This is a genomic window from Paucilactobacillus nenjiangensis, assembly GCF_005405445.1.
GTDB classification, from domain to species: domain Bacteria; phylum Bacillota; class Bacilli; order Lactobacillales; family Lactobacillaceae; genus Paucilactobacillus; species Paucilactobacillus nenjiangensis.
The window spans coordinates 1-41,936 of sequence record NZ_BJEB01000011.1 but is presented as its reverse complement, the minus strand read 5'-3'; the positions used below and the strand labels follow the sequence as shown (position 1 = coordinate 41,936).

Annotated in this window: 39 protein-coding genes, 8 tRNA genes and 1 riboswitch; of the genes, 42 read left to right on the top strand and 5 right to left on the bottom strand. The window is 39.3% G+C overall.

Annotated features, from left to right (window positions below; all coding sequences use genetic code 11):
- Position 1: 1 nt before the first annotated feature.
- From FFM59_RS02905 to FFM59_RS02870, 8 genes are all read left to right on the top strand, one after another.
- Positions 2-73 (top strand) — tRNA-Glu (locus FFM59_RS02905).
- 7 nt (positions 74-80) lie between these two features.
- Positions 81-153 (top strand) — tRNA-Val (locus FFM59_RS02900).
- Positions 154-203: 50 nt separating this feature from the next.
- A tRNA-Phe gene (locus FFM59_RS02895) sits at positions 204-276 on the top strand.
- Positions 277-281: 5 nt separating this feature from the next.
- A tRNA-Tyr gene (locus FFM59_RS02890) sits at positions 282-363 on the top strand.
- An 8-nt stretch (positions 364-371) separates the two neighbouring features.
- Positions 372-442 (top strand) — tRNA-Trp (locus FFM59_RS02885).
- A gap of 15 nt (positions 443-457) precedes the next feature.
- Positions 458-530 (top strand) — tRNA-His (locus FFM59_RS02880).
- 95 nt (positions 531-625) lie between these two features.
- Positions 626-696, top strand: a tRNA-Cys gene (locus FFM59_RS02875).
- 19 nt (positions 697-715) lie between these two features.
- A tRNA-Leu gene (locus FFM59_RS02870) sits at positions 716-799 on the top strand.
- 131 nt (positions 800-930) lie between these two features.
- Here FFM59_RS02870 and FFM59_RS02865 read toward each other — a convergent pair.
- Positions 931-1,302 (bottom strand): DUF805 domain-containing protein, encoded by a 372-nt coding sequence (locus FFM59_RS02865; protein WP_137601561.1) that lies wholly within the window; start codon positions 1,300-1,302, stop codon positions 931-933.
- Positions 1,303-1,721: 419 nt separating this feature from the next.
- Here FFM59_RS02865 and nrdD point away from each other — a divergent pair, with 419 nt between their 5' ends.
- The 6 genes from nrdD (at position 1,722) to FFM59_RS10000 (ending at position 8,725) form a co-directional block, all read left to right on the top strand.
- Positions 1,722-3,944 (top strand): anaerobic ribonucleoside-triphosphate reductase, encoded by a 2,223-nt coding sequence (gene nrdD, locus FFM59_RS02860; protein ID WP_137601560.1) that lies wholly within the window; start codon positions 1,722-1,724, stop codon positions 3,942-3,944.
- Positions 3,880-4,461: an anaerobic ribonucleoside-triphosphate reductase activating protein gene (nrdG, locus tag FFM59_RS02855; RefSeq protein WP_137601559.1), complete on the top strand. Its 582-nt coding sequence runs from the start codon at positions 3,880-3,882 to the stop codon at positions 4,459-4,461. Before nrdD ends, nrdG begins: the two co-directional genes overlap by 65 nt.
- 577 nt (positions 4,462-5,038) lie before the next feature.
- Positions 5,039-5,695, top strand: a complete 657-nt coding sequence (gene apf, locus FFM59_RS02850; RefSeq protein WP_137601558.1) for an aggregation-promoting factor — start codon at positions 5,039-5,041, stop codon at positions 5,693-5,695.
- Positions 5,696-6,155: 460 nt separating this feature from the next.
- Positions 6,156-7,277 carry a vitamin B12 independent methionine synthase gene (locus FFM59_RS02845; protein WP_137601557.1) on the top strand — a complete coding sequence of 374 codons (1,122 nt, stop codon included), beginning with the start codon at positions 6,156-6,158 and terminating at the stop codon, positions 7,275-7,277.
- A gap of 21 nt (positions 7,278-7,298) precedes the next feature.
- Positions 7,299-8,453 (top strand): 5-methyltetrahydropteroyltriglutamate--homocysteine S-methyltransferase, encoded by a 1,155-nt coding sequence (locus tag FFM59_RS02840; protein ID WP_137601556.1) that lies wholly within the window; start codon positions 7,299-7,301, stop codon positions 8,451-8,453.
- 110 nt (positions 8,454-8,563) lie between these two features.
- Positions 8,564-8,725: a hypothetical protein gene (locus tag FFM59_RS10000; protein WP_170175909.1), complete on the top strand. Its 162-nt coding sequence runs from the start codon at positions 8,564-8,566 to the stop codon at positions 8,723-8,725.
- Here FFM59_RS10000 and FFM59_RS02835 read toward each other — a convergent pair.
- Positions 8,706-9,440, bottom strand: a complete 735-nt coding sequence (locus FFM59_RS02835; protein ID WP_137601555.1) for a winged helix-turn-helix transcriptional regulator — start codon at positions 9,438-9,440, stop codon at positions 8,706-8,708. The two genes, FFM59_RS10000 and FFM59_RS02835, sit on opposite strands and share 20 nt — an antisense overlap.
- Positions 9,441-9,635: 195 nt before the next feature.
- On the opposite strand from FFM59_RS02835, the gene FFM59_RS02830 reads away from it, so the two are divergent.
- The 16 genes from FFM59_RS02830 (at position 9,636) to FFM59_RS02755 (ending at position 25,499) form a co-directional block, all read left to right on the top strand.
- Positions 9,636-10,493 (top strand): phosphate ABC transporter substrate-binding protein PstS family protein, encoded by an 858-nt coding sequence (locus tag FFM59_RS02830; protein ID WP_137601554.1) that lies wholly within the window; start codon positions 9,636-9,638, stop codon positions 10,491-10,493.
- Positions 10,494-10,638: 145 nt separating this feature from the next.
- Positions 10,639-11,499 (top strand): phosphate ABC transporter substrate-binding protein PstS family protein, encoded by an 861-nt coding sequence (locus tag FFM59_RS02825; protein WP_137601553.1) that lies wholly within the window; start codon positions 10,639-10,641, stop codon positions 11,497-11,499.
- 11 nt (positions 11,500-11,510) lie between these two features.
- Positions 11,511-12,413: a phosphate ABC transporter permease subunit PstC gene (pstC, locus tag FFM59_RS02820; RefSeq protein ID WP_137601552.1), complete on the top strand. Its 903-nt coding sequence runs from the start codon at positions 11,511-11,513 to the stop codon at positions 12,411-12,413.
- Complete coding sequence (gene pstA / locus FFM59_RS02815) at positions 12,413-13,300, top strand: phosphate ABC transporter permease PstA (RefSeq protein WP_137601551.1); 888 nt, start codon at positions 12,413-12,415, stop codon at positions 13,298-13,300. Before pstC ends, pstA begins: the two co-directional genes overlap by 1 nt.
- A gap of 12 nt (positions 13,301-13,312) precedes the next feature.
- Positions 13,313-14,089 carry a phosphate ABC transporter ATP-binding protein PstB gene (pstB, locus tag FFM59_RS02810; protein WP_137601550.1) on the top strand — a complete coding sequence of 259 codons (777 nt, stop codon included), beginning with the start codon at positions 13,313-13,315 and terminating at the stop codon, positions 14,087-14,089.
- Positions 14,090-14,100: 11 nt separating this feature from the next.
- Positions 14,101-14,856: a phosphate ABC transporter ATP-binding protein PstB gene (gene pstB / locus FFM59_RS02805; protein WP_137601549.1), complete on the top strand. Its 756-nt coding sequence runs from the start codon at positions 14,101-14,103 to the stop codon at positions 14,854-14,856.
- A gap of 12 nt (positions 14,857-14,868) precedes the next feature.
- Positions 14,869-15,570 carry a phosphate signaling complex protein PhoU gene (gene phoU / locus FFM59_RS02800; protein ID WP_137601548.1) on the top strand — a complete coding sequence of 234 codons (702 nt, stop codon included), beginning with the start codon at positions 14,869-14,871 and terminating at the stop codon, positions 15,568-15,570.
- 434 nt (positions 15,571-16,004) lie between these two features.
- A complete protein-coding gene (pxpB, locus tag FFM59_RS02795; RefSeq protein ID WP_225420275.1) occupies positions 16,005-16,727 on the top strand; it encodes a 5-oxoprolinase subunit PxpB in 723 nt (240 codons plus the stop codon).
- A complete protein-coding gene (locus FFM59_RS02790; protein WP_137601547.1) occupies positions 16,727-17,728 on the top strand; it encodes a 5-oxoprolinase subunit C family protein in 1,002 nt (333 codons plus the stop codon). Before pxpB ends, FFM59_RS02790 begins: the two co-directional genes overlap by 1 nt.
- Positions 17,729-17,741: 13 nt before the next feature.
- The gene (locus tag FFM59_RS02785; protein WP_170175908.1) at positions 17,742-18,152 is read left to right on the top strand and encodes an acetyl-CoA carboxylase biotin carboxyl carrier protein; all 411 of its coding nucleotides are present in this window, start codon (positions 17,742-17,744) and stop codon (positions 18,150-18,152) included.
- 17 nt (positions 18,153-18,169) lie between these two features.
- Positions 18,170-19,498 carry an acetyl-CoA carboxylase biotin carboxylase subunit gene (locus FFM59_RS02780; RefSeq protein ID WP_137601545.1) on the top strand — a complete coding sequence of 443 codons (1,329 nt, stop codon included), beginning with the start codon at positions 18,170-18,172 and terminating at the stop codon, positions 19,496-19,498.
- Positions 19,491-20,279: a putative hydro-lyase gene (locus FFM59_RS02775; protein ID WP_137601544.1), complete on the top strand. Its 789-nt coding sequence runs from the start codon at positions 19,491-19,493 to the stop codon at positions 20,277-20,279. The genes FFM59_RS02780 and FFM59_RS02775 overlap by 8 nt, the downstream gene beginning before the upstream one ends.
- An 18-nt stretch (positions 20,280-20,297) precedes the next feature.
- Complete coding sequence (locus FFM59_RS02770) at positions 20,298-21,047, top strand: LamB/YcsF family protein (RefSeq protein WP_137601543.1); 750 nt, start codon at positions 20,298-20,300, stop codon at positions 21,045-21,047.
- A 23-nt stretch (positions 21,048-21,070) separates the two neighbouring features.
- Positions 21,071-22,273: an NRAMP family divalent metal transporter gene (locus FFM59_RS02765; protein ID WP_137601542.1), complete on the top strand. Its 1,203-nt coding sequence runs from the start codon at positions 21,071-21,073 to the stop codon at positions 22,271-22,273.
- A gap of 438 nt (positions 22,274-22,711) precedes the next feature.
- A complete protein-coding gene (tkt, locus tag FFM59_RS02760; protein ID WP_137601541.1) occupies positions 22,712-24,706 on the top strand; it encodes a transketolase in 1,995 nt (664 codons plus the stop codon).
- Positions 24,707-24,986: 280 nt separating this feature from the next.
- Positions 24,987-25,499 (top strand): hypothetical protein, encoded by a 513-nt coding sequence (locus FFM59_RS02755; protein WP_137601540.1) that lies wholly within the window; start codon positions 24,987-24,989, stop codon positions 25,497-25,499.
- A 26-nt stretch (positions 25,500-25,525) separates the two neighbouring features.
- Here the strand turns inward: FFM59_RS02755 and FFM59_RS02750 are convergent, their stop codons facing one another.
- Complete coding sequence (locus FFM59_RS02750) at positions 25,526-26,482, bottom strand: NAD(P)-dependent oxidoreductase (protein WP_137601539.1); 957 nt, start codon at positions 26,480-26,482, stop codon at positions 25,526-25,528.
- 233 nt (positions 26,483-26,715) lie between these two features.
- Here FFM59_RS02750 and manA point away from each other — a divergent pair, with 233 nt between their 5' ends.
- From manA to FFM59_RS02710, 8 genes are all read left to right on the top strand, one after another.
- Positions 26,716-27,672 (top strand): mannose-6-phosphate isomerase, class I, encoded by a 957-nt coding sequence (gene manA / locus FFM59_RS02745; protein WP_137601538.1) that lies wholly within the window; start codon positions 26,716-26,718, stop codon positions 27,670-27,672.
- A gap of 400 nt (positions 27,673-28,072) precedes the next feature.
- Positions 28,073-29,443: an aldehyde dehydrogenase family protein gene (locus FFM59_RS02740; protein WP_137601537.1), complete on the top strand. Its 1,371-nt coding sequence runs from the start codon at positions 28,073-28,075 to the stop codon at positions 29,441-29,443.
- A gap of 436 nt (positions 29,444-29,879) precedes the next feature.
- Complete coding sequence (locus FFM59_RS02735; RefSeq protein WP_137601536.1) at positions 29,880-31,307, top strand: glycoside-pentoside-hexuronide (GPH):cation symporter; 1,428 nt, start codon at positions 29,880-29,882, stop codon at positions 31,305-31,307.
- Between the two features lie 26 nt (positions 31,308-31,333).
- A complete protein-coding gene (locus FFM59_RS02730; protein ID WP_137601535.1) occupies positions 31,334-32,008 on the top strand; it encodes a transaldolase family protein in 675 nt (224 codons plus the stop codon).
- Complete coding sequence (locus tag FFM59_RS02725) at positions 32,008-32,682, top strand: DUF4867 family protein (protein ID WP_137601534.1); 675 nt, start codon at positions 32,008-32,010, stop codon at positions 32,680-32,682. Before FFM59_RS02730 ends, FFM59_RS02725 begins: the two co-directional genes overlap by 1 nt.
- Before the next feature lie 14 nt (positions 32,683-32,696).
- Positions 32,697-34,025: a hypothetical protein gene (locus FFM59_RS02720; protein WP_170175907.1), complete on the top strand. Its 1,329-nt coding sequence runs from the start codon at positions 32,697-32,699 to the stop codon at positions 34,023-34,025.
- 83 nt (positions 34,026-34,108) lie between these two features.
- Positions 34,109-35,632: an AMP-binding protein gene (locus tag FFM59_RS02715; RefSeq protein ID WP_137601532.1), complete on the top strand. Its 1,524-nt coding sequence runs from the start codon at positions 34,109-34,111 to the stop codon at positions 35,630-35,632.
- Positions 35,633-35,747: 115 nt separating this feature from the next.
- Positions 35,748-36,185: a MarR family winged helix-turn-helix transcriptional regulator gene (locus FFM59_RS02710; RefSeq protein WP_137601563.1), complete on the top strand. Its 438-nt coding sequence runs from the start codon at positions 35,748-35,750 to the stop codon at positions 36,183-36,185.
- An 88-nt stretch (positions 36,186-36,273) separates the two neighbouring features.
- On the opposite strand, the gene FFM59_RS02705 is transcribed toward FFM59_RS02710, so the two are convergent.
- Positions 36,274-36,807: a VanZ family protein gene (locus FFM59_RS02705; RefSeq protein WP_137601531.1), complete on the bottom strand. Its 534-nt coding sequence runs from the start codon at positions 36,805-36,807 to the stop codon at positions 36,274-36,276.
- A 129-nt stretch (positions 36,808-36,936) separates the two neighbouring features.
- Here FFM59_RS02705 and FFM59_RS02700 point away from each other — a divergent pair, with 129 nt between their 5' ends.
- From FFM59_RS02700 to FFM59_RS02690, 3 genes are all read left to right on the top strand, one after another.
- On the top strand, positions 36,937-38,316 hold the full coding sequence (locus FFM59_RS02700; protein WP_225420276.1) for an amino acid permease: 1,380 nt from the start codon (positions 36,937-36,939) through the stop codon (positions 38,314-38,316).
- A 115-nt stretch (positions 38,317-38,431) separates the two neighbouring features.
- Positions 38,432-38,968 carry a DNA-3-methyladenine glycosylase I gene (locus FFM59_RS02695; RefSeq protein ID WP_137601530.1) on the top strand — a complete coding sequence of 179 codons (537 nt, stop codon included), beginning with the start codon at positions 38,432-38,434 and terminating at the stop codon, positions 38,966-38,968.
- Positions 38,969-39,101: 133 nt separating this feature from the next.
- Positions 39,102-39,635 (top strand): DNA-3-methyladenine glycosylase I, encoded by a 534-nt coding sequence (locus FFM59_RS02690; protein WP_137601529.1) that lies wholly within the window; start codon positions 39,102-39,104, stop codon positions 39,633-39,635.
- Between the two features lie 48 nt (positions 39,636-39,683).
- Here the strand turns inward: FFM59_RS02690 and FFM59_RS02685 are convergent, their stop codons facing one another.
- Positions 39,684-40,409: a hypothetical protein gene (locus FFM59_RS02685; RefSeq protein WP_137601528.1), complete on the bottom strand. Its 726-nt coding sequence runs from the start codon at positions 40,407-40,409 to the stop codon at positions 39,684-39,686.
- Positions 40,410-40,532: 123 nt separating this feature from the next.
- Positions 40,533-40,647: riboswitch (SMK box riboswitch) on the top strand.
- Between FFM59_RS02685 and metK the strand changes: the two genes are divergently transcribed.
- Positions 40,645-41,832: a methionine adenosyltransferase gene (metK, locus tag FFM59_RS02680; protein ID WP_137601527.1), complete on the top strand. Its 1,188-nt coding sequence runs from the start codon at positions 40,645-40,647 to the stop codon at positions 41,830-41,832. It overlaps the preceding riboswitch by 3 nt.
- Positions 41,833-41,936: the final 104 nt, after the last annotated feature.

The window sequence follows — 41,936 nt, the reverse complement described above, 5'->3', positions numbered from 1 at the left end:
TGACCCGTTGGTCAAGTGGTTAAGACACCGCCCTTTCACGGCGGTATCATGGGTCCGAATCCCATACGGGTCACTTTCATGGAGGATTAGCTCAGCTGGGAGAGCGTCTGCCTTACAAGCAGGATGTCACAGGTTCGAACCCTGTATCCTCCATAATAATGGGTTCCACATCTCATTATTTAATAGTATCAACCGAATAATTTGGCTCGGTAGCTCAGTCGGTAGAGCAATGGATTGAAGCTCCATGTGTCGGCAGTTCGATTCTGTCCCGCGCCATTGATGGAGGGGTAGCGAAGTTGGCTAAACGCGGCGGACTGTAAATCCGCTCCTTCGGGTTCGGAGGTTCGAATCCTCTCCCCTCCATTTTTTATAGGGATATAGTTTAATGGTAGAACTATGGTCTCCAAAACCATCAGTGGGGGTTCGACTCCCTCTATCCCTGCTTTTTAATATTTTGGCGGTATTGGTGAAGTGGTTAACACACCGGTTTGTGGATCCGGCACGCGTGGGTTCGATTCCCACATACCGCCCTTGATTGGGTTTGAGCCAAGTAGTGATGAAGATTGTAGACTTTGACTCCATCGTCATTTTCAACGGTTTGTAATTCCAATCGTAGGTATTTGATGGTGGTATAGCCAAGTGGTAAGGCAGAGGTCTGCAAAACCTTTATCACCGGTTCAAATCCGGTTACCACCTTTAGTACTTACGCTATCTTGCCGCTGTGGCGGAATTGGCAGACGCGCTGGACTCAAAATCCAGTTCCTTCACGGGAGTGTGGGTTCGACCCCCACCGGCGGCATAGATGGTTAGTTAAATCGATAGTGTAATGCTTAAATAAAAAAGACTTCGTAGCTATCTGCGAGGTCTTTTTTATTATTATTAGACAAAATAAAAAATCTCATCACTAAGTATGAGATTATCGTGCATGAACTAATTACTCCACCGTGTTTGGCTATGGCTAGGGAGAAGCATAAGAATAAGGAACCATATTGTACCAAGTAATGGAATGATTTGAATTACAATCCACCAGCCTGAACGGTCTGTATCATGTAAACGGCGGACGGTGACAGTCCAGTTAGCTAGCCAAACTAAGAACGCGATAAAGCGAGTCCCTAAAGAATAGTTAAGATCAGCGAAGTTGTAGATTTCTGTAATCGGATGACCGACAATGTTCTGAACAACAGCTGCCGCAATAAAGGCAATAATGGCATTAATAATAGCAGGCCACCAATATTCAGAACGAGTTGCGGTACCTGAGAAGTTTAAAATGTTACTCCAATACTTTTTGTATGCATTCATCAATGTTACACCTCCAATCGATAATTTATAATAGGTCATTAAATAGTTTAGCAAAGTTTTGGCTTGATTACTATTCTCGACTACGACATCCACTAAAAAACACGCATTGTGGAAATTTGGTTTCAATTTTCATTTAAATATTCGTTCAAAATGCTCAAAATTATTTTAAAATTTTTATTTGTGAGATTTGTTTGCAGAACTGATTTTTTGTTTATTGAATGACAAGAGAGGGCAAATCGGGGCCTAGCATAGGGTTAGAAATTTGAGTAACTGACCACAGGAAACTTGAAATCGAAATTTTTGACATTTGCTTTTATCACTATATATGGTAATTCAAAATAAATGTAGACACAACATATTGTGTTATTTTGCAAAATGATTTACTATAGGCTTACTGAGATAAATGAAAGTGAGTGGTTCCAATGGACATTACAAGAGATCGGATAGATCAATTAAACGATTTAAAAGAGATTAAAGTTGAAAAACGAGATGGCTCAATGTCATCATTTTATTCATACAAAATTGATTTCGTGCTACATAAACTAACGACAGATATTCAAACCATAAACGAAGTTGAAGAAACACTCTACGGTGAATTAAGTGGTACCGCCGAAGTTAAAACCTCTGAAATTGCAGATATGATCGTCAACATCTTGGACGGCTTAGATCAAGATGTTTTAGCACAGGACTATGTAACTTTCTATCAAAAGGAAGTTCAAAGTTTCAAAAATGCAACAAATGCTGAAGCTCGTCTACAAAAGTTGTTTGATAAAAACTCAAGTGTTGTGCATGAGAATGCGAATAAGGACAGTCGGGTCTTCAATACTCAACGTGACCTAGAAGCCGGTGCAGTTAGCCGCGCGATTGGGTTAAAGATGTTACCTAAGGTCGTTGCGCAAGCACACTTACGTGGAGATATTCACTGGCACGATTTAGACTATTCACCAGTCACACCGGAAACTAACTGTTGCTTAATTGATTTTGATGAAATGCTTACCAATGGATTTAAAATTGGGAATGCTTGGGTGAGTTCACCTAAGTCAATTCAGACAGCCACTGCCCAAATGTCACAAATTATTGCTAATGTTGCTTCATTACAATATGGTGGTTGTTCCGCTAATCGAGTTGATCAATTATTAGCTCCTTACGCGCAACTTAACTATGATAAGCATATGGCGGATGCTGAAAAATGGATTACTGCAGATAAGCGCGAAGCCTTTGCTAAAGAAAAGACTATTAAAGATATCTATGATGCGATGCAAGCCCTCGAATATGAGATTAACACCTTGTATTCGTCACAAGGCCAAACACCTTTTACGACCGTTAATTTTGGCTTAGGAACTAGTTGGATTGAACGTGAAATTCAAAAAGCTATTCTTAAAGTACGGATTAAAGGATTAGGCAAGGAACATCGGACTGCAATTTTCCCTAAGTTAGTTTATACAGTTAAACGTGGTCTTAATTTGGATGTGACTGATCCTAACTATGACGTTAAACAACTAGCACTTGAATGCTCAACAAAACGGATGTATCCAGATTTGTTAATGTATGACAAAATCGTTGAATTGACTGGTAGTTTCAAAACTCCAATGGGCTGTCGTTCATTTTTACAAGGATGGAAAGATGATAATGGCGTTGAAGTGAACTCAGGTCGTATGAATTTAGGCGTTGTCACTGTTAATTTGCCTCGAGTTGCCATTGAAGCAAAGGGGAACAAGGATCTTTTCTGGGATATCTTTGAAGAAAAAATGGATATCTGTCACCAAGCTTTGGAATATCGGATTGAACGGACGAAGGAAGCCGAACCAGAAAACGCACCATTACTATATATGTATGGCGCATTTGGCAAACGATTGAAGTCTACCGACAATGTTGATGATGTCTTTAAAAATGGTCGTGCCACAGTTTCTTTAGGTTATATCGGTATCTATGAAACTTGTACCTTATTTTATGGGGACGGTTGGGAACAAAATGCTGAAGCGCGTGCTTTTGCTGAATCAGTCGTTAAACACATGTATGAACACTGTAAAGACTGGGCAGCTGAAAGTGGGTATCATTATAGCCTCTACTCAACACCAGCAGAATCATTGACGGATACTTTTGCGCAAGCTGACCTTAAGAAGTTCGGTAAAATTGAAAACGTGACTGACAAGGAATACTACACGAATAGTTTCCATTACGATGTCCGTAAACATCCATCACCATTTGAAAAGTTATCCTTTGAAGAAGTCTTTCCAAAATATGCTTCAGGTGGATTTATCCATTATTGTGAATATCCAAGTTTGCAAAACAATCCAAAAGCTTTGGAAGCAGTTTGGGACTGGGCTTATGATCACGTTGGTTATTTAGGCACCAATACTTCAATTGATCAATGTTTTGAATGTGGCTTTACTGGCGACTTTAAGCCAACTGCCAAGGGATTTGTCTGTCCACAATGTGGTAATCACGATCCAAAGACTTGTGATGTTGTCAAAAGAACTTGTGGTTATTTAGGTAACCCACAACAACGGCCAATGGTCCACGGTCGTCACGTCGAGATTTCGTCACGTGAAAAACACATGAATGGAGAGATGATTAAGAATGCCGCAGCACATGAAAGAGCCAAACAATCCGATGCCCAAAGAATGGCTGGCGAGCGAGCATAGTCTCCAAAAGATTGCCAGTTATAAACCATTTAACTTTGTTGACGGTGAGGGAGTGCGCTGTAGCCTGTATGTCAGCGGATGTTTGTTTAATTGTCCGGGCTGCTATAACGTAGTGGCTCAGAACTTTAATTATGGTCATGAATACACGCAGGAACTGGAAAATCAGATTATTGAAGATTTGAGTCAATCTTACGTACAAGGTTTGACGCTGTTAGGTGGCGAACCATTCTTGAATACCCAAGTTTGTCTGAAACTCCTCAAGCGGATTCGTAAGGAATTTGGCGATACTAAGGATGTTTGGTCTTGGACTGGTTATAAGTGGGATGAATTGATGCAAGAATCCGATGATAAACTCGAAATGTTGTCCTATGTCGATATTTTAATCGATGGCCGTTTCTTAGAAGCCAAAAAAGATCTCACTTTACAGTTCCGTGGTAGTAGTAATCAAAATATTATTGACGTCAAGAAGTCATTAGCCCAAGATAAAGTAGTTATTTGGGATAAATTAGTTAAATAGTTCGATTTAAGCACTCGCAAATGATGATTTGCGGGTGCTTTTTTGCCGTTTTGACTCGCTTTTGAACGATTTATTGGGATTTCTCTGTAATATTTTTGAAATTTTTCAATTAAAAAATGAAAAATACATTAGTAAATACCTATTAAATCAGCAATTTTCACATTTAACACTCAGACAAAGAATGAAAATCGGTCAAAAAGAACAGTTTTGTAATAATTGAAATTAACATAAAATTAAGGGCTTTATACATGCGGTAGATTTAAACATGGATAACGTATTTGCCGGAGTTGTCATATTTTGTGAATCAAGAGACCGCTTTCTTGTTGATATCAGCAACGTGTCAACTGATTAATTAAATTGGCATAATAGCAATAGGTAAAACAATTTACTTATTTGATGAAAATGTGCATTTTTGAACAAACTCGAACGAACATTGGTATTTCCTTCGTTTTTATTTCAAACAAAACAAAACGCCAGAAAACGGATAAAATCCCGACATATGTTTGTAATGTTTATCCTGTAAAGTTATCACCGTTGCATAAGCAAAGCACAAAGAAAAAGGATGGTTTTTTAATTTATGAATTTTAAGAAGAACGCACTCAAGTTCTCTGTTGCAGTAGCAGGCGCAGTTACATTAGGTTTCGCCGCTACATCTATTCAAGCAAACGCTGACGAGATTTACACAGTTAAATCAGGCGACACGCTTTCAGGCATTTCATTCACTTACGCTAACGATTACAGCTTAATTGATTCACTTGCCTCAAACAACAACATTGCAGACAAGAATTTAATTTATGTTGGTGAACAACTAATGATCACTGACAACGGTACAATTCGCGAAGCTACTGATCAAGAAGTAGCTACGACACCAGCTGCTGACGAAAGTGCCACAGCATCAACTGATACTACTAGTTCAGCTGCTACTAGTTCAGCTGCTACTAACACTACATCAACAACTACCACTACTGATACAACTTCAGCTTCTTCAACTTACACAAGCAATGTGTCAGGTTCAGAGGCTGCAGCTAAAGCATGGATTGCTAACAAAGAATCTGGTGGTTCATACACTGCTTCAAACGGTCAATACTATGGTAAGTATCAATTGAGTTTATCATACCTAAATGGTGATACCTCAGCTGCTAACCAAGAAGCCGTTGCTGACAATTACGTAACAAGCCGTTACGGTTCATGGGTTGCCGCACAAACATTCTGGCAACAAAATGGTTGGTACTAAAATTTAGTACACTTAAGACGTCATTTCGATGACGTTTTTTTTTTTTCGATTTTTATTCAAACTACCAGTTGACAAAACTTATAAATCCAAGTACCATAATAACAATCGAAAAAATTAAAATACGATGAAAAGATGAGTAGAAAAGTGGATTTCGCTGAGAGAGTTCCCGCGTTGGTGAAAGGGAATCGAAAGACATTTTCGAATATGGTCTTGAAGTGTGGACGACTGAGTGTGAACAAGGTAGTCATGGGGACGCCCATTACAGCGTGAGGGTATGCAGTACTTAAACCACAACTATGTGGCACGGTATCAGTACCCAGTGAGGGATATTCGTGTGAACGGTATCTAAATCAAGGTGGTCACACGGCAAGTCGTCCTTATCTATGCAATTAAGCATGGATAAGGACTTTTTTTTTGGAAAAACATAGTTCATTCACATCAATACAAGGGGAATATTAACATGACAACTAAAACAAAAGCACAACCAAATCGTTACGATATCGTCGGGAGTTTCTTACGGACACCAGAATTAAAAGATGCAACAGCCAAGTTCCGTTCAGGCGAACTTAACCAAGGAGAATTCAAAGTTATCCGTCAAGAACAAACCCAACAATTAGTTGAAAAAGAAGTTGCCCACCGTTTAAAAGATGTGACCGATGGCGAATTCAATCGTAGTTGGTGGCATTTGGACTTCTTATGGGGCTTGAACGGTGTCGATAAGTATGACTATAAAGAAAGCTACAAATTTGAAGGTGCGCATACGCGGACTGATAATGCAGAATTGACTGGTAAAGTTAGTTTCAATCCAGACCACCCATTTTTTGAAACGTTTGAATATTTACAATCAATTACTCCAGATGGGGTAACACCTAAGCAAACAATCCCATCCCCAACCATGTTATTCCGAGATAATCGTTCTGATAATTGGCCAAATTTCTATGACACGCGTGAAGCTTATTTGGATGATTTAGCCAAAGCTTATCATCTGACAATTCTTCATTTTTATGAATTGGGCGCACGTTATGTCCAAATTGATGACACTACTTGGGCATTTTTAATTAGTAAGTTGAACGAAACTAAAGACGATCAAACTGAACATGCAAAATATGTGAAATTGGCAGAAGAAGGCGTTCAAGTTATCAATGCTGCAATTGCAGACTTGCCCGAAGATTTGACCGTCACCACCCATATTTGTCGCGGTAACTTCAAATCAACTTTCTTATTCTCTGGTGGATATGAAGCCGTGGCCCAATATTTAGGTCAATTGGATTATGATGAATTTTTCCTTGAATATGACAACAATCGTGCAGGGGACTTAAGTCCAATCAAAACTATTTGGAACAATCGCCCAAATACTATTATTGTACTTGGCTTGATTACATCAAAAGATGGTCAATTAGAAGATCGCAAACAAGTGATTCACCGCGTCAATGAAGCGACTGAATTTGTACCCTTAGAAAACTTAGCTATTTCAACACAATGTGGCTTTGCTTCAACTGAAGAAGGTAATGCCATTACGGAAGCTGACCAATGGGCCAAAATTGATCTCGTAAAATCAATTGCTGATGAAATTTGGAAATAAACACTAGAGGAGAGAATTAACATGACTGAAACACAAACATTTACTAAACGAACAACGGCACCTTTTAGATTTGATGTGGTCGGAAGTTTCTTACGTCCAACCACCTTGAAAAATGCGCGGGCCAAATATGCTGACGGCGAAATTACCGCTACTGACTTAAAAAAGGTTGAAGATGAAGCGATTATTCATTTGATTAAGCAAGAAGAAGCAGCTGGCATTCAATCAATTACTGATGGCGAATTTCGTCGTAGTTGGTGGCACCTAGATTTCTTCTGGGGCTTGCAAGGTGTTAAAAAAGTAGTCGTTGATAAAGGCTATGTCTTTAACGATGAAGAAACACGTGCTGAAACATCTGAGTTAACCGGTAAATTGAGTGGCGAATCACATCCATTTGTCGAACATTTTAAGTTCTTACGGGCTCATTTAGCTGACCCAGCCACTGCTAAACAAACGATTCCCGCTCCGGCGCAATTTATAGCTGAATTGCATCGACCAGAAAACATTGAGTCGACCCGTAAATTCTATGCGACTGATAAAGAATTAATCGCTGATATCGCCGCAGCTTATAAGAAAGTTGCTTTGGATTTATATGATGCTGGTTTACGCGTACTCCAAATTGACGATTGTACCTGGGGGATGTTGGCTGGTTCACACGCTGGTGCTAAAACTGGGGATGGCGCTGGTCAAATTGCTCAAGAAAAATTAGATGCAGCCAAGGAACTATATGTCACAGTCAACAATGCTTTTCTTGAAGGATTACCTGAAGATTTGATTGTGACCACACATGATTGTCGTGGTAACTATCATTCAACTTGGGCGTCAGCCGGTGGTTATGAAAGTGTGGCAGAACCACTATTCACTCGTGAAAAAGTTGCTGCTTTCTTCTTGGAATATGATAATGATCGTTCTGGTGGCTTTGAACCATTAGCCAAAGTTGGCGATAATCAAATCGTTGTTTTGGGCTTAATTACAACTAAGAATGGTGAACTAGAAGATAAAAATGCTGTCATCAATCGTATTCATGAAGCTGCAAAATATGTCCCATTGGACCGCCTAGCCCTCAGCACACAATGTGGCTTTGCTTCTACTGAAGAAGGCAATGTAATTACTGAAGACCAACAATGGGCTAAGATTGCATTAGTTAAAGAAGTTTCTGAAGAGGTTTGGGGAAAGTAAAAAGCAGAGTGCTGAAATCAATCGGGAACACCTGAGCTTCTAACTGTAAAGTGACGATTCAAGTGATTTACTTGGATGGTTATTTTAAGTTAGGTGAGGGTGTTGATTGAATGAGCACGTTTAAAAAGCAGAGTGCTGAACACATCGATAATTCGCGAGCTTCTAGCCTAGATTATCGAAAGATTACGGGTGAAGCACGTTCTGAATCACAAATAGCACCAAAAAATGAGAATCCAGTCGGATTCTCATTTTTTATGTCGCATTATCGGTGAAAATATAGCCAAAGCCACGGGCAGTTTTAATCCATTTTGGATTTTGTGGATCGGTTTCGATTTTATCTCGGATATGGCTAATGTGGATATCGACCATCCGGGAAGTCCCCATGATGTCGTATCCCCAAACGCCTTCCAGTAATTGATCACGACTTAGGACTTGGTTGGGATGATTGACAAGGTACTGAAATAATTTAAATTCTTTGGGAGTTAAGCCTAAATCTTCACCATTTCGTGAAACCGAATAGTGGTGAGTATCAACAATCAAATCATGAAACTTCACTAAGTGTGAAATGTCTTTGGATTGTGATGACTCATCATTATCTTCGTCAAAATTAGTGGTGATTTGGTCATAAACCCAAACGCGTTGTTTAATAATGCGCATCACATCGGCTAAATTGGTTTTATTGGCAACTAAATCATCAATAAACAATTCTGATAACTGATCTGCCATTGAGCTATTAATTTCACTGTAAAGAACGATGATGGGTCCTTTAATTCGAGGCCTTAATTGTTTCAAAGCCTCAAGACTGGCCTTAAAATCTAAACTGTCTAAATCCCAAACAATTGCTTTAATCCGTTGTTCGGCTGCCGTTCGGATGGCAATATTTGCTTGGACAGTATTATTCACAAACCAGCCGGCCTGATTTGCGACTTCATTTAATGAAGTGAAAAGTTCTAATTTATTCGTCATTAGTAATATTCGATCTGCCAAAATTGATTCCCCTCAAATCTGCCAAATTTTCCTACATCTTATTTATCCCACAAATGTAAACGAATGTCGATACATTTACCTTTTATTTACAAAGCTATCTTTACGGCATTTTTACCTAAAGAATATTTTAGTTTTACATCGGCTACATATACTTTAGGTGCCGGTAAAGGAAAACACAAAAAAGAGGATAGAAAAATGAAACGAATAATTGGATTAGTATTTTCACTCACGATGGCAGCGCTCTTGATAGCAGGTTGTTCCAGTAAAAGTGCTGCACAATCAAGCAAGTTAACAATCGTTGGATCCACGGCCCTGCAACCATTAATTGAACAAGCGGCTAAACAATATCAAGAAAGTAACTCAGGTGCTTCGATCACTGTCCAAGGTGGCGGCTCTGGGACTGGCTTAAGTCAGATTCAAAATGGCTCCGTTTCGATTGGTAATTCAGATGTGTTCGCCTCGCAGGTTTCCGGGATTAATACTAAGAAAATCGTTGATCATAAAGTTGCAGTCGTTGGAATTACGCCTGTCGTTAATCCAGATACAGGAGTTACAAACTTATCGATGCAACAGCTCCAAGATATTTTTACCGGCAAAGTTACGAACTGGCAAGAAGTTGGTGGCAAAGACAGAGCCATTACAGTTATTAATCGTGCAAAAGGAAGCGGAACACGGATTACATTTGAGCAAAGTGTGATGAATGGACAAACGGCGATTAAATCGCAAGAACAAGACTCCAATGGAACCGTTCAAAAATTAGTGTCTACGACTTCAGGATCAATTAGTTATGTGGCCTTCTCTTACGTAACGGCCAAACTGCAAGCAGTATCAATTGATAATGTGAAGCCCACTGATGCGAACGTTAAAACTAATCAATGGAAAATTTGGGCTTATGAACATATGTATACCACTAAAAAAGCAGACGTATCTACCAAGAAATTTATTAAGTATGTCGAATCTGCCAAAGTGCAAAAGACGCTTGTTAAGAAATTAGGGTACATCAGTATTCAAGATATGAAGGTCACTAAAGATGCAGCAAACCAAGTGAAATAGATTTCTAGGAGCTCTGGGGATGTTTACTATTCTTGGAGCTTTTACATATTTACAACTTCTTTACATGAAGCAAACATTAATTTTACACTCGTCATTTATACTTAATTCGAAATCTTGGATTAGTAACAATGAAAGAGGTTAGGTCATGAAAAAAACTCTCACACTCGTTGGAGCAATGTTGGCATTATTATTATTAATTACTGGATGTGGAAAAAGTAAGAATCAGGATACAAAGATGACAATTGTCGGTTCAACGGCTTTACAACCGTTAGTTGAGCAGGCGTCGAGTCAATATTCAGAAAAGAACTCGAATATTTCAATCACGGTGCAAGGTGGGGGCTCTGGAACGGGACTCAGCCAAGTTCAAAGTGGTGCAGTGGTTGTTGGTGATTCGGATGTGTTTGCTGAACAAGCTTCGGGAATTAAAGCGTCAGAATTAACCGATCATCAAGTTGCGGTCGTTGGGATTGTGCCGGTTGTGAATCCTAAAAGTGGAATCAAGAATTTATCCATGAAACAACTGGAAGGTATTTTTACCGGTAAGATTACTAACTGGAAACAGGTTGGTGGTAAAAACGAAAAAATAATTGTGATTAATCGAGCTCAAGGTAGCGGAACTCGCTTAACGTTTGAACAACAAGTGTTGGGTAACAAAACGGCGGTTAAGTCTCAAGAACAGGATTCAAATGGCACCGTGCAACAAATTGTTGGGAGCACGCCGGGCGCAATTAGTTATGTCTCGTTTTCATACGTGAATAATAAAATTCAACCACTCTCAATTGATAACGTGAAACCAACCGCAAAAAATGTGGCAACAAACGCTTGGAAGATTTGGTCATACGAGCACATGTATACGCAAAAAAAGGTCTCGGACAAGGCAGCTGATTTTATTAAATATATTCAGTCTGAATCAGTCCAAGATGGATTAGTAAAGCAGCTTGGATATATCAGTATTCATGATATGCAAGTGTCGAAAGATGAAAATAATCAAGTAACGGACAAGTAGGGGGCAGACTGATGGATGAAATTAAAGATCGACTCTTAAAACCATCGAAAGCAACTAAGCAAGATCAACGTGGGCGGATGATTAGTTATTTAAGTATTGGATTGATTGCGATTCTAGTGATTTCAATTTTATACTTCATCGCGACTCGTGGTTTATCAATGTTCTTTAACGATGGAATTAAAGTCTCAGATTTCTTATTTAAAACGGATTGGAATCCGGGCAAAAAATTGGTTGGAGCATTACCAATGATTGTGACGTCTTTTGGAGTGACGTTATTAGCAGCCTTAATTGCGACGCCATTTGCTATTGCCGTCGCTTTATTTATGACAGAATTTGCTCCTAAGCGCGGGGCACGTTTCTTACAAGTCGTGATTGAATTGTTAGTCGGCATTCCTTCTGTCATTTATGGACTAATTGGTTTGGCGGTGGTTGTTCCAGCGATGCGAATCATGTATGGCGGGACTGGTTTTGGTATCTTAGCCGGGGCAGTAGTCCTGTTCGTGATGGTGTTACCAACCATCACATCATTGACCGTGGATGCATTAAAGGCGGTCCCATCACATTATCGTCAAGCGTCACTAGCATTAGGAGCCACGCGTTGGCAAACTATTTATAAGGTCATCTTACGGGCTGCCACGCCTGGCATTTTGACTGCGGTGGTCTTTGGGATGGCGCGCGCGTTTGGTGAAGCGCTAGCTGTACAAATGGTGATTGGAAATGCCGCAATGTTACCACATAATTTGGTATCACCATCGGCGACCTTGACCAGTCAATTAACCATGGGAATCGGTAATACGATTATGGGCACATTACCAAATAACGCTTTGTGGTCATTAGCACTCTTACTCTTAATTATGGCCCTTGTCTTTAACATCTTAGTTAAATTAATTGCACGCAAAGGGAGGATTAAATAATGAATGCTAAAAGAAATGATCACTTAGCAACTGGTATTATTTATGCCCTAGTTGGAATCGTTGTAATTATCTTGTTTGGGTTAATTGGTTATATTTTAGTGTCTGGAGTTCCGCATTTATCATGGCACTTCTTAACTAGTCCCTCGAAGTCATTTGCCGCTGGTGGTGGAATTCGTGATCAGTTGTTTAATTCAGTTTATCTTTTAGTACTGACGCTGTTAATTTCGTTTCCATTGGCACTGGGAGCAGGAATTTATTTATCCGAATATGCGCCTGATAATTGGTTAACAAGTTTGATGAGAACTGCCATTGAAGTCTTAAGCTCATTACCATCAGTTGTTGTTGGTTTGTTTGCATATTTAGTGTTTGTTATTCAATTTCAAATTGGTTTCTCTATTTTAGCCGGGGCGATTGCGTTAACATTCTTTAACCTGCCATTGTTGACTCGTAATATTGAAACCTCATTAAGTTCAGTACCTAATTTGCAACGAGAAGCTGGAATTGCCTTGGGATTATCGAGTTGGAAAACCATCACGGGAATCATCTTGCCGGCAGCAGTACCCGGTATCTTAACGGGGGTCATTCTCAGTGCGGGACGAGTATTCGGTGAAGCAGCCGCCTTGATTTATACAGCAGGTCAAAGTGCACCCGCGTTGAATTATGCAAATTGGAATATTTTCGATACGAATAGCTTTTTAAATCCGTTTAGACCAGCAGAAACGCTGGCAGTTCACATTTGGAAAGTTAATGCTGAAGGGATTGTGCCCGATATCGACGTCGTTTCAAACGGGACAGCCGCGGTGTTAATCATCGTGATTTTAGCATTTAACTTAAGTGCACGTTACGTTGGTAATCGACTTTATCGTCGTTTAACATCCAGCAAATAATGGAGGTGTCTAATGGAAAATTATATTGCAAAAACAAATTTAGAATTAGCCATTGAAACAAAGAACCTGGAAGTCATCTACGGAGATCATCAAGTTGTTTTTGATTCCAGCTTAGAGTTTCCACGACACAAAATTACTGCGATTATTGGCGCATCAGGTTCGGGTAAATCGACATATTTGAGAAGTTTAAATCGGATGCACGACAAAACTGTGACCGTGAATGGACAGATTGTGTACCGTGGAGTGGATATTAACCAACCCAGTGTAAATGCCTACGAAGTTCGAAAACAAATCGGCATGGTTTTTCAGCGACCTAATCCATTTGCAAAGTCAATTCGGAATAACTTGGTCTTTCCATTGAAAGAAAATGGAATTACTGACAAACGTGTGTTGGACGAGCGGGTGGAAGAAAGTTTAAAAGAAGCAGCACTTTGGGATGAAGTAAAAGATGATTTAAACAAGAGTGCCTTAGAGTTATCTGGTGGTCAGCAACAACGGCTCTGTATCGCTCGGGCTTTAGCTTTACGTCCTGATATTTTATTGATGGATGAACCGGCCAGTGCCTTAGATCCAATTTCGACGGAAAAAGTTGAAGCAACTATGCGCAAATTGCGGCGTAATTATACGATTATTATTGTGACGCATAACATGCAACAAGCTTCTCGGGTTAGTGATTTTACGACATTTTTCCATCAAGGCCGAGTGGTTGAATTTGCGCCCACCCAAGAACTGTTCCAAACACCACGAGTTAAAATGACGGAAGATTATATTTCTGGTAACTTTGGATAGGAGTGAAAGACATGCAGCCAATTATTACGAGCCAAGATGTTAAATTATCGTATGGTGCATTTGAAGCGTTACATGGAATTGATTTAGACTTTAACCAAAATGAAATTACCGCCTTAATTGGACCATCAGGATGTGGTAAATCCACCTACTTACGTTGCTTAAATCGGATGAATGATTTGATTGAAGGAGTGACCATTACAGGTTCATTTAAGTTGAAAGACTTAGATATGTATGCTGAAGATACTGACGTGGTGGAACTCAGACGGCAAGTGGGGATGGTTTTTCAACAACCAATTCCTTTTCCAATGTCGATTTTTGATAACGTCTCATATGGTCTGAAATTAAACGGTCGTCCTGACAAAAATTTCTTAGAAGAACGCGTCGAAGAAAGTTTAAAACAAGCGGCTTTGTGGGATGAGGTCAAGGATGATTTGAATAAAAGTGCACTCGAATTATCTGGTGGTCAACAACAACGAATTAGTATCGCGCGTGTGTTGGCGGTTCGACCCGATGTAATTTTGATGGACGAACCTACAAGTGCACTTGATCCAATTTCTAGTGCGCAGATTGAAGATACATTATTACAGTTAAAAAAAGAATACACAATCATCATGGTGACTCATAATATGCAACAGGCGACACGGGTCTCAGATAAAACGGCGTTCTTTAACTTAGGTAATTTAATTGAAGCAGATTCAACTGAAAAAATCTTTATGAATCCTGCTAAACAAGAAACTGATGATTATATTAATGGTAAATTTGGATAGGAGGATTTCAGCATGCATGAATTATTTTCGGATGAATTAAAAAAATTACGTGGTCGGTTCATGGAGATGGGTATTAATGTTAGTGAACAGATTTACACTGCGACAAAATCATTTATTGATCATGATTTAGCGTTAGCTCAACAAGTAATCGATGAGGATAAAACCACCAACCAAGAAGAAGTTGGCTTGGAAGAACGAGCATTGAAGCTGATTGCCTTGCAGCAACCCGTTGCGTCAGATTTCCGTTCTATTATCAGCATTCTAAAAGCTAGTACCGATTTAGAACGAATGGGAGATTACGCGACGAGTATTGCCCAAGAAACTATTCGCGTTAAAGGTAATCGTCGTGTGAACGCGATTGAAGAATCCATCAATGAAATGACTGGTTTAGTCCGTCAAATGCTAGAACAGGGCTTGGATGCTTATGTGCATAATGACGAAAAAGCGGCTCGTAAAGTTGCTAAACTTGATTTAGAAATTGATAAAGAATACATTTTAATTCGCAATAACATCACTGCAGCAATGCAACAAGATTCGGAAACAGTGATTGCAAATTCAGGCTACATGATGGTTGTACGTCTATTAGAACGAATGGGCGACCATATCGTTAATCTGTCTGAATGGATTGTTTACAACGCTTCCGGTGAATTAGTAGAATTAAATCCTGGTAAAAAAGATCCTGAAATGGTGCAAAAATTGTTGAATGACAAGTAAGAAAAGGCTTTGCCTTTCGGGAAAACACGAGTAATAACGGAATAATTAATAATTTCGGGTTAGGAAATTTAATTATTTAGTTATACGGAATGTTTTGAAAGGGAAAGCTGGATTAGGTAAGAGTGCGTATCAATTCGGTAATCATTGAGAAACACGTTTAAGAAAAGGCTTTGCCTTTCGGGAAAACACGAGTAATAACGGAATAATATTAAAGATTGGTGAGAAAAATTCTCACCAATCTTTTTGTTTTCTTAACCAAAGCTATCATCAAACTTAATAAAATAAACCGCCTGCAAATATTAGATTAATAAACAATAGCGGATTATGGACATGTTTTGGAGAAAACGGCATGGTCATTTTTCGTTTTGTTGATTAGAAATAAAATTTCATTTAAGATGAACGTTAACCATATTAATAGAAGGAACGTGAAAGTTATGAAGCCAAGCATTATTCCAGTTGGTGACACAGCTGTTGATGTAGTTTTTGAAAATAAAATTGACCCAATAATCAATAGTCAAATTCGTAACTTGCAATCTAAATTAGAACAAGAAGCAATTACGGGGATTACCGGATTCTTGGCAGCATTTAGAACACTGACTGTCTTTTATAATCCGATGCAAATATCATGGCCAGAGCTAAAAAGTATTTTAACTAAAGAGAGTCAACATTTGGATTCAGCTTTACATACTGAAAAAACAATTGTTCATTTACCGGTTTTGTATGGTGGTGAATTTGGACCAGACATGGTCAATATTGAAAAACAATCAAAATTAAGTAGTTCAGAAATTATTAATCTTCATTCCCAACCTCAGTATTTAATTTATATGTTGGGATTCTTACCTGGATTTGCTTATCTGGGTGGCTTGGATGAACGATTAGCCACGCCACGACTAGCTAATCCACGGTTAAAAATTAATCCTGGTTCTGTTGGGATTGCCGGAACCCAAACGGGGATGTATCCAATTGAATCGCCCGGTGGTTGGCAAATTATTGGACGGACGCCGTTACAGTTATTTCAACCATCCGCTGATGATCCATTTTATTATTCAGCTGGTGATTATATTAAGTTTGACGCGATTACGGTAAGTGAATATCAAGCAATACAACATGATGTCGAACAACATCAATATCAAATTGAAGTAGAGAAGGAAAAATAATGGGTATTCGAATAGTTAAAGCTGGAGTACTCACGACGGTTCAGGATGCTGGCCGGTTGAACTTTCAGGCGAATGGTTTTTCGGTCTCCGGTACGATGGACCAGCAAGCAGCCAATCTAGCCAACCTGTTGGTGGGAAACTTAGCTAATCAAGCAGTGTTGGAATATAGTATCGTTGGGCCAACCTTAGTGTTTACGAAAGCAATCGTTTTTGCCATTACTGGGGCCATTTCAACCAGTTATTTAAATGGTAATGAGATTGAAAACAATAAAGCTTACATCGCAAGTAAAAATGATCGATTAGAAATTGGACCAATGTTGTCTGGACGCTATGGCTACTTAGCCGTATCTGGCGGGATTCAGGTGCCACCGGTCATGCAAAGCCGTTCAACCAGCTTAAAGTATCATCTAGGTGGCTTTAATGGTCGCGCACTAGTTGAAGGTGACTTTGTCAATGTGATTGAACCATTCATTCGGGTGCCGGCATTAGAAGACCGAGCAATCCCGGTCGAGTCATTTGACCAAGATGTGACCATTCGGGTTACGGCTGGCCCACAAAGTCAGTATTTTAATCAGGATGAATTAGATCAATTTACCAGCCAAACATTTTGGGTTTCCAATGACACTGATCGGATGGGGATGCGATTGACGGGTAATACAATCGAAACATCTGGTGTGCCCGAGATGCTGTCTGAAGCAACGGTTATGGGTCAAATCCAAGTGCCAAAAAATGGGGATCCGATTGTTTTATTAGCGGATCGACAAACTAGTGGAGGATATCCCGTGATTGCGGTTGTTGCGAGTGTTGATCTGTCAAAATTAGTGCAATTAAATCCAAATCAAAGTGTGCATTTTAAAATGATATCCTTGACAGAAAGTCAACAATTAAACCGGCAAATGATTGCCAAACGAGAACAATTAGCTGCGAAATTTGATGCTGAAGCCAATTCTGGTGTTGATACCAGAGTGGTTGCTCGTCGAGTGGCACGCTTGTTTAAATAGAGAGGAAAATACCATGAATTTAGAAGACGCTAAAGCCATGATCGAGTTAATGAAGGACAATGATCTAACAGAATTTGATTATGAAACTGAAGACACCAAAATCCATTTAAAACGGGGCGGCAGTGCAGTAAATTTTCCAGCGGCACCAAGCCAACCAACCGCTACCGCAGCTACCAACTTAATTCCAGAAACTGTGAATGCAGAACTAGTCGGGACTTTTTACCGTGCACCTAGTCCAGAAGATGATCCGTATGTTAGTGTCGGCGATAAAGTTGTCGTTGGCCAAGTCATTGGCATGATTGAAGCCATGAAAATGATGCACGATGTGAAGGCACCTTATTCAGGAACATTAAAACAAATTTTGGTAGGCAATGAAGAAAGCGTTGAGTATGCTCAACCACTTTTTGAAATTACCGCTGAATAACGAAGTGAGGTCAGAACATGCAGAAAGTACTCATTGCCAATCGCGGTGAAATTGCGGTACGAATTATTCGTGCTTGCCAGGAATTAAATATTCACACGGTGGCAGTTTATTCTGTCACTGATCGGGATGCGTTGCATGTACAACTCGCTGACGAATCCATTTGTATCGGGCCAGCTAACCCTATGCAAAGTTATCTGAATCAAGCTAGCATTTTAGAAGCCGCTCGAATTACGGGGGCCGATGCAATTCATCCTGGCTATGGCTTTTTATCTGAAAACGCAGAATTTGCCAAGTTATGTGAAGATAATGAAATTGAATTTATTGGCCCTACTTCGGCTGTTATCGAAATGCTAGGAGACAAAGCGGAAGCCCGGTCAGTCATGATTAAAGCCGGTGTTCCAGTCACACCCGGAAGTGGAACTGAATTTACTGATTTGGCAACAGGTTTAGAACAAGCTGGTCAAATTGGTTATCCGGTAATGCTAAAAGCCGCGGCCGGTGGTGGTGGCAAAGGTATGCGCTTAATCAAATCTGCTAAAAATTTCCAACATGAGTTTCAATTAGCACAAGGTGAAGCCGAAAAAGCTTTTGGTAACAATGAGATGTATTTGGAAAAGTTTATTGTTCGACCTCGTCATATTGAGGTGCAAGTGCTGGGAGATAATCACGGTAACGTGATTGCAGTGGGTGAGCGAGATTGTTCACTGCAACAATATCATCAAAAGGTGATTGAAGAAGCACCATCGAGTATTGACCCTGCCACGCGCGATGAAATTTTGCAGACCGCAATTCGAGCTACTGCAGCCGTCAACTATGCCGGTGCCGGGACTTTAGAGTTTTTATATGAAGGTCCAGGGCAATATTACTTCATGGAAATGAACACCCGTATTCAGGTGGAACACCCAATTACTGAAGTTACTAGTGGCATTGATTTGGTCCAAGCTCAAATTAAGATTGCTGCCGGAGAAGCGTTGAGTTTATCGCAGGCAGACGTCAAACAATTTGGGCACGCGATTGAATGTCGCATCACCGCACGAACTCCAGGTGAGATTACAGGACTACATTTACCAGGTGGACCCGGCATCCGGATTGAAACGGCCATTTATCAAGGATATCAGGTCCCAGCGAATTACGATGCGATGATTGCTAAGGTGATTGTATTTGCTAATACTCGCGAACAAGCGATTATGAAGGCCAAAGTAGCGATTGCCGAAACGGTTATTATTGGTCCTGAAACGAACTTGGAATTTTTGTACCAAATTTTAAATAATCGAGATTTTAATAATGACCAAATAGATATTGAATTTTTGGATCGGTTAACGTCAGGGGATGGATTAAATGGATGAACAATTAAGTCCAGTAGAACTAAGACACCAAATTAGATCAGGTGAATTCAGTGAACAGACGAGTGGCCTGTGCCCAGGTTATACTCAAGCTAATTTAGTCATTTTGCCGAAAGCAGATGCCTATGATTTTTTGTTGTTCGCACAACGTAATCCTAAGCCCTGTCCCATCTTAGAGGTGACTGATTTAGGCTCAAAAAGTTTGCATACATTTGCTAGCGATGTTGATATTGCCAGTGATTTTCCTAAATATCGTGTCTTTAAAAATGGTGAATTAGTCGCCGAACCTACTGATGTAAACGATATTTGGCGTGATGATTTAGTATCATTTTTGATTGGTTGTAGTTTTTCATTTGAAGCGTCCTTGATTGCCGCTGGAATTGAAGTTCGTCATATTACTGCAGGTACCAACGTGCCAATATATAACACTAACATTCCGACTAAGACAGCTGGAAAGTTCCATGGTAATTATGTGGTTAGCATGCGACCCATTCCACAAAATCAAGTCGTTAAGGCAGTGACGATTACCGAACGATTACCTCAAGTGCATGGTACACCAATTCAAATTGACCACCCGGAAACAATTGGTATTACCGATATCAACCATCCTGATTATGGGGATGCAGTCGAAATCAAAGATGGTGAAGTGCCAGTCTTTTGGGCATGTGGAGTCACTCCCCAAGCGGCAATTATGGCTAGTAAACCAGAATTTGTTATCACTCATGCACCAGGTCATATGTTGGTAACCGATGTCAAAGACGTTGATTTAAGTGACATACTTTAAAAGATTGGAGGATGGACAATGACAAAAATTGATTTAAATTGTGATCTTGGAGAAAGCTTTGGTCGTTACACTTTGGGCTTAGATGAAGAAGTCTTACCATATATTACCTCAGCTAACATTGCGTGTGGGTTTCACGCTGGCGACCCAGAAGTGATGCAACAAACGGTGACCAATGCTGAAGCGAACCACGTAGCATTAGGTGCTCATCCTGGTTTGCGAGATTTACAAGGCTTTGGTCGTCGTAAAATGGCCATTGCACCAGCCACAGCGAAAGCCGAAATGAAATATCAAATTGGTGCACTGATGGCATTTAGTGCGACCGGGAAATTACATCATGTTAAGCCACACGGTGCTTTATATAATATGGCAGCCAAGGATACTGCCTTAGCGACCGCCATTTGTGAAGGAATTGCCGAAGTGGATGACTCATTGATTTTAGTGGCGTTAGCTAACGGTGAATTAGCCAGAGTTGGTCGTGAAAAGGGCTTACGAGTTGCTCAAGAAGTCTTTGCTGATCGTCAATATGAAGCAGACGGCAGCCTGGTTTCACGTACCAAGCCAAATGCGATGGTTACTGACGAAGATGAGGCAGTCAGTCGGGTTATCAAAATGATTACACAACATGAAATTGTTGCAGTCGATGGTTCTAAATTAGCCATTACTCCAGACACAATTTGTGTTCATGGGGATGGCGCTAAGGCCGTCGCTTTTGTCAAAAAAATACACGCTGCATTAACCGCAAACAAGATTGATGTCGTAGCGATGTAATTCAAAGGAATAGGTGAGAAGAGATGGATAAAAAATTAACTAAATCGCCATTTAGTGTGGCGATGGGTGCGGCCTTTATGATGGCCATGGCCGCCGTGGGACCCGGGTTTTTAACCCAAACCGCAACTTTTACGGGACAATTAGGTGCAGATTTTGGATTTGCCATTTTAATCTGTATCTTAGTTGATATCGTTGTGCAATTAAATATTTGGCGCATCATTATCGTGTCTGGTAAACGTGCACAAGTGTTAGCAAACGAAATTGTGCCAGGCTTAGGCTATTTATTAACGGTGTTAATCGTCGTTGGTGGATTCTTCTTCAATATCGGGAATGTTGGTGGAGCCGGCTTAGGTTTGAATGTCTTATTTGGCATCTCGCCAGAAAATGGTGCTGTGCTTGCCGCAGTGGTTGCAATTATTATCTTTATAGTTAAAAATGCGCTGACAGTAGTCGATCGTACGGTGCAACTCTTAGCCGTTGTGAAAGTGGCAGTGTTAATTTATATCATCGCGGTAACGACCGTACCTTATCAGTCAGCAATTGTGCATACCTTTGCGCCATCAAAGATTGATTTTTATTCAATCGTTACAATCGTTGGTGGAACCGTTGGGGGCTATATTTCGTTCTCTGGTGGTCACCGTTTATTAGAAGGTGGCGTCCGTGGTAAAGAAAATATCAAGTATGTCAACGAAGGAGCGTTAACCGGGATTGGGGTTGCTTCCGTCATTCGCGTGATGTTATTCCTTGCCGGCTTAGCAGTGGTATTAGCTGGGAACAAGTTGGATCCATCAAATCCAGCTGCATCCATTTTCAAGATTGCCGCAGGTCAATTTGGTTATAAATTCTTTGGGATTTTGCTGTTGGCAGCAGGGATGACCTCAACGATTGGTTCTTCCTTTACTTCAATTTCCTTCTTAGATTATTCGGAAAAGGCTAAAGGCGATTCATCAATTGCTAAATGGCGTTCAATTGCAGTTGTGCTGTTTATTGTCGCGTCAACAGCGGTATTTTATGTGGTTGGTAGTCCCGCCAAGGTGTTGGTTGTTGTTGGAGCCATTAACGGCTTAATTTTGCCAATTGCCTTAGCCATACTATTGTTGGCGTCAACTCGTAGTAAGATTATGGGAAGAGGCTATAAACATCCAAAATGGTTGTTAGTAACCGGCTGGTTGGTAGTGCTTTTTATGGCTTACGCTGGTATTCGCACCATTTTATTACTCGTTTAATTATTTTATTGCAGCAATTTATTTTCAAATTATGGCTGAATCTGTTAGGTTCAGCTTTTTTTGTGGTTTAAAAAATGAAATATTAAAAATAAATGATTGATTCACAGCGTATTTTAATCTAATATGTTACTTATACATTTTTTATTTGGAGTCGAAATCATCGAATTATTAACATTGAAAAAAGGTAATTGAGTAACGAAAAAACTGAAAATTTATAATTATTTAGCTAAATAATTAATTTAATGTTTTTATGAAAACGCTTGTGAAAAGGTTGATGTGATAGCACTTTCACCGCTTGATAACCATGTATACCAATTTAAAATAATGTTAAATAATAGCAGTAAAACCAGGTTATGCTTGAATGTACCAATCTAGACTGATATGATATGTTACATGCTCGAATAATAAATAGAATTAATAACTTTGGAGGCTTCAAACATGTTCAATAATACAGATCAATTAAGCGTAAAAGCGCTGCGTATGCTTAGTGTCGACCAAGTCCAAGCAGCAAATTCCGGACATCCAGGGCTACCCCTTGGAGTGGCACCAATGGCCTATGTATTGTGGCAAAACTTTTTAAATGCAAATCCTAAAGATAGCAAGTGGGTTAATCGTGACCGCTTTGTCCTATCACCGGGTCATGGATCTGCACTCTTATATAGCCTATTACACCTTGCGGGCTATGATTTACCACTAGAGGAATTGAAACAGTTCCGTCAAATTGATAGTAAAACTGCGGGTCATCCTGAATATGGACTCACAGATGGTGTTGAAGCTACGACTGGTCCACTTGGCCAAGGAATTGGTATGTCTGTTGGGATGGCCATGGCTGAAAAACATTTAGCCGCTAAATACAATCGTCAAGGATTCCCAATCATGGATCACTATACCTATGCGATTTGTAGTGATGGTGAAATGATGGAAGGAATTTCTCACGAAGCTGCTAGTTTAGCTGGTCATTACGGCTTAGACAAGCTAATCATGTTATACGATTCAAATGACATTTCCTTAGATGGACCACTGGCTAATTCATTTAATGAAGATATTAAGGGCCGGTTTGAAGCTTATGACTGGAACTATTTACGCGTTGAAGATGGTAACGACTTGGATCAAGTTAATGCTGCGATTGAACAAGCCAAATCACAACATGACAAGCCAACCATTATTGAAGTTAAAACGATTATTGGTCATGGCTCACCATTGGCTGGTACCAACAAAATTCATGGTGCACCCATGAAACCAGATCAACTTGAAGAACTACACAAATATTATGATTGGAATGAACCCGCCTTTTCTGTTCCTAGTGAGGTTTATGATCAATTTGATTCGAAAATTGGTGCGCGTGGTGCAGAAGCTGATGATGCTTGGCATACAATGTTTGCTGCGTACCAGGACAAGTATCCTGAATTATCTGAACAATTTGTCAAAGACTTTAAGGGTGAAATTGATACTGACTTCAGTTTTCTTCCTCAATATAAAGACGGAGACAAAAAAGCTTCTCGAGCATCTGGTTCAGAAGTCTTGCAATCAATGGCAGAAAACCTAGATGTTTTATGGGGTGGCTCAGCTGATTTATTTGCTTCTAATAAAACAGAAATTAATGATTCGGATCGCTTTAGTAAAGAAAATCCTGCCGGACGTAATCTATGGTTTGGAGTTCGTGAATTTGGCGAAGCAACCATTCTGAATGGGATTGCGTTACATGGTGGGACGCGAGTTTACGGTAGTACGTTCCTAGCCTTTTCTGATTACATGCGTTCGGCTATTCGCTTGTCCGCTTTGCAAAAATTGCCAGTAATCTATGTCTTTACGCATGATTCAATTGCAGTCGGTGAAGATGGACCAACGCATGAACCAGTTGAACAGGTGGTTAGCTTACAAGCAATTCCAAACGTTGAAGTAATTCGTCCTGCTGATGCTAATGAAGTTAAATATGCATGGCAACGCGCGGTGACGGCGACTGATCATCCAACTGTCTTGATCTTATCACGTCAAGGGTTGCCAGCATTACCGGGGGCCAGAACCAAACCAGATGGATTATCAAAGGGTGGCTACGTAATTTCTCCACAAACTGGTGAAAAACCTGAGGCTATTATTATGGCTAGTGGTTCAGAAGTTCAATTAGCAATTGCTGCTCAACAACAATTAGCAGACCAAGGAAAAGACGTTTCAGTGGTGTCAATGCCAAGCATTGTTTTATTTAGTGAACAGTCTCAACAATACCAAGATTCTGTCTTGCCAAAAGATGTTCGGGCTCGAGTTTCGATTGAAATGGGAAGCACGCAAGCATGGGGCCGTTACGTTGGGCTCGATGGTGCATGTATGGGAATTGACACATTTGGGTTAAGTGGTAACGGCGATGAAGTTGTTAAACGTTATGGTTTTACCACGGAAAAAGTTATCGAAAAGGTTAATTATGTAATCAATCGATAAATAATATATGGTACCAAATTGCTGAAAGTAGAAAAAATTTTAATTTAGACAAATTACGCTTAGCGTGCTATAAAAACGTTTTCATGGGAAATATGTGTTCCATTTGCAACTATATCGGTGTATACTGTGGAACATACTTTGATATGAAACTTAATTAAAAAATTATGATTACTTCGCAAGTAATCTTAAGAGTAGTATCTGGGGGAGTATCAGTTATGTCTGGTGCTCTCTCTTTGTCTGATTTAGTAACTTGTCAAAAAATTCTACAGGAGGTGTTTGTATGGCAATCGATATTACGGGGCAAAGATTTGGAAGACTGGTGGCGATTGAACGTCAAGGTCGAGCTAAAAATGGAAACGCGCTCTGGTTGTGTCAGTGCAGTTGTGGCAATATGACTGTAGTGGAATCATACGGACTTCGCCATGGCTCAACTAAGAGCTGCGGATGTTTGCGAAGTGAGATGTCAAGCAAAGCAATTAAAACAAATAAAAAAACTGCCATCAATATTGGTAATGAAAAAAATCTCAGAACTGCATCAGGTGTTCCGGTATCAAGTGTTGCGCTTAGTTCGCGTAACCAAAGTGGGGTTACAGGGGTCACATACCTATGTAACACTGATAACTGGCAAGCACGCATGATGGTGAATGGTCGATATGTTCTTTTAAAAAGCTTCGATACCTTTCAAGAAGCCGTTGAAGCACGCAAAGCTGCAGAAAAGAAGTACTTTGGTTCAAAAATTACCGTTAAAACTGAATTTCAGCACGGATGCAAAAATCCATTCAACAACATTTAATCTGTTATTGAATGGATTTTTTGTGTTTAATAGCCTTTGTCTAAATTCACTTGATTTTGACTGATGGTTCCTGACTTAACAAAACCAGGCAAATTCTTTAAAAGTAATTCGACTTGTATCCGTTGGAAATGTGAAATTTGGCCAGTGCTGTGTGGAGTGACCAAGACATTATCCATTCGCCAGAAGGGACTGTTAGCTGGTAACGGTTCAGTTTCAAAAACGTCCAATGCAGCGTGTTGTACTTGACCAGCTTGGAGCGCTGATATCAAATCATTTGAATTAACCGATGGCCCACGTCCAACATTGACAAACAGGAACAGGTTGTTAAAATGATTGAAAAATTGTTGATTATAAAATTGTCTTGTGTGGTCATTTAAAGGCATCACATTAATAATCACATCACTTTGCCAAATATGATCGTCTAAATGCTCTAGTGCGAGTGTTTCATCGAAATAGTCGACGGGATGCCCAGTCGAATTGATCCCAATCGTTTTAGCACCAAAGGCTTTTATTAGTCGTGCGATTTCTTGGCCAATATGACCAGTACCAAAGATCGTATAAGTAAAATCAGTCATTGAATGAGGCTTCACTTCATCGATTGCAGGCCAGTGTTGCTTAGGCTTGTTGGCCATTGCCACATCGATATTTCTGACGAAGTGTAAAATAAAGGCCAAGACAGATTGAGCGATACTAGTTGCATGAATTCCACTGGAGTTAGTTAAAATAATGTTTCTTTTAGCAAATTCTGCCAGTGGGAGTGTATCAACGCCGGCGGAAATGGCGTGAATCCATTTGAGCTTTGAATTAGGGGCATTTAAGAGCTGGTTGCCAGCAGTTTGATTCCAACCAAAGGCAATGGTGATATCAGCTGGGTCGACGGTCTGACCTAAATCGCTTGGTTTAAATACCTCAACACCATAGTCAGTAAAATTATAGAATAAAGAATCATCCAGATGTGCAATGATTAGTAGCTTTTCAGTCATAAGCAATATTCTCCTTTTCCTTGATTGCTATTATTGTATGCGGGATTTGAATTGGTAGCAAATTATCATGCTTTTACGACCAGATTGACGAATTATCACACTAGACGCCACAGTTGAACATTTTTTGACAATTGAAATTTAAAATGGCAACTTCTAGTAAGTGCTTACATTTTTAAATAAGTGGGACTAGAATAAAAAGAGTATTTAGGACACAAGCAGAGGATGGTAGAGAGATGGATGAAGTATTGTTTTTCAAACCGGTTTTTAAAGAAAAAATCTGGGGTGGCCAAAAATTGGCGCGTTTTGGATATGATTTGCCAGCAGGTAAAATTGGTGAATGCTGGGCAATTTCAGGTCATAGCCATGGGACAACAGAAGTCGAAAATGGTACATATGCTGGACACACATTAGATTCACTGTGGAAATCTAACCAAGAGTTGTTTGGCAATAGTCAACTTGAAAAGTTTCCTTTATTAGTTAAAATTTTGGATGCTGAAGATTCTCTTTCGGTACAAGTTCATCCTGACGATGCTTATGCGAAAGAACACGCGAATGATTTAGGTAAAACTGAATGTTGGTATGTGATTGATGCTGACCCAGGTTCGTATTTAATATTTGGACACCATGCGCAAACGCGCGATGAATTTGAACAAATGGTCAAAGATGGTGAATGGGATAAGTTGTTGAATAAGGTGCCGGTTAGCAAAGGTGATTTCTTCTTTGTACCAAGTGGCACAGTCCACGCGCTCACAAAAGGGGTCATGGTACTGGAAACTCAACAAAGTAGCGATACGACATATCGGTTGTATGATTTTGATCGAGTTGACCAAAAGACTGGTAAGAAACGGGAACTTCATTTGGAAGATTCATTTAATGTCACAACCATCCCTGCAAAAACAGTCCAGCAAGAACCGAGCGTGTTAAAAATTGGAGATTCAACGCTGACTACTTTAGTCTCAGATCCAATCTCGAAATACTTTAACGTTTATCACTATGTCATTCATGGTAAAGTCGATTTTTCAAAGGAATATCCATACACCTTAGTGTCTGTGCTGGATGGTGAAGGAACATTAACCCTAGATGAAGAAACTTATCAAATCAGAAAAGGACAACATTTCATGCTAACCGCAGCGGCGAACGACTGGACGATTGCCGGTGACTTGGAATGTATCGCGTCAGTGGCACACTAACATATTAATTGAAAATCATCATGATTTAGGAGTCGAGTTTTCTCGATTCCTTTTTTGTTATACATAAAAATAATTTATAAAATTTGAGTGAATATTTTGAATGATTGCATTACTACTAAAATAAGGACAGATAAAAAATCACATTTTTCAATAAATATTCATTTTATTATTTTAAATTCACTAGTTTTCTTCAAACTTAGCGTGGCAAATATTCTAAATTCGCGAGTAAAGTATCGGTTATTGAATGAATATAACTTTTGTGTCGTTTAGATTCGATGGAGGTAATCATATGAAGAAAAATAAAATGAAAATTATTACAGTGACAGGTGTCGTCGTTACCGCAGTTATTGCGGCCACAGTGTATATCAGTTATGAAAATCGATAGTTGGATGTAAGGCCTATGAGTAATCAAGTAATTAACCCTTCAACGGGGATGCAAGAAATGGTCTTCTCTTTAAACAGTGAGGAAGATTTGCACAATGCTTTAGTTGAAGGAGATAAGTATTATCGCAGACAACGCATAGTACCAGTAAAGGTTCGTGCTCAACAATTGATGGCGATTGCGGCAAGCTTTAGAGAAAATGCTGATAATCTAGCACAAACGGCTACCAATAATATGGGTAAGCTGATTTCTGAAAGTTATGCCGAAGTTGAGGCCACGGCAAAAATCGCAGAATATTATGCTAAAAACGGTCCTCGTGCTTTGGAACCCAAACCATATACTTACGCTGGTGATAAACAAGCAATGGTGCAATATGAATCAACTGGAACGATTGTGGCCATTGAACCGTGGAATTTTCCATATACACAAGTGATGAGAGTTTTTGCTCCAAATTTCTTGTTGGGCAATGCAGTTATTTTGAAACACGCATCAATTGTCGCTGGTTGTGCTTTAGGGATTGAACAAACAATCATTGATGCCAAAGTTGATGCGGCAGCTCTACAAAATTTATTTTTAACTAATGAGCAAGTGGCGCAATTAATTCAAGATCGCCGAATTCAAGGGGTCGCATTGACTGGATCAACTGGGGCAGGTAGAGCCGTGGCTTGTGAAGCCGGACAAGCGTTAACAAAAGTCACGCTGGAACTTGGTGGTAACGATGCATTCGTTGTTTTGGAACATGCAGATGTTCAACAAGCGATTAAAGATGGTGCAACATCACGATTGCGAAATGCCGGTCAGGTATGTACGTCCGCCAAACGATTTATCGTCCATCAAGCCGTTGTTGAGGAATTTACGACTGGCATGATTGAAGAATTTAAATCACGTCGTGTAGGAGATGCCAATGACCCAGATACAACGTTAGCTCCCTTAGCCTCAAGAAATGCAGCTGAAATGTTACAGTGGCAAGTTGATACAGCGATTGAAAATGGGGCAGAAGTATTAGTAGATGGTGGCATGGTTGATGATGAAGAAGGCAACTTTTTCACACCAGTCTTACTCACTAACATTAAACGAGACAATCCGATGTTTGATCAAGAATTCTTCGGTCCAGTGGGGCAAATTTATGTAGTTAAAGATAATGAAGAAGCCGTTAAATTAGCTAATCAATCTCAATATGGCTTGGCCGGTGCGGTTTATTCTCAATCGGTGGGCGAAGCAAAATCTATCGCAGATCAAATTGAAACTGGTCAAGTATTTATCAATCAACCATCGAATGGTTATCCTGAAATTCCATTTGGTGGTGTGAAAAATTCCGGTTTTGGTCGTGAAATGAGTGAGTTAGCTCTCTATGAATTTGCAAATCAAAAAATGGTGGCGCTTGGTTAAATAGAGCGGGAAAACTTACGGTCATCCCGAGAGTAGAACTTAAGATAACGAATGATTTCGAATTTTTGGAATCAAAGTTATCTGTAGTTAGACGCAGTGGGTTGCGAGTTTGAACGCGTTTTGGATAGAGCTATAAAACAAGTGTGATTCAAATCGAATGACATCGGTCATAGCATAAAAATTTGAAGTAAGTTTACTTACAAAAATTTTGTAACTATGTCGAGATGTCAGATTTGAGAACACGAGTAAGAAAACAAGTGTGATTCCAGTTTAATTTGCACCTGAGTATTACAAAAAATGACGAAGTGGGCGGTTTTAGTCGACTAGTCATTCAAAGTAAGACGGAAGGTGTAGAACTTGGGAACACGACGATAATCACTGAAATCAAATTTAAAAATATAAACAAACAACATAATGTTACGCGAGGTGAGGCACAATGCAGAGACAAGAAATGAGTTCGATTCAAACAGAATTAGATGATGCACCGAGAACGTTAAAACTACGCAATAAAATTGGCTATATGGTCGGGGATGTTGGGAATAACTTCCTCTTTGATATGGGCCAACTGTACCTGTTGAAATATTTCACTGATCAGCTGGGATTGAACAGTGCCGTGGCTGGAACTATTTTCTTAGTGGCAAAGGTTTGGGATGCATTTATGGATATTAGTGTTGGTACGTGGATAGATAATCGTACCAATATCGGGAAACGGGGTAAGTTTAGACCGTTTATGCTGTGGGCAGCAATTCCATTAGCACTGTTATTAATTGCAAACTTTACCATGCCAGACTTTTCGGTGACTGGTAAATTAGTGTGGGCCTACGTGGCATATATGTTGTTTGGAACGGTTTATAGTATTTCCAATGTACCATTTGGTTCGATGATTACCGCGATGACTAAAAACAGTCAAGAACGCTCAGAATTGGCCTCGTACCGGCAGGCTGGATCAAATTTTGGTCTGATGATGGCGACTATCGGCTTTATGCCAATCGTGACGGCATTACCAAATGAAAAGATTGGCTACACGGTAGCAGTGGTCGTCTTTGCGATTGCAGGGGTGTTATGTCAGTGGTTTGCCTATGCAAATACAAAGGAAAACTACCAATCAGAACCCAAGCCAAAAGTTTCAAAAGCAGAAATCAAGGAATCATACAAAGCACTGTTGAAGAATAAACCATTGTTGACTGTCAGTATCGTGAACCTATTTACGTTTTCGGCGTTTAATTTGAAATTAGCGGTGCAAGTTTACTACTGTCAGTATGTTTTAAAAGATTTAACGGCAGAATCTTTATTAGGCTTTTTCAGTATTGGTATGGTCTTTGTATCAGTGTTCTTAACACCAATGTTGACTAAGAAATTTGATAAAAAGAATGTTTATATTTTGGGCTGTGCTATCTGGGCAGTCGGTGATATTTTAGGATTCTTCTTTGCCAGCAACACATTTATGCTAGTGTTCCTGACCAGTATCGCGTATTTAGGTAACGGATTTACGAGTGCTTTAAATTGGGCATTGGTGTCTGATTGCGTTGAATACGGCGAATGGAAAACTGGAATTCGCTCAGAAGGACTAGTTTATTCATTCTTCACCTATTTCCGTAAATTATCACAGGCACTGGCCGGATTTATCCCAGGAATTGTACTGGCAATGGTAGGATATGTGCCAAATCAAGCACAAACTGCGACAGCTTTGTTAGGAATTAGAGGACTGATGTTTATCTATTCAGCCACGTTAGCTGTTGTAACCATTGTTGTGATGTGGAAACTATATCCATTGACGGAAAAACGCTATAAAAATATTATGGGCGAATTGTTGTCGAAAAAGAGTTCTGTTTCAGGTGCGATGACAGCAGCTACTCAAGATTAAAATTACTGAAAGGTTAGGTAGTTAACATGAAATATTTCTTAGATAGTGCCAAATTAGACGAAATTGAAATTGCGTACGAACAATATGGGTTTGATGGGGTTACCACTAATCCTAAACATATCATGAACAGTGGTAAATCATTTAATCGTGCGATTAGAGATATCGCAGCGTACGTAGCAGATAAACCGGATTTTCCAGTATCCGTTGAAATTAATCCACACTTACAAACAGCCAATGAAATGATCCAAATGGCCGAAGAAGTCAGTTCCATTTCCAACAATTTTGTGATTAAAATTCCAACTAATCAACAAGGCATAATTGCAGCCCGTCAACTAGAACTGAAAGGTATTCGAACAAATATGACGTTGGTCTTTTCACCAGCACAATCCATTATGCCGGGAAAAATTGGTGCGAAATATGTTTCACCATTTGTCGGGTGGAAAGAAGATTTTGGGGATGATGGTTTAGATTACGTCAAACAAGTAGTTGATATCTATCACACTTACCATTTTGACACTGAAATTATTGTTGCCGCAGTCAGAGCCGCAAAACAAATACAAGATGCAGCAGTGATGGGGGCAGATATTGTCACGTGTGGCTTATCGGTCTTCGAATCTAGTTTTGCTAATCCATACACTGATTTAGGCTTGAAAACTTTCCAGGATGCTTGGGACAATACAAAGACTGAGCAGGTGATTTAATGGCGACTTTAGAACAAATTAGAAAAGCAAATCCGGCGTTAGATATTCGGTCAGTTTTTGATGAAGAATTTGAAGATTTTGGACAAGTAATTGATTTACCGCAACAAAAATCTTTAATGTATTTGTTAGATAAAACTGAGATTCCAGCAGTTAATAACGTCTACGTTCGAGAAGTGGATGAGTGGCTTCAGGAACGACGTGCGGTGATTGAACGAGATTATTACGGTGAACAAAAAATTGAAATTGGATATTGTAATGGTCATAGTGATCATTTAAATGCCTTTGAATTTCATAATTGTTCAGAAATCAACGTCGCCGGCACAGACTTAGTTTTGTTTCTTTCACGACGGAGTGCAATTAATGACATGTGGGTCGAAACAGATGAATCACAAGCCTTTTTCGTACCTAAAGGAACAGCGATTGAAGTCTATGCCACGACATTACACTTTGCGCCATGTGCTGTGGATGCAAGTGGCTTTCGTTGCCTTGTGATTTTACTAGCCGGCACCAACTCACCATTGACAGATCCAGAGCCCAATTCAATCGTCTTCCAAAAAAATAAATGGTTGTTAACTCATCCTGAAAATCAGCGGATGGTCGATAAAGGGGCTCGGATTGGTTTACGTGGTTCCAATTATAAAGTTAATCAGATTACTAAAACAAAAAATCATTGAAAGGACTGATGTTAATGAATTCTATTTTATATTTACCCGTTGTGCGACGAAAATTTGATGCAGAAGCTGCAGGTCAAGTAATGCAAGCTACGTTACAAGAATTAGATCACACTAACTTAGTGAAACCTAAAGAAGCATTGGGAACACCGGAAGAGTTGGCACAGTATTTAAGTGACGTGAGTAATCATCAGTTTGCTGGAATTATTTTCCATAATTTGACGTTTACGGATGCTGAATTTATTAAGCTAGTTCATGAATATTATCCAGAGACGCCAATTCTATTGCTGGCACCTAGAGAACCTAGTGTTGGTGGCTGGCTGCGATTAAACGCGTTGACTGGAATTATCAGTTCGGGCAACTATCTAAAAAGTCAGAAACACGAATTTGAACACATCTACGGCGATGTGACTGAAAAAAATGTAATCAATAAAATTCAAGAATTCACTAAATCTGCCAGTGTGAAACAAGATGTCGAAAATTTGACGATTGGGGTGGTCGGAACCTATCCACCAGGATTTTTCTTTTCGGATGCCAATGCAAAACAATTGCATGCAACTTTTGGTACGAAACTGAATCATTATGAAATAAATCAAGCCTTTGACTTAGCGGATCAATTAAGCGATCCTGAAGTTCACGATGAACTGGAATATGCCAAAGCTAACTTAAAAAATTTAGACCTCAATGCTCCAGAAACTTTTAAATTTGTCCGGTTTGCCGCTTTGATGAAACAATATAGTGAACAAGATAATCTCGGGGCGCTAGCTTCAAGATGTTGGCCAGATTTCTTTGATACTTATCACAGTGCTCCAGGCGCAGTATGGTCACAATTAAGTGATCAACAATTACCAACAGCGATGGAATGCGACATTCATGGTGCACTATCGATGTACATTTTGCAACAAATGAGTGACTCACATGCAGCAACTTTCCTTGGTGATTTTTCAAATATGGATCCTGAAGATAACACGCTAACTACTTGGCATGATTATGGTGCTTATTCATTGGCCAATCCGAAGTATGGGGTTGAAGCAAGCGTTCATCCAAATCGGAAAGTACCAGTTAGCCCTCAAGCCGTTTTGAAACCGGGAGAAGTGACAATGCTCCGTGTACATTACGATTCAGATGGATATCAATTAATTGTGATGAATGGCAAAGTATTAGACACAAAAGCTCAATTTAATGGTTTTTCCGGTAAGGTGCAAATGAAAGCACCGGTGGACACATTAGTGGATCAATTTGTGGAAAATGGATATGAATCCCACTTTGCACTCGTTTACGGCGATTATGCGCAAGCACTGTCAAAATTAGCAAAAATGCTAGGCATTCCATTGGTGAAATATTAAAACGTTCGGCTAGTTATGGGTGAATCATTTTTAAAGTACGCCACTTATTGGCCTAGAGAAAGATTTAGAAAGAGGTAATCATTATGACAAAATTAACAGAGACTTTAACTAACCAATTAGTGGATCAAGCAAGTAGACGCTTATTTAGAGATGATGAGCTTAATCAGTGGTTTACAGGTGAACAATTTAGTGTAGATGTGAAACAGATATCTGCCTTGTTAAGAAACTCAAATGTTCAACGGGGCGACCAAATCCTCGTTTGTTTAGATAATTCGGTCGCTTACTTGACAGTCATGCAAGCTGCCTGGGAATTAGGGGCAGTGGTCCATCCTATCGCGTTTACTACGCCAATTGCACAATTAGAAGTGGAATTAAAAGAACAAGAATATGTTTGTTTAATCATGAAAGATAGTTTTGTGGAAGCATTAGAACAAAAGTCAGAATTTGCCATTGCCAACTTAGAGCTGAATACAATGGCTTCAATGAATTTATTTGTAAGTACCAAGATGTTGAACCGAAAGCATTTAGTTGCTACTACTCCTCAAGAAGATGATTTAGCGATGATCTTAAATACCTCTGGTACTACAGGTAAACCAAAGAGGGTCGGCTTAACGCATCGGTTATTGAATAATGCGGCATTACATGATGTAGTGAGCCATGAAATGACGAAACTTGATACCACCATGGTGATTATGCCAATGTTTCATATCAATGCTCAAGTGATGTCATGTCTGTCAATGCGTTATGCTGGTGGCAGAATTATGACGACAGCGAAATTCAGTGGGAGTCGCTTCTGGCACCAAGTTAGTGATAACCAAGTCACGTGGGTCTCAGTCGTACCAACAATTGTCTCTATCTTGTTGATGAATGACGGTGCCAAGGCTGCCTATCAAGAACATAAGAACAATATCAGTCTCCGCTTCTTACGTTCTTCATCATTTTCTTTACCCGAACATCAATTAGTCGCTTTTGAAGACCAGTTTAATACTCAAATCCTCGAAGGCTATGGGATGACCGAAACTACTAGTCAATCAACGATTAATCCATTTGATGCACCCAAAGTAGGCTCTGCTGGTAAGCCGTTTGGGACGGAATTGGCAATCAACGTTGACGGACAATTACAACGTACGGACACGGAGATTGGTGAAATTTGGTTACGTGGAGATCACGTGATTAGTGATTACCTCGACCCACAGCCAGAATCATTTGAAGACGGTTGGTTTAAAACCGGAGATTTAGGCTATGTTGATGAGGATGGTTATTTATTTGTCAAAGGCCGCCAAAAAGAAATGATTAATCGTGGTGGCGAAAAGGTTGCTCCAGCGAAAGTTGAAAGTGTTTTGAGTGACTTAGCCGTCATTAATGAAGTGGCTGTGATTGGTATGCCAGATGATTTGTATGGTGAACAAGTTACGGCGGTGATTGTTAGTGATTCACAACTTGACGAAGAAACACTGTCAGAGCAAGTTATTGCATATGCCAAGAATAATTTGGCGACTTTTGAACGTCCAACTCAAGTATTCCGAATTAGCGAATTTCCAAAAAATAATACTGGTAAAATTCTAAGACCAAAATTAAAAGAAATGTTGGTCATGCAACACGTGTAAAATTAATATGTATTTTTATGGGTTTTTGTATAATACAATTAAAATCTAGGATTGATTTTTAATCTCGTTAGCAGTATATTAATCGTGTACGATTAATTAAAAGGAGTTTTCGATGATAAGTGAAGATTTGAAATTAACCAATCAACTGTGTTTTTCGATTTACAATGCTAATCGGTTATTTAATAAGTTCTACCAAAAAGCGCTTGAACCCTTCAAAATTACGTATCCCCAATACTTAGTTTTGCTATCACTTTGGGAACGAGATCAGCAACAATTACAAGAATTAGGTGCTGAGATTGGCCTATCTAGTAATACACTGACACCGCTGCTCAAAAGACTTGAAGAAAAAGAGTTGATTACTCGTGTTCGACCTCAAACGGACAAGAGACAACTAGTGGTTTCACTCACCAATGCCGGAGAAACCATTCAAGCACCCATTGTTGAAGCGATTGCTAATTGTATTCCTCAAGACCAGTTTGATATAAATCGATATCGTCAATTACTCGAAGACAACAAAAAATTAGCGGATAAATTACAAAAGCAACTAGAATAAATTGCTGTCAGTTTGGACAACAAATTAAAAAGACACCATAACGAGATTTCAATAAATCCAGCTATGATGTCTTTTTGTATATACCAAATTATTTATTAACCATGAATTTACGGGTTAATTGTTGTAGAGGTGATTTGAGTAAGAAATAGACAATTATCATGCCAATCCAAACGCCACATGCATTCGTAATTAGATCATCGACTTCGACCCAACGTCCAAGATGGACAAGAAAATTGATAATCATTTGGGTACATTCTAAGAAAAGGCCTGTGCCAATCCCTAATAAAACCTTGTGACTTATTTTGGTTGGTTGAATAATTAATTGGTAGAAGATGCCGGCTGGTACAGTCATCAAGACGTTCATCCAAAACGCAGTGTCTAACGATTGAAATGGAATTAAATTGAAAATAATACCATCAAACAAAAAATAATGGATTTCATGAGGTGAGGTGAACCCAAAAGATACCGGGGCGAAACAAATCCGACAGATGAAGAAAGCATAAACCCAAGCACCAATTAGTGTCATTTTGGGGAATAGCGTATCATGACGTTTAAAAATGAGATAAATGAGAATAATTATTAGAATTAAAAAAATAAAAATAAATGGTATCCATTTAAGCATGGCAAGGGTTCTCCTAATATAGTGATGATAGATTACAGCCAAAAAATTGGAAATTATGGTAAATTTTCGATATAATTTTTAACATGAATTTAATTGATACAAATATGCGCAAATCAATTAATAATGAAGATGAGAGAAGTGAGTGATCAAATGGATACGCAAGATACCACGGAACTAGCGCGTAATTTAAAGAATCGACATGTTCAATTGATAGCCATTGGAGGCACAATTGGAACTGGATTATTCTTAGGCTCGGGCCAATCTATTCGATTAGCGGGACCATCAATTATCCTAGCATACATTTTAACTGGAATGGTATGTTTTTTACTTATGAGAGCGTTAGGTGAATTATTGCTCTCAAACTTAGGCTACCACTCATTTGTGGAAGCTGTACGTGAATACTTGGGAGATACAGCTGGCTTTATTACTGGTTGGACCTATTGGATTTGTTGGGTCACAATTGCCATGGCCGAAATGACCGCGATTGGTATTTATGTTCAACTTTGGCTGCCGGGAGTTCCCCAATGGGTACCAGGATTAGTATTTTTAATCATCTTATTAGGTGTTAATTTAATTACTGTTGGGGCCTTTGGCGAGGTTGAATTTTGGTTCTCATTAATTAAAATTGTAGCCATTATTGGCTTGATTGTTGCCGGAATTGTGATGCTCATCGTGAGTTATAAAACGCCATCTGGACATGTTACCGTCGCTAACTTGGTCACTCATGGTGGTTTCTTCCCAACAGGGATGAAGGGCTTTTTGCTCTCATTTCAAATGGTTATCTTTAGTTTTATTGGTATTGAAATGGTAGGTATGACTGCCGCTGAAACTCAAGATCCTAAAACAGTGTTGCCTAAAGCTATCAATGACATTCCAATTCGAATTATTATTTTTTATGTTGGAGCACTCTTTATTATTATGTGTATCTACCCATGGAATCAGTTGCAAGCATCACAAAGCCCATTTGTAATGGTCTTTAAAGATATTGGAATTACAGCTGCCGCAAGTGTGATTAATTTCGTCGTGATTACCGCGGCGGCCTCAGCATGTAATAGTTCACTGTACACCACAGGACGGATGTTAGCAGAATTAACTGCTTCATCAAAAAATCCGAAAGTTCGTCGAATTAGTAAATTATCAAAACACCATGTACCGGCCAATGCCTTGTACGTGTCATGTGTTATTATTGCTATTTCGGTGGCGTTGAATTATTTAATTCCTAGTCAGGTATTTACTTTAGTTTCAACGGTTGCAACGACTTGCTTTATCTTCATTTGGGGCATTATTATTTTAACTCACTTGAAATTTAAGAAGACCGAAAAAGGTAAAAAATCTGAATTTAAGACACCATTTGCACCAGTCAGTGATTATTTCATCTTAGTTTTCTTGGCTGCAGTGGCTGTCATTTTGTGCTTTAAGCATGAAACCTTAGTCGCACTGATTTTGTCAGTCGTCTGGTTCTGTGTCCTATACTTTGTTAAAAAACATAATGATAAAAAAATTGCATAGTTGCATCTTTCAAGTCGATGATAAATCGGCTTTTTTTGTTGGCTAAATCTTATTCTTTTGAATGCGTCAGCGGTTGTGGTATAAAGTGAGTATCAACTGTGGGAGGTTAAGTAATATGGCAAATCAACATCATCGCCCTGATTGGGCGGAAAAGTCACCGGCGCTTCGTGAGTATCATGACCACGAGTGGGGTGTAGAACAACATGATGATCAGAAATTATTTGAAATCTTGAGTTTAGAAACATATCAGACGGGGCTCAGTTGGGAAACAGTTTTAATGAAACGCGATGCTTTTAGAAAAGCGTTTGATAATTATGATATTGATCAAGTTGCGAAAATTTCAGAAGGGGTCATCAATGATATGATGGAAAATTCAGCAATTATTCGTAATAAGCGAAAACTTGATTCAACTGTGAACAACGCCAAGGTTGTTCAAAAAATTCAATCGTCAGGTCAAACGTTTGATCATTATTTATGGAGCTTTGTTGATGGTAAGCCACAAAAAATTGTTCGCGACGCTGATGGTGGTCGAGTGGTTGAAAATGAATTGTCACAGCAAATGGCTAAACAAATGAAAAAAGATGGCTTTAAGTTTGTTGGGCCAGTCACACTGTTTACTTATATGTTTGCCATTGGGATGTTAGTCGATTAATTAGTCGTCATGTACGGCTTTTTATTTTTGTATTAATTTAGTTGTATTATGCAAGTAAATTAATTAACTTTATAAATGCATTTTGCTGCAATTTAGCGTACTTAAATTATATAAGCTAAAGGGGGCAACAACAATGATAAATCGACCCAGTTGGGCAGAAAAAACAACTGTTTTACAGGAATACTATGACGATGAGTGGGGATTTGAAGAACACGATGATCAAAAATTATTTGAAATTCTATGTATGCAATCTTACCAAATTGGTTTAAGTCGCCAGACGGTGTTAAACAAACGAGATGGCTTTCGTCATTATTTTTGTGAGTACCGGATTGATAAAGTGGCGAATATGGGAGATGCACATGTCAAACTAATGCTCATTAATCCAGAGGTAATTCGTAATCGAATGAAATTGGAAGCGACAATCAACAATGCTAAAATTATTTTAGAGATGCGTGAAAATGGGTTAACCTTTAATAATTACATGTGGGGGTTTGTTGAATTTCAGCCATGTAAGTTGAAGGTGTCAGCAGATGAAAGGCTACCTTCGCAAACTAGATTGTCTGCGAAAATTGCCAAACAAATGCATAAAGATGGGTTCAAGTTGGTAGGGCCAGTTACAATTTATTCGTTTATGTTAGCGGCGGGGATGATTGATGCCCGGTTATAAAAAAATAGCCTCAATACATGTGAAAAGCCACTGTATTTGAGGTTATTTTTAGTAAATCAATAAGACAACTAGTAATTCGAGAAAACTATAGGTGACGTATTGATGTTTCATGTTTGGAAAGTTATGCATGCCAAACCAGCCAAGGACTACTAAGAGAATCGCCAAAATGGGTCTAACCGAGATTGATTGAGTTAAAACTAAGATGATAAAAATGATGGCGCTAACTGTATTGGTAATTGAAAAAATAAAGTTGTTTTTTTCAACAAAGACCGGTGTTAGGAACAAGGATGATAAGAAAAATAACGGAATTAGTGTTTGAATGAACGGCCATGAGAGAAAATGCACTGACATGAAGGCAATCGTGGCTGGAACGCTGACCGTCACTAACAAACTATAAATAATCAACCCATATTCATTTTTTAGTTGTGCAAAGCCGATTTGAACGATTAATAAGAAAATTGGAAGCAGAAGTAATAATAAAAGTAATGTGAGGTTTCCTTTGATGACACCGGAGAACGCTAAGATAAAACTGGCCAAGATGGATAACATCGCAAACGGTGATTTAAAATTTGAACTAAAAATCAGAAACGATGAAATGGCAATCGTAGCTGCGTATAGTCCAACCAGCCACAAGTTAAATTCAAATGTAGCAGTGGAGACGCCTTTGGCATATCGAATGGGAATATAAAACCAAATGCTGAGTTGAATTATGAGGGAAATAATGAGTACTTTCCAATTGATTTCTCGCCATCTTGAAATAAGTTGTGTAAACACGGCGCACCTCTGAGTAATTTATTTATGTTATATGTTAATTAATATTTACCGTTACGTCAATTGGATTCAAGATTATTAACGGTAAATTAAATTGATTCTAATACTAACTTTATGTTAGGATTGTAAAGTTATAAGTCCATTCCCGATAGGATTCACGCCTGTGAAGATGCCTTGTAACCGCAATTAGAAATTCATCTGGAATGAATTTCAAACCGCAAATAGGGGGAATTTTTTTATGTCAGAACGACATTTATTTACATCTGAGTCAGTCTCAGAAGGACATCCGGATAAAATTGCTGATCAAATTAGTGATGCAATTTTGGATGCGATGTTAGAACAAGATCCACATGCTCGTGTTGCCTGCGAAACATCAGTTACTACCGGATTGGTGTTAGTTTTCGGTGAAGTATCAACCTCTGCTTATGTTGATATTCAAGGTGTTGTCCGCGATACAATCAAAAAAATCGGCTATAACGATTCAAAGATTGGTTTTGATGGAGACACTTGTGCCGTGTTAGTAGCATTAGATGAACAATCACCTGATATTGCTCAAGGAGTCGATGAAGCTCTTGAACGTCGTGATGGTGATGTTGATCCACTCGACCAAATTGGTGCCGGTGATCAAGGTTTAATGTTTGGTTATGCTACTGATGAAACACCTGAATTGATACCATTAGCGCTTTCGTTGAGTCATAAGTTGATGCAACGAATTGCTAAATTACGTCATTCTGGTGCGTTGAAATATTTGCGTCCTGACGCAAAGGCCGAAGTTACCATCGAATACGATGATAACAACGTTCCAGAACGTGTTGATACGGTTGTTTTGAGTACTCAACATGATGAAGAAGTTTCGTTGGAGCAAATTCGTAAGGATGTCATTGAACAGGTTATTAAAAATGTCATTCCAGCTGAATTGTTGGACGATAAAACCAAATATTATATTAATCCAACTGGTCGTTTTGTGATTGGTGGTCCTCAAGGGGATGCCGGATTGACAGGACGTAAAGTGATTGTTGATACTTATGGTGGTGCAGCTCATCATGGTGGTGGTGCCTTTTCTGGTAAGGACGCAACGAAAGTTGACCGTTCAGCTAGTTATGCCGCTCGTTATATTGCCAAAAATATCGTGGCCGCTGGTTTTGCCAAGAAGGTTGAAGTTCAATTAGCCTATGCAATTGGTGTTGCACAACCAGTTTCCGTTTCAGTTGATACATTTGGTACTGGAACGGTCACAAATGCTGCGTTAACAGAAGCTATCCGCCATAACTTTGATTTACGTCCACAAGGTATCATTCAAATGCTTGATTTACAACGTCCAATTTACAAGCAAACTGCTGCTTATGGACATTTTGGTCGGACAGATATTGATTTACCTTGGGAACATCTTGATAAGATTGATGCACTAAAAGAAGAATTAGCATAATTATAAAAAGGTTTGCCATTAATGCAGACAAAAAACTCTCTGAGGATGTCGCTACGCTCCATTCCTCGTAACCATATCAAGAAATAAAACTGCCCTCAAGATTT

Coding starts and splice junctions, on each gene's coding strand:
- nrdD (WP_137601560.1), top strand. CDS start 1,722: ATGGACATTACAAGAGATCGGATAGATCAATTAAACGATTTAAAAGAG.
- nrdG (WP_137601559.1), top strand. CDS start 3,880: ATGCCGCAGCACATGAAAGAGCCAAACAATCCGATGCCCAAAGAATGG.
- apf (WP_137601558.1), top strand. CDS start 5,039: ATGAATTTTAAGAAGAACGCACTCAAGTTCTCTGTTGCAGTAGCAGGC.
- FFM59_RS02845 (WP_137601557.1), top strand. CDS start 6,156: ATGACAACTAAAACAAAAGCACAACCAAATCGTTACGATATCGTCGGG.
- FFM59_RS02840 (WP_137601556.1), top strand. CDS start 7,299: ATGACTGAAACACAAACATTTACTAAACGAACAACGGCACCTTTTAGA.
- FFM59_RS10000 (WP_170175909.1), top strand. CDS start 8,564: ATGAGCACGTTTAAAAAGCAGAGTGCTGAACACATCGATAATTCGCGA.
- FFM59_RS02830 (WP_137601554.1), top strand. CDS start 9,636: ATGAAACGAATAATTGGATTAGTATTTTCACTCACGATGGCAGCGCTC.
- FFM59_RS02825 (WP_137601553.1), top strand. CDS start 10,639: ATGAAAAAAACTCTCACACTCGTTGGAGCAATGTTGGCATTATTATTA.
- pstC (WP_137601552.1), top strand. CDS start 11,511: ATGGATGAAATTAAAGATCGACTCTTAAAACCATCGAAAGCAACTAAG.
- pstA (WP_137601551.1), top strand. CDS start 12,413: ATGAATGCTAAAAGAAATGATCACTTAGCAACTGGTATTATTTATGCC.
- pstB (WP_137601550.1), top strand. CDS start 13,313: ATGGAAAATTATATTGCAAAAACAAATTTAGAATTAGCCATTGAAACA.
- pstB (WP_137601549.1), top strand. CDS start 14,101: ATGCAGCCAATTATTACGAGCCAAGATGTTAAATTATCGTATGGTGCA.
- phoU (WP_137601548.1), top strand. CDS start 14,869: ATGCATGAATTATTTTCGGATGAATTAAAAAAATTACGTGGTCGGTTC.
- pxpB (WP_225420275.1), top strand. CDS start 16,005: ATGAAGCCAAGCATTATTCCAGTTGGTGACACAGCTGTTGATGTAGTT.
- FFM59_RS02790 (WP_137601547.1), top strand. CDS start 16,727: ATGGGTATTCGAATAGTTAAAGCTGGAGTACTCACGACGGTTCAGGAT.
- FFM59_RS02785 (WP_170175908.1), top strand. CDS start 17,742: ATGAATTTAGAAGACGCTAAAGCCATGATCGAGTTAATGAAGGACAAT.
- FFM59_RS02780 (WP_137601545.1), top strand. CDS start 18,170: ATGCAGAAAGTACTCATTGCCAATCGCGGTGAAATTGCGGTACGAATT.
- FFM59_RS02775 (WP_137601544.1), top strand. CDS start 19,491: ATGGATGAACAATTAAGTCCAGTAGAACTAAGACACCAAATTAGATCA.
- FFM59_RS02770 (WP_137601543.1), top strand. CDS start 20,298: ATGACAAAAATTGATTTAAATTGTGATCTTGGAGAAAGCTTTGGTCGT.
- FFM59_RS02765 (WP_137601542.1), top strand. CDS start 21,071: ATGGATAAAAAATTAACTAAATCGCCATTTAGTGTGGCGATGGGTGCG.
- tkt (WP_137601541.1), top strand. CDS start 22,712: ATGTTCAATAATACAGATCAATTAAGCGTAAAAGCGCTGCGTATGCTT.
- FFM59_RS02755 (WP_137601540.1), top strand. CDS start 24,987: ATGGCAATCGATATTACGGGGCAAAGATTTGGAAGACTGGTGGCGATT.
- FFM59_RS02750 (WP_137601539.1), bottom strand. CDS start 26,482: ATGACTGAAAAGCTACTAATCATTGCACATCTGGATGATTCTTTATTC.
- manA (WP_137601538.1), top strand. CDS start 26,716: ATGGATGAAGTATTGTTTTTCAAACCGGTTTTTAAAGAAAAAATCTGG.
- FFM59_RS02740 (WP_137601537.1), top strand. CDS start 28,073: ATGAGTAATCAAGTAATTAACCCTTCAACGGGGATGCAAGAAATGGTC.
- FFM59_RS02735 (WP_137601536.1), top strand. CDS start 29,880: ATGCAGAGACAAGAAATGAGTTCGATTCAAACAGAATTAGATGATGCA.
- FFM59_RS02730 (WP_137601535.1), top strand. CDS start 31,334: ATGAAATATTTCTTAGATAGTGCCAAATTAGACGAAATTGAAATTGCG.
- FFM59_RS02725 (WP_137601534.1), top strand. CDS start 32,008: ATGGCGACTTTAGAACAAATTAGAAAAGCAAATCCGGCGTTAGATATT.
- FFM59_RS02720 (WP_170175907.1), top strand. CDS start 32,697: ATGAATTCTATTTTATATTTACCCGTTGTGCGACGAAAATTTGATGCA.
- FFM59_RS02715 (WP_137601532.1), top strand. CDS start 34,109: ATGACAAAATTAACAGAGACTTTAACTAACCAATTAGTGGATCAAGCA.
- FFM59_RS02705 (WP_137601531.1), bottom strand. CDS start 36,807: ATGCTTAAATGGATACCATTTATTTTTATTTTTTTAATTCTAATAATT.
- FFM59_RS02700 (WP_225420276.1), top strand. CDS start 36,937: ATGAGAGAAGTGAGTGATCAAATGGATACGCAAGATACCACGGAACTA.
- FFM59_RS02695 (WP_137601530.1), top strand. CDS start 38,432: ATGGCAAATCAACATCATCGCCCTGATTGGGCGGAAAAGTCACCGGCG.
- FFM59_RS02690 (WP_137601529.1), top strand. CDS start 39,102: ATGATAAATCGACCCAGTTGGGCAGAAAAAACAACTGTTTTACAGGAA.
- metK (WP_137601527.1), top strand. CDS start 40,645: ATGTCAGAACGACATTTATTTACATCTGAGTCAGTCTCAGAAGGACAT.